Source organism: Microbacterium testaceum (assembly GCF_029761935.1).
Classification (GTDB): Bacteria; Actinomycetota; Actinomycetes; order Actinomycetales; family Microbacteriaceae; genus Microbacterium; species Microbacterium testaceum_A.
In genome coordinates this window covers 3,116,047-3,173,556 of record NZ_CP121699.1, presented here as the reverse complement: position 1 = coordinate 3,173,556, position 57,510 = coordinate 3,116,047, and the positions used below count along the sequence as shown (strand labels likewise).

54 protein-coding genes and 3 tRNA genes (2 of these 57 cut by a window edge) are annotated in these 57,510 nt (G+C 69.4%); 24 read left to right on the top strand and 33 right to left on the bottom strand.

Going from position 1 to position 57,510, the window contains the following annotated elements; genetic code table 11:
• Positions 1-3,525 carry the 5' portion of a Pls/PosA family non-ribosomal peptide synthetase gene (locus tag QBE02_RS15175; RefSeq protein ID WP_279366471.1) on the bottom strand. Its footprint begins 414 nt before the window's first position, so 3,525 of the gene's 3,939 nt are visible here — the first part of the coding sequence; its start codon is at positions 3,523-3,525; its stop codon lies beyond the left edge, outside the window.
• Between the two features lie 159 nt (positions 3,526-3,684).
• Between QBE02_RS15175 and QBE02_RS15170 the strand changes: the two genes are divergently transcribed.
• From QBE02_RS15170 to pstB, 4 genes are all read left to right on the top strand, one after another.
• Positions 3,685-4,812 carry an extracellular solute-binding protein gene (locus QBE02_RS15170; RefSeq protein WP_279366470.1) on the top strand — a complete coding sequence of 376 codons (1,128 nt, stop codon included), beginning with the start codon at positions 3,685-3,687 and terminating at the stop codon, positions 4,810-4,812.
• Between the two features lie 155 nt (positions 4,813-4,967).
• Positions 4,968-5,987, top strand: coding sequence for a phosphate ABC transporter permease subunit PstC (pstC, locus tag QBE02_RS15165; protein WP_074696616.1), 1,020 nt, complete (start codon positions 4,968-4,970; stop codon positions 5,985-5,987).
• Positions 5,984-7,072, top strand: coding sequence for a phosphate ABC transporter permease PstA (pstA, locus tag QBE02_RS15160; protein WP_279366469.1), 1,089 nt, complete (start codon positions 5,984-5,986; stop codon positions 7,070-7,072). Before pstC ends, pstA begins: the two co-directional genes overlap by 4 nt.
• Positions 7,073-7,092: 20 nt before the next feature.
• Positions 7,093-7,872 (top strand): phosphate ABC transporter ATP-binding protein PstB, encoded by a 780-nt coding sequence (gene pstB, locus QBE02_RS15155; protein WP_056229315.1) that lies wholly within the window; start codon positions 7,093-7,095, stop codon positions 7,870-7,872.
• A gap of 55 nt (positions 7,873-7,927) precedes the next feature.
• On the opposite strand, the gene QBE02_RS15150 is transcribed toward pstB, so the two are convergent.
• From QBE02_RS15150 to sigK, 4 genes are all read right to left on the bottom strand, one after another.
• A complete protein-coding gene (locus QBE02_RS15150; protein ID WP_279366468.1) occupies positions 7,928-8,812 on the bottom strand; it encodes an aminodeoxychorismate lyase in 885 nt (294 codons plus the stop codon).
• A 188-nt stretch (positions 8,813-9,000) separates the two neighbouring features.
• Positions 9,001-9,639, bottom strand: a complete 639-nt coding sequence (locus tag QBE02_RS15145) for a DNA-directed RNA polymerase subunit beta (RefSeq protein WP_279366467.1) — start codon at positions 9,637-9,639, stop codon at positions 9,001-9,003.
• Between the two features lie 97 nt (positions 9,640-9,736).
• The gene (locus tag QBE02_RS15140) at positions 9,737-10,555 is read right to left on the bottom strand and encodes an anti-sigma factor (RefSeq protein WP_279366466.1); all 819 of its coding nucleotides are present in this window, start codon (positions 10,553-10,555) and stop codon (positions 9,737-9,739) included.
• Complete coding sequence (gene sigK / locus QBE02_RS15135; protein WP_279366465.1) at positions 10,552-11,142, bottom strand: ECF RNA polymerase sigma factor SigK; 591 nt, start codon at positions 11,140-11,142, stop codon at positions 10,552-10,554. The genes QBE02_RS15140 and sigK overlap by 4 nt, the downstream gene beginning before the upstream one ends.
• A gap of 330 nt (positions 11,143-11,472) precedes the next feature.
• Here sigK and QBE02_RS15130 point away from each other — a divergent pair, with 330 nt between their 5' ends.
• Positions 11,473-12,144: a fasciclin domain-containing protein gene (locus QBE02_RS15130; RefSeq protein ID WP_279366464.1), complete on the top strand. Its 672-nt coding sequence runs from the start codon at positions 11,473-11,475 to the stop codon at positions 12,142-12,144.
• Between the two features lie 106 nt (positions 12,145-12,250).
• Here QBE02_RS15130 and QBE02_RS15125 read toward each other — a convergent pair whose 3' ends face one another.
• A complete protein-coding gene (locus QBE02_RS15125; protein WP_279366463.1) occupies positions 12,251-13,300 on the bottom strand; it encodes an iron-siderophore ABC transporter substrate-binding protein in 1,050 nt (349 codons plus the stop codon).
• 23 nt (positions 13,301-13,323) lie between these two features.
• Between QBE02_RS15125 and QBE02_RS15120 the strand changes: the two genes are divergently transcribed.
• The 3 genes from QBE02_RS15120 to QBE02_RS15110 all read left to right on the top strand — a co-directional run bounded on the left by QBE02_RS15120 (position 13,324) and on the right by QBE02_RS15110 (position 15,501).
• Positions 13,324-14,376, top strand: a complete 1,053-nt coding sequence (locus QBE02_RS15120) for a FecCD family ABC transporter permease (RefSeq protein ID WP_279366462.1) — start codon at positions 13,324-13,326, stop codon at positions 14,374-14,376.
• Positions 14,373-15,389, top strand: coding sequence for a FecCD family ABC transporter permease (locus tag QBE02_RS15115; protein WP_279366461.1), 1,017 nt, complete (start codon positions 14,373-14,375; stop codon positions 15,387-15,389). Before QBE02_RS15120 ends, QBE02_RS15115 begins: the two co-directional genes overlap by 4 nt.
• 39 nt (positions 15,390-15,428) lie before the next feature.
• A tRNA-Lys gene (locus tag QBE02_RS15110) sits at positions 15,429-15,501 on the top strand.
• An 89-nt stretch (positions 15,502-15,590) separates the two neighbouring features.
• On the opposite strand, the gene QBE02_RS15105 is transcribed toward QBE02_RS15110, so the two are convergent.
• Complete coding sequence (locus QBE02_RS15105) at positions 15,591-15,878, bottom strand: hypothetical protein (protein ID WP_279366460.1); 288 nt, start codon at positions 15,876-15,878, stop codon at positions 15,591-15,593.
• Positions 15,879-16,580: 702 nt separating this feature from the next.
• Positions 16,581-17,774, bottom strand: coding sequence for a low temperature requirement protein A (locus QBE02_RS15100; protein ID WP_279366459.1), 1,194 nt, complete (start codon positions 17,772-17,774; stop codon positions 16,581-16,583).
• Positions 17,775-17,896: 122 nt separating this feature from the next.
• On the opposite strand from QBE02_RS15100, the gene QBE02_RS15095 reads away from it, so the two are divergent.
• Genes QBE02_RS15095 through QBE02_RS15085 form a run of 3 tightly spaced genes read left to right on the top strand, consistent with a single transcriptional unit; the run spans position 17,897 to position 19,492 of the window.
• Positions 17,897-18,241 carry an ArsR/SmtB family transcription factor gene (locus QBE02_RS15095; RefSeq protein WP_279366458.1) on the top strand — a complete coding sequence of 115 codons (345 nt, stop codon included), beginning with the start codon at positions 17,897-17,899 and terminating at the stop codon, positions 18,239-18,241.
• The gene (locus QBE02_RS15090) at positions 18,238-18,927 is read left to right on the top strand and encodes a cation transporter (protein WP_279366457.1); all 690 of its coding nucleotides are present in this window, start codon (positions 18,238-18,240) and stop codon (positions 18,925-18,927) included. Before QBE02_RS15095 ends, QBE02_RS15090 begins: the two co-directional genes overlap by 4 nt.
• 46 nt (positions 18,928-18,973) lie before the next feature.
• Positions 18,974-19,492 carry a DsbA family protein gene (locus tag QBE02_RS15085; protein WP_279366456.1) on the top strand — a complete coding sequence of 173 codons (519 nt, stop codon included), beginning with the start codon at positions 18,974-18,976 and terminating at the stop codon, positions 19,490-19,492.
• A 25-nt stretch (positions 19,493-19,517) separates the two neighbouring features.
• Here the strand turns inward: QBE02_RS15085 and QBE02_RS15080 are convergent, their stop codons facing one another.
• On the bottom strand, positions 19,518-20,459 hold the full coding sequence (locus QBE02_RS15080; protein WP_279366455.1) for a LysR family transcriptional regulator: 942 nt from the start codon (positions 20,457-20,459) through the stop codon (positions 19,518-19,520).
• Between the two features lie 117 nt (positions 20,460-20,576).
• Between QBE02_RS15080 and QBE02_RS15075 the strand changes: the two genes are divergently transcribed.
• The 4 genes from QBE02_RS15075 (at position 20,577) to QBE02_RS15060 (ending at position 23,998) form a co-directional block, all read left to right on the top strand.
• Complete coding sequence (locus QBE02_RS15075; RefSeq protein WP_279367899.1) at positions 20,577-21,563, top strand: putative oxygenase MesX; 987 nt, start codon at positions 20,577-20,579, stop codon at positions 21,561-21,563.
• Between the two features lie 20 nt (positions 21,564-21,583).
• On the top strand, positions 21,584-22,621 hold the full coding sequence (locus QBE02_RS15070) for a methionine synthase (RefSeq protein ID WP_279366454.1): 1,038 nt from the start codon (positions 21,584-21,586) through the stop codon (positions 22,619-22,621).
• A 58-nt stretch (positions 22,622-22,679) separates the two neighbouring features.
• Complete coding sequence (locus tag QBE02_RS15065) at positions 22,680-23,720, top strand: aldo/keto reductase (protein ID WP_056229406.1); 1,041 nt, start codon at positions 22,680-22,682, stop codon at positions 23,718-23,720.
• Between the two features lie 92 nt (positions 23,721-23,812).
• Complete coding sequence (locus QBE02_RS15060; protein WP_279366453.1) at positions 23,813-23,998, top strand: hypothetical protein; 186 nt, start codon at positions 23,813-23,815, stop codon at positions 23,996-23,998.
• A gap of 38 nt (positions 23,999-24,036) precedes the next feature.
• On the opposite strand, the gene QBE02_RS15055 is transcribed toward QBE02_RS15060, so the two are convergent.
• Positions 24,037-24,519, bottom strand: coding sequence for an Lrp/AsnC family transcriptional regulator (locus QBE02_RS15055; RefSeq protein WP_279366452.1), 483 nt, complete (start codon positions 24,517-24,519; stop codon positions 24,037-24,039).
• A gap of 80 nt (positions 24,520-24,599) precedes the next feature.
• Between QBE02_RS15055 and QBE02_RS15050 the strand changes: the two genes are divergently transcribed.
• From QBE02_RS15050 to QBE02_RS15040, 3 genes are all read left to right on the top strand, one after another.
• Positions 24,600-25,532, top strand: coding sequence for a DMT family transporter (locus QBE02_RS15050; protein WP_279366451.1), 933 nt, complete (start codon positions 24,600-24,602; stop codon positions 25,530-25,532).
• Between the two features lie 79 nt (positions 25,533-25,611).
• The gene (locus tag QBE02_RS15045) at positions 25,612-27,201 is read left to right on the top strand and encodes a molybdopterin-dependent oxidoreductase (protein WP_279366450.1); all 1,590 of its coding nucleotides are present in this window, start codon (positions 25,612-25,614) and stop codon (positions 27,199-27,201) included.
• A gap of 128 nt (positions 27,202-27,329) precedes the next feature.
• Entirely contained in the window at positions 27,330-28,421 is a 1,092-nt protein-coding gene (locus QBE02_RS15040; protein ID WP_279366449.1) for a PAS domain-containing sensor histidine kinase, read from the top strand.
• Positions 28,422-28,434: 13 nt separating this feature from the next.
• Here the strand turns inward: QBE02_RS15040 and QBE02_RS15035 are convergent, their stop codons facing one another.
• From QBE02_RS15035 to QBE02_RS14965, 15 genes are all read right to left on the bottom strand, one after another.
• Entirely contained in the window at positions 28,435-29,013 is a 579-nt protein-coding gene (locus tag QBE02_RS15035) for an isochorismatase family protein (protein ID WP_279366448.1), read from the bottom strand.
• Positions 29,010-31,265: an MMPL family transporter gene (locus QBE02_RS15030; protein WP_279366447.1), complete on the bottom strand. Its 2,256-nt coding sequence runs from the start codon at positions 31,263-31,265 to the stop codon at positions 29,010-29,012. The genes QBE02_RS15035 and QBE02_RS15030 overlap by 4 nt, the downstream gene beginning before the upstream one ends.
• Before the next feature lie 41 nt (positions 31,266-31,306).
• A complete protein-coding gene (locus QBE02_RS15025) occupies positions 31,307-31,702 on the bottom strand; it encodes a hypothetical protein (protein WP_279366446.1) in 396 nt (131 codons plus the stop codon).
• Between the two features lie 69 nt (positions 31,703-31,771).
• Positions 31,772-32,302 carry a hypothetical protein gene (locus QBE02_RS15020; protein ID WP_279366445.1) on the bottom strand — a complete coding sequence of 177 codons (531 nt, stop codon included), beginning with the start codon at positions 32,300-32,302 and terminating at the stop codon, positions 31,772-31,774.
• A 118-nt stretch (positions 32,303-32,420) separates the two neighbouring features.
• Positions 32,421-32,496: transfer RNA gene (locus tag QBE02_RS15015), tRNA-Thr, on the bottom strand.
• 65 nt (positions 32,497-32,561) lie between these two features.
• Positions 32,562-33,257, bottom strand: a complete 696-nt coding sequence (gene deoC, locus QBE02_RS15010; RefSeq protein WP_431844570.1) for a deoxyribose-phosphate aldolase — start codon at positions 33,255-33,257, stop codon at positions 32,562-32,564.
• A gap of 37 nt (positions 33,258-33,294) precedes the next feature.
• Complete coding sequence (locus tag QBE02_RS15005) at positions 33,295-34,836, bottom strand: alpha/beta hydrolase (RefSeq protein ID WP_279366443.1); 1,542 nt, start codon at positions 34,834-34,836, stop codon at positions 33,295-33,297.
• Complete coding sequence (locus QBE02_RS15000) at positions 34,833-36,011, bottom strand: DNA polymerase III subunit delta' (protein WP_279366442.1); 1,179 nt, start codon at positions 36,009-36,011, stop codon at positions 34,833-34,835. Before QBE02_RS15000 ends, QBE02_RS15005 begins: the two co-directional genes overlap by 4 nt.
• 68 nt (positions 36,012-36,079) lie before the next feature.
• A complete protein-coding gene (gene tmk / locus QBE02_RS14995; RefSeq protein WP_279366441.1) occupies positions 36,080-36,754 on the bottom strand; it encodes a dTMP kinase in 675 nt (224 codons plus the stop codon).
• Positions 36,751-39,618: a type I DNA topoisomerase gene (gene topA / locus QBE02_RS14990; RefSeq protein ID WP_279366440.1), complete on the bottom strand. Its 2,868-nt coding sequence runs from the start codon at positions 39,616-39,618 to the stop codon at positions 36,751-36,753. The genes tmk and topA overlap by 4 nt, the downstream gene beginning before the upstream one ends.
• 60 nt (positions 39,619-39,678) lie before the next feature.
• Positions 39,679-40,008, bottom strand: coding sequence for an Rv3654c family TadE-like protein (locus QBE02_RS14985; protein WP_279366439.1), 330 nt, complete (start codon positions 40,006-40,008; stop codon positions 39,679-39,681).
• Positions 40,008-40,286, bottom strand: coding sequence for a hypothetical protein (locus QBE02_RS14980; protein WP_279366438.1), 279 nt, complete (start codon positions 40,284-40,286; stop codon positions 40,008-40,010). Before QBE02_RS14980 ends, QBE02_RS14985 begins: the two co-directional genes overlap by 1 nt.
• 41 nt (positions 40,287-40,327) lie before the next feature.
• Positions 40,328-40,561: a DUF4244 domain-containing protein gene (locus QBE02_RS14975; protein ID WP_056229450.1), complete on the bottom strand. Its 234-nt coding sequence runs from the start codon at positions 40,559-40,561 to the stop codon at positions 40,328-40,330.
• Positions 40,562-40,595: 34 nt separating this feature from the next.
• A complete protein-coding gene (locus QBE02_RS14970; protein ID WP_279366437.1) occupies positions 40,596-41,504 on the bottom strand; it encodes a type II secretion system F family protein in 909 nt (302 codons plus the stop codon).
• Entirely contained in the window at positions 41,501-42,481 is a 981-nt protein-coding gene (locus tag QBE02_RS14965) for a TadA family conjugal transfer-associated ATPase (RefSeq protein WP_279366436.1), read from the bottom strand. The genes QBE02_RS14970 and QBE02_RS14965 overlap by 4 nt, the downstream gene beginning before the upstream one ends.
• A 442-nt stretch (positions 42,482-42,923) precedes the next feature.
• On the opposite strand from QBE02_RS14965, the gene acs reads away from it, so the two are divergent.
• A complete protein-coding gene (gene acs / locus QBE02_RS14960; RefSeq protein ID WP_279366435.1) occupies positions 42,924-44,891 on the top strand; it encodes an acetate--CoA ligase in 1,968 nt (655 codons plus the stop codon).
• Between the two features lie 55 nt (positions 44,892-44,946).
• On the opposite strand, the gene QBE02_RS14955 is transcribed toward acs, so the two are convergent.
• From QBE02_RS14955 to QBE02_RS14945, 3 genes are all read right to left on the bottom strand, one after another.
• On the bottom strand, positions 44,947-45,690 hold the full coding sequence (locus QBE02_RS14955) for a phosphatase PAP2 family protein (protein WP_279366434.1): 744 nt from the start codon (positions 45,688-45,690) through the stop codon (positions 44,947-44,949).
• 132 nt (positions 45,691-45,822) lie between these two features.
• On the bottom strand, positions 45,823-46,290 hold the full coding sequence (locus QBE02_RS14950) for a RidA family protein (protein ID WP_279366433.1): 468 nt from the start codon (positions 46,288-46,290) through the stop codon (positions 45,823-45,825).
• Positions 46,287-46,505, bottom strand: a complete 219-nt coding sequence (locus QBE02_RS14945; protein ID WP_056229468.1) for a hypothetical protein — start codon at positions 46,503-46,505, stop codon at positions 46,287-46,289. The genes QBE02_RS14950 and QBE02_RS14945 overlap by 4 nt, the downstream gene beginning before the upstream one ends.
• A gap of 118 nt (positions 46,506-46,623) precedes the next feature.
• Between QBE02_RS14945 and QBE02_RS14940 the strand changes: the two genes are divergently transcribed.
• The 5 genes from QBE02_RS14940 (at position 46,624) to QBE02_RS14920 (ending at position 53,142) form a co-directional block, all read left to right on the top strand.
• Positions 46,624-49,320: a transglycosylase domain-containing protein gene (locus QBE02_RS14940; RefSeq protein WP_279366432.1), complete on the top strand. Its 2,697-nt coding sequence runs from the start codon at positions 46,624-46,626 to the stop codon at positions 49,318-49,320.
• Positions 49,320-50,243, top strand: a complete 924-nt coding sequence (locus tag QBE02_RS14935) for a metallophosphoesterase (protein ID WP_279366431.1) — start codon at positions 49,320-49,322, stop codon at positions 50,241-50,243. The genes QBE02_RS14940 and QBE02_RS14935 overlap by 1 nt, the downstream gene beginning before the upstream one ends.
• A 161-nt stretch (positions 50,244-50,404) precedes the next feature.
• Positions 50,405-51,862: a hypothetical protein gene (locus QBE02_RS14930; RefSeq protein ID WP_279366430.1), complete on the top strand. Its 1,458-nt coding sequence runs from the start codon at positions 50,405-50,407 to the stop codon at positions 51,860-51,862.
• 132 nt (positions 51,863-51,994) lie between these two features.
• A tRNA-Pro gene (locus tag QBE02_RS14925) sits at positions 51,995-52,071 on the top strand.
• A 291-nt stretch (positions 52,072-52,362) separates the two neighbouring features.
• Complete coding sequence (locus tag QBE02_RS14920) at positions 52,363-53,142, top strand: HAD-IIB family hydrolase (protein ID WP_279366429.1); 780 nt, start codon at positions 52,363-52,365, stop codon at positions 53,140-53,142.
• 19 nt (positions 53,143-53,161) lie between these two features.
• On the opposite strand, the gene QBE02_RS14915 is transcribed toward QBE02_RS14920, so the two are convergent.
• From QBE02_RS14915 to QBE02_RS14895, 5 genes are all read right to left on the bottom strand, one after another.
• Entirely contained in the window at positions 53,162-53,983 is an 822-nt protein-coding gene (locus tag QBE02_RS14915) for a siderophore-interacting protein (RefSeq protein WP_279366428.1), read from the bottom strand.
• A 10-nt stretch (positions 53,984-53,993) separates the two neighbouring features.
• On the bottom strand, positions 53,994-54,767 hold the full coding sequence (locus QBE02_RS14910) for a FadR/GntR family transcriptional regulator (protein ID WP_279366427.1): 774 nt from the start codon (positions 54,765-54,767) through the stop codon (positions 53,994-53,996).
• Between the two features lie 63 nt (positions 54,768-54,830).
• Positions 54,831-55,859, bottom strand: coding sequence for a UDP-glucose 4-epimerase GalE (gene galE, locus QBE02_RS14905; protein ID WP_279366426.1), 1,029 nt, complete (start codon positions 55,857-55,859; stop codon positions 54,831-54,833).
• Positions 55,860-55,908: 49 nt separating this feature from the next.
• Positions 55,909-56,514, bottom strand: coding sequence for a thymidine kinase (locus tag QBE02_RS14900; RefSeq protein WP_279366425.1), 606 nt, complete (start codon positions 56,512-56,514; stop codon positions 55,909-55,911).
• 7 nt (positions 56,515-56,521) lie between these two features.
• Positions 56,522-57,510, bottom strand: the 3' portion of a protein-coding gene (locus QBE02_RS14895; protein ID WP_074695713.1) for a malate:quinone oxidoreductase. The gene runs 484 nt beyond the window's last position; only the last 989 of its 1,473 coding nucleotides appear in the window; its start codon lies off the right edge, out of view — the gene reads right to left on this strand; the stop codon is at positions 56,522-56,524.

The window sequence follows — 57,510 nt, the reverse complement described above, 5'->3', positions numbered from 1 at the left end:
CATCTCGGTGAAGGTGTCCGACACTTCGGTGCGCCAGACGAAGCTCGACCACAGCGGCTGCTCGCCCGCGCGGATCACGCCGACGATGGCCCACTTCGCCGCGGTCGAGAACCCCGCGGCGACAGCCCCCGCCGCGAGCAGCACGACGCCCGACAACAGCAGCGTCCACACCGGACCGAGCGCGTCCCAGAGCGCGGCGAGAGCGAAGATCACGCCGAGGCCAATCGCGCAGGTGACGACGACCGGCACGAAGCGGCACAGCTCCCACAGCGTCCGCGCGAGACGCAGGCTCGCGGTCGGTCGATAGGTGCGCGACTCGTCGCCCTCGGCCGAGAGCCGGCGAAGACGCACCGCGGGCGAGCCCAACCACGACGATCCCGCCTTGGCCTTCATCGGAGCCGCGGACAGCACGGCGACCAGCCCGTCCCGAGGAACGCGGTGGCCGGGCGCGGCCATTCCGGAGTTGCCGAGGAAGGCGCGCTTGCCGATCCGTACGGGCCCGATGCGCATCCACCCCGCGCGCAGTTCGTACGACGCGACCATCGTGTCGTCGGCGAGGAACGCCCCGTCTTCGATGCGCGTCATCGACGGGATGAGAAGAACCGTCGAGGCCTCGACGTCGTGTCCGACGCGCGCACCCAGCATGCGCAGCCACACGGGCGTGAACAGCGAGGAGTAGAGGGGGAAGAGCACCGTGCGGGCGGCATCCAGGAGTCTTTCGATCGTCCACGCCTGCCACGCCACGCGGCTGCGCACCGGGTGGGTGCCCTCGGTGAGGCCGATCGACATCACGCGCACGAGAAGCACCACGGATGCCGCGAACACCAGGCCCGCGACGGCGACACCCGGGACGAGCCAGGCGAAGGCGCCCGCGGCCGCGTGGCCGAGATCGCCCGCCCCGCGGATCCCCTGCGCCACGACGAGACCACCCACGGTGAAGGAGGCGAGCGGGAGAAGAGCGAGCACCACCGCCGACGCCGCGTAGGCCCACAGCCAGCGGGTGGGCGCCGGCGGCCGCTGCGTCGGCCACCCCTTCGCCGTCCCGCCCACGCGGACGGCGGGCGATCCCGCCCACGACTGGTCCGCCTTGACGCGTCCGAAGACGGCCGAGCCCGGCGCGATCTCGGCACGACGACCGATGCGGGTGCCGGGTGCGAGCGTCGAGCGAGCGCCGACCGTGGCCTCGGCGCCGATGCGCAGGTCGCCGATGCGGACGAGGTCGCCGTCGATCCAGTACCCGGTCAGGTCGACCTCGGGCTCGATCGAGGCCCCGTCGCCGACGACGAGCATCCCCGTGACGGGAGGCAACGCGTGCAGGTCGACGTTCCGACCGATCCGCGCGCCCAGCGCCCGGGCGTAGTACGACACCCAGGGGGCTCCGGCCAGACCCACGGCATCCACTTGATCGGCGATCTGCTCGGCGAGCCAGAGCCGGATGTGCACCCACCCGCCCCGCGGATAGTCGCCGGGGCGCACGCCGGAGAGAAGAAGTCGAGCGGATGCCACGGCGATGGCCATGCGCCCGAACGGCGTCGCGAAGACGAGGAGACCGACGACGAGAGCCGGCCAGGGCACCGACGGCAGCACGTCGAATCCGGGGACGAGCCGAAGGAGCGCCGAGGCCGTGAGCAGGTACAGCAGCCACCGCACACCCGAGAGGATGAACAGCGGAGCGCCGAGGAGGGTCTGCGCCCATTGGGTGGTGCGCGGCGTCGGTTCGGCGCGGTGGAAGGCGGCGGGCGTCTCGTCGGAGAGCTGCGGCCCCAGCGCCTTGGCCATGGCCCCGAGGCGCGGTACGTCGTAGATGTCGGCGACCGAGAACTCCGGCACCCGTGCCCGGATGCGCGAGACGAGCTGCGCGGCGGCGAGCGACCCCCCACCGAGATCGAAGAAGTCGGCCTTGCGCTCGGTGACGGGAATGCCCAGAACGGCCTGCCACTGCTCGGCCAGCCAGGCCTCGTCGACCGAGAAGTCCGTCGCGGCGGGGGCTTCCACCCCCGGCAGGGGCCACGGGAGGGCCGCGCGGTCGACCTTGCCCGAGGTGCGGACCGGGAGCGAGTCCACCACGCCGAGGAGGGGGATGGTCGCGGCCGGGAGTCGTTCCGCGAGAGCCGCACGGGCAGCCCCGCGATCGAGCTCGGCTCCGACCTCCATCACGAGATAGCCGACGAGGACCGGCACCCCCGCTTCGGTGGTCCGCACCGCCACGGTCGCCGCGCTCACGTCCGGAAGATCCTGCAGGGCCGACTCGACCTCGCCGAGCTCGATCCGGCGGCCGCCCACCTTGACCTGATCGTCCGCGCGCCCCTGGAACACCAGCCCCTCGCGCTCGAAGCGCACGAGGTCTCCCGAGCGATACGCCCGCTCCCACCCGAGGGTCGGCATCGGTGCGTACTTCTCGGCGTCCTTCGCGGGATCGAGATACCGGGCGAGGCCGACACCGCCGATGATCAGCTCGCCCACCGCGCCCTCGGCGACGGGGAGTCCCTCGGCATCCACCACGGCGAGGGCCCACCCGTCGAGGGGCAGGCCGATGCGCACGGGCAGAGAGCCGTCGAGCGGAGCCGCGCACGCCACGACGGTGGCCTCGGTCGGACCGTAGGTGTTCCACACCTCGCGCCCCTCGGCCACGAGGCGAGCGGCGAGCTCGGGCGGACACGCCTCTCCGCCGAAGATCAGCAGGCGCACGTTCTCGATCGAGTCGGCCGGCCACATCGCGGCGAGGGTCGGAACGGTCGAGACGACCGTGATCCCCTGCCGCAGCAACCACGGGGCCAGGTCCTCCCCCGAGCGCACGAGAGAACGAGGAGCCGGCACGAGGCACGCCCCGTGTCCCCAGGCGAGCCACATCTCCTCGCACGAGGCGTCGAACGCGACCGACAGTCCGGCCAGCACGCGGTCGCCGGGGCCGAGCGGCTCGCCCTGCAGGAAAATCCGCCCCTCCGCCTCGACAAACGCCGCCGCGGAACGGTGAGACACCGCCACCCCCTTCGGGACGCCCGTGGATCCCGAGGTGAAGATGATCCACGCGTCGTCGTCGATCGTGGGCGGGGCGACGATGGGGACGGCACTCGTGCTCGGGTGCGGTGCCGCTCCGTCGTAGAGACGGACGAGATCGCCCTCGGCCGCGACGAATTCCCCCTCCCCCGCGACGATGCCGCGCACCCCGGCTTCGCCGAACACCAGGCGCGCGCGCTCGTCGGGGTCATCGGCATCCACCGGCACGTAAGCGGCGCCCGCCGCCATGACCGCGAGGATCGAGACGTACAGCTCCTTCGACCCGGACGGCATGCGGACGCCCACGCGGTCGCCCCGACGCACCCCCGCCTCGTGCAGGGCCGCCGCCGTCCGCCACACCCGCGCGAGCAGTTCGCGGTAGCTGAGGGCTCCCGATCCGTCGTCGATCGCGGAGGCCTCCGGATGCCGAGACGCGACGCCAGTGAGGATGTCGATCAGGGTGCGCGCGGGAGCCGCGGCCCCCGTCCGGTCGAGCGGGGCCTGAGCTTCGGAAGCGGAGGTCGTCACGGGGATGAACAGTACAACCCCCGGGGAAACACCCCGGAACGGCCGCCCCGGTTCACCTTCCGTTCACCCGTGCAACGCAGTCTGTTAGCAGTCGCTGTTTACCGTTCACGACGAACCCTGCACCGGGTTCCTGTTCCCGACATGCGAAGGATTCACACCGTGAAGATCTCCCGACTCGCCCAGCTGGGCACCGTGGCCGCCGTGGCCTCCCTGACCCTCGCCGGCTGCGCCGGCCCCTCGGGCTCCGGCGACGCCGCGGGCTCGACCCCCTCGTCTACCTCGTCCGACGTCGCGTTCACCATCGACCCGAACCTCTCGGGCACGATCACCGCGGGTGGCTCGAGCGCCCAGGCCAACGCGCAGGCCGCGTGGACCAGCGCCTACAACGCCCAGGCAAAGGGCGTCACCATCAACTACGACAAGTCGCAGGGCTCCGGCGGTGGCGTCACCAACTTCCTCAGCGGCGCGTACGACTTCGCCGGGTCCGACTCGCCGCTGAACGCGGACCAGACGGCCCAGTCCAAGGCCCTCTGCACCGAGGGTGGCGTCAACATCCCCGTCTACCTCGACGGCGTGGCCATCATCTTCAACATCCCCGGCGTCACGAGCCTGAAGCTCTCGGGCGAGACGATCGCGAAGATCTTCGCTCTGCAGATCACCGACTGGTCCGACCCGGCCATCACCAAGGACAACGGCACGGCCCTCGCCGCCGGCGCCATCACCACCGTCGCGCGTTCCGACGGCTCGGGCACCACGCAGAACTTCACAAACTACCTCGCCGCGACGCAGTCGTCGGTCTGGACCTCGCCCGCGGGCAAGGACTGGCCCATCGAGGGCAACGTGTCGAAGCAGAAGGGTGGCTCGGGCGTCGTCGAGGCCGTCAAGGCCGGCACCGGAACCATCGGCTACGCCGACCACTCCGCCATCGGCAGCCTGAACGCCGCGTCGATCATCCAGGACGGCACCGCCATCGCGTACAGCCCCGAGGCCGTCACCGCGACCTTCGCGGCCGCCGCGGTCGACGCCAGCAACGGTGTCGCCGGCGACCTGTCGAAGAAGTTCGACTACTCGAAGCTCACCGCTGAGACGTACCCGATCCCGCTCGTGTCGTACGCCGTCACCTGCACCACTTTCAAGGACGCCAAGCAGTCCGAGCTCGTGAAGTCGTACCTCGGCTTCGTGACCAGCACGCTCGGCCAGCAGGTCGCGGCCAAGAACGCCGGCTCCGCGCCGCTGCCCGACTCGGTGCTCTCGGCTGCTGCCGAGACCCTCGCGTCGATCAAGTAAACATCTCTTCGGACTCGGCCCGGCCCGCACCTCATGTGCGGACCGGGCCGGGCTGATCGGAGCGGTCGACCAGCTCGAACGCTCCGCTGAGCCAGCATCCTCAGAGAACACCCGACCGAGGAGAACCATGACCCGTGCCGAGCGTGAGGTCCCCCGTGACTGACACCGTCGCTGACACAGAGACCGCCCCGTCCTCCCCTCCCCCGCCTCGGACGTCGATCGTCGGCAAGCGCCGCGTCGGCGATTCGGTCTTCCTGGGGCTGTCGACCACGGCCGCCGTGTCGATCATGATCATCCTCGCCGGGGTGGCGATCTTCCTGATCATCCGCGGCATCCCCGCGATCACCGGCAACTGGACCGAGGGCGACCTCGCCGGCTACCAGAACGGCAGCTGGACCAACTTCTGGGAGTACGTCGGCCCGCTGCTGTTCGGCAGCATCTGGGCCGCGCTCATCGCCATGGTCATCGGCACGCCGGTCGCCATCGGCATCGCGCTGTTCATCTCGCACTACGCCCCGCGTCGGATCGCCGGCTTCCTCGGCTACATCGTCGACCTGCTGGCCGCGGTCCCCTCGATCGTCTTCGGTCTGTGGGGCATCATCGTCATGCGCCCGCTGCTCGTGCCGGTCGGTGAGTTCCTCAACCAGTACCTCGGCTGGATCCCGCTCTTCCAGGGCCCGGTCTCGACCACGGGTTCGACGATGTTCACCGGTGGTGTCGTCCTCGCCGTGATGATCCTCCCGATCGTCACCTCGATCACGCGCGAGATCTTCCTGCAGACCCCGCGCCTGCACGAAGAGGCCGCCCTCGCGCTGGGCGCCACGCGCTGGGAGATGATCCGCCTCGCGGTCTTCCCCTACGCCCGCAGCGGCATGGTCTCGGCCACGCTCCTCGGCCTCGGCCGTGCGCTCGGAGAGACGATGGCCATCGCGCTGATCGTCTCGCCCAGCCTGATCTACTCGGTGCTGCTGCTCACCGACGGATACAACTCGCAGACCATCGCGGCCAACATCGCGCTGAACTTCCCCATCGCCACCGACCTCCAGCGCTCGGCGCTGATCGGTACCGGCCTCATGCTGTTCGTCGTCTCTCTCGCGGTGAACATGCTCGCCCGCTACATCATCGGGGCGACGGGCCCCGGTGCGAAGGGTCGCAAGAAGGGCAAGCGCTCATGACCGTCACGGCCCCCTCGTCCTCGTCTCCCCTGGCCCTCACCAGCGGCCAGCTGCCCCGCTTCATCGAGCCCGCGCTCCTGGTCGGCGTGGCCGTCGTGGTCGCGGTCCTCCAGCTCCTGCTGGGCGGCTTCACCCTGGCGACGTGGCTGATCCTCTCGGCGGTGCTGTACCTGATCGCCATCGGGGTCGGGTCCTCGATCGTCGAGAATCGCCGCAAGGCGGTGGACCGCGTCGTCCGCGGCCTGGTGACCGTCGCGTTCCTCCTCGCGGTCGCACCCCTCATCTCGACCCTGTGGACCGTGGTCTCCAAGGGCCTCGCGGTGGTCAATTGGAACTTCGTCACGCAGGTGGGCGGCACCGCCTTCAACCCCGACACCCTCGAGGTCGTCGCGACGGCGGGCGCCTGGCAGGCCATCACGGGCACCCTCATCATCACGGGTATCGCCGCCCTCATCTCGGTGCCGATCGGGGTCCTCGCCGCGGTCTACCTGGTCGAGTACGCACAGCCGAACAACCCACTGCGTCGCGCGATCACCTTCCTCGTCGACGTGATGACCGGCATCCCCTCGATCGTCGCCGGTCTGTTCGCGTTCTCGCTGTTCAGCCTGGTCGTCGGTCCGAAGGCGTTCAGCGGGTTCTCGGCATCCATCGCCCTCTGCGTACTGATGATCCCGATCGTCATCCGCTCCACCGAAGAGATGCTGCGCCTCGTCCCGGCCGACTTGCGCGAGGCGTCCCTCGCGCTGGGCGTGCCGCGCTCGGCGACGATCATCAAGGTCGTGCTGCGCACCGCCGCATCGGGAATCATCACCGGTGTCGTACTGGCGGTGGCCCGCGTCGTCGGTGAGACCGCGCCGATCTTCATCGCGGCGAGCTTCACCGACAACTTCAACGCCAACCCGTTCGAAGGCCCGATGCAGACCCTCCCCGTGATGGCCTACACCGCGTACAGCTTCCCCGGTCAGGACATCGATGCGTCTCAGGCGAACGCCTGGGGTGCGGCCTTCCTGCTCGTCGTCCTCGTCGTCATCTTCAACCTGATCGCCCGTATCGTGGCGGCGGTGTTCGCGCCCAAGGCGCGCTGAGCCCAGAAAGGCACTCACTCGTGTCCAAGAGCATCGAGGTCCAGGACCTCAACGTCTACTACAGCGACTTCCTCGCGGTCGAGGGCGTCTCGATCGACATCGAGCCCCGCTCGGTCACCGCCTTCATCGGCCCCTCGGGCTGCGGCAAGTCCACGTTCCTGCGCACGCTGAACCGCATGCACGAGGTCATCCCCGGCGGTCGCGTCGAGGGCCGCGTGCTCATCGACGGCGACGACCTCTACGGTCCGGGCGTCGACCCCGTGCTCGTGCGTCGCCACGTCGGCATGGTCTTCCAGCGCCCCAACCCGTTCCCGACCATGTCGATCCGCGAGAACGTGCTGGCCGGCGCGAAGCTCAACGACAAGCGGATGCCGAAGAGCGACGCCGACGCACTGGTCGAGAAGTCGCTGCGCGGCGCCAACCTCTGGAACGAGGTCAAGGATCGTCTCGACAAGCCCGGCGGCGGCCTCTCGGGCGGTCAGCAGCAGCGTCTGTGCATCGCGCGCGCCATCGCCGTCTCACCCGACGTGCTGCTGATGGACGAGCCGTGCTCGGCCCTCGACCCGATCTCGACCTTCGCGATCGAAGAGCTGATCGGCGAGCTGAAGAGCGAGTACACGATCGTCATCGTGACGCACAACATGCAGCAGGCCTCGCGCGTGAGCGACAAGACGGCGTTCTTCAACATCGCCGGCACCGGCAAGCCCGGAAAGCTCATCGAGTACAACGACACCGCGTCGATCTTCACCGCACCCAGCGTCCAGGCGACCGAAGACTACGTCTCGGGCCGCTTCGGATAAGCAGTCCCGTGCGAAGGCCCCGCTTCGGCGGGGCCCTCGTCGTTCCCCGGGCCGCTCAGTCGCGGGGGCTGAGCAGGTAGGCGTTCAATTCATCGGTGAAGGCGCGGTCCACCGGCACCTCGATCCCGTCGACGGATCGGATCGGGGCCGCGAGCCGCACGCTCGACAGCAGCCAGGCGGCATCCGCGGTGGCGAGGTCTTTCGCCGGCACCGTCTCGTACGCCGTGGTGAAGCCGCGACCCTCGAGGTACGCGAACAGACTGAGCTGCGTCGTCCCGTGCAGGATGCCGGCCTGCGGCTCGGGCGTGACGAAGCGGTCGCCGACACGCAGGACGACAGATGCCGTGGGCGCCTCGAGCAGGTAGCCGTCGCTCGTGACGAACACGGCGTCGTCGGCCCCGCGACGTTTCGCCTCGCGGATGGCGGCCATGTTGACGGCGTACGACAGCGTCTTGGCCCCGAGCAGGAGCCAGGGAGCGCGCGCGGGGACGTCGAGGGTGTAGCCGCGATCAAGGGTGGCGACAGCGACGCCCTTCGTTCGCCCGCTCGTGTTGTCGGGAGCGTCGGCGAGCGTGATCCACGCCGTCGGCGCGGGGCCGTGCTCGACGCCGCGGCTGAGCAGCAGCTTCATGACGTTCTCGCCCTCCCCCGCCTCGCGCGCCACGCGCTCGATCGCGACGCGCCACTGGGCGAGGTTCGGCGCGGGAAGGTCGCAGAGCGCCGCGGAGTGCGCGAGGCGCGCGAGGTGCGGCCCGACCTCTTGCGGACGGCCGTCGACGACACCGAGGCTCTCGAACACGCCGTCTCCGCGCTGGGCGCTGAGCTCGCCCACCCCGAGGGCGGGTCCGTGTGGGTCGATCTCGTGCAGCGTGTCGTGGTAGTCGGCGCCTTCGTCATCGGATGCCGCAGGGTCGATCACGAGAGCGAAGCGCCAGGCCATGAGCCGAGCCTACGCCGCACCACCGACACGCCCGGGTCTTGTCAACCGGGCTGTTCGAGGGAATGTCCGATGGCGGGGCTTGTTACACTTTTCTAGCCGGGCCGCAGTAACCCCGGGCTCCATCTTCTGCCGCTATGAGCGGCCATGCGCCGAGAGGCGTTCTGCGGTCCGGCACTTATCTTTTCCGCTCAGGTCAGCGCGTCACGGCGCCAGAGAGCGGCGGATGCCGACAGGTCCTCCGCGTACGTGGCGAGCCGCAGAGCGCGCGTGGTGAGGGCCGATGCCCGCTCCGACTCCGTGTTCTCGTAGTCGTCGGCGAGGTGCGTGGACCCCGCCGCCTGCACGCGGCAGAACGCCGCGGCGCGATCGAGGGCCACGGCGAAGTCCCCTTCGAAGAGCCCGCGCAGGATGGTGTCGATCAGCTGCACCAGCTCTTCGGGGCCCGCCGGCGCCGGAGCCCCGGCCACCACGGCATCCACCGTCGCCATCTCCACCCGACCGCGCTCGTAGAGCAGGGCGGCTGTGGCGGCGTCGTCGTGGATCATCAGCTGCAGAAGATAGAGACGCCACAGCGCGCCGGGCAGAGAGCGAGCGGGCGAGCGCGACCACAGCTCGGCGATGTCGTCGATGCCGTGATCGTCGGTGAACGCCACCAGCCGCTCGACCACGTCGATGCTCGGGTCGGCTCGCACTCGCGACAAGAGCGCCTGCGCCGTGCTGTGCGCGACCCGCGACACCTCGGCCGGGTCCTCCGCCGCGAACAGACGGTCGAACAGCTCTGCGGGACGCCGAACCGGCTTGTGGAATTCGCGGGGGGAATCGCTCATGCATCCAGGCTAGAGCGTCCCCCTCGCGGGGCGGGCCGCACGCAGCCTAGCGGGCGGCGGCGGCACCGGAACCCCGCAAGGGGCAGCGCGAAGGCGATCAGGCCGTGGCGACGGCGAGCACGGGGGCCGAGCTCGGCGTGCCGTCGGGAGAACCACCCGCGGGTTCGACCGTCACGGCGATGACGTCACCGCTGTGCATCTCACCTGAGAGCTGAGCCGTGGCGTTGCCATCGGCATCCGGCTCGAAGATCCCGGCCGGGATCGCGATCTGGTTCTCACCGCGAACGAACCACAGCTCGTAGGTCTTGCCGTCGGGCAGCGCCGGCATGCCGTCGGCGACAAGCACGCTCTTTCCGCTCGAGGGCGACCAGTGGGCCGTGGCGACCGTGCCGTCGGGCATTGTCGCCGACGCCGACTGCGCGTCGGGTGCGTCTTCGATCTGCTGGAGGGCGACGACCGCGGCGGGCGGAGCGAAAAGCTGACTGACGGTGACGGCACCGAAGCCGAGCACGAGGACGGCGGCGAACGATGCGGCCAGCGCGAACCAGCGACGGGCACCCCATCCGGATCCCGGAGACGTGCCGACCGTGACGGCCTCGCGCTCGGGCTCGGTGACGGCGGGACCGGCCGCAGCGAAGTCTTCGACATCGTGGACGGGTCCGGCGGAGGGAGCGGATGCCGCTGACTCCTGCGGGAGGTTGGAGATGCGCGCGAACAGCGAAGCCCGCACGGACGGCGGGGGCTCGACCGGCTCGACCGTGGCGCTGATCGCGGCGACGGCGTCCAAAGCGCCGCGTACGTGGTGGTCCCAGTGCGGGTTGCCCGCGAGAGCCTCCTGGTACGCGCGCTCATCAGCCTCAGACAGCGCGTTGAGCGCGTGTCCGACGGCGAGGTCGGCGAAATCCCTCTCGTTCACTTGTCCACCCCCATCTCCATCCTCAAGCGCGACAATCCGTCGCGCATTCGTGTCTTGACCGTACCGAGCGGTGCCCCGACGAGGCTCGCGATCTCACTTTGGCTGTAGCCGCCGAAATATGCGAGCGTGAGCGCTTCTTTCTGTGCGTCGGGGAGCGCCGCCAGTGCATCGACGACGCGCCGCCCTTCCATTTTCAGTTCGACCTTCTCGGAAACGGCGTCGTATGCGACGTCCATATCCCGGAAGCCCGCGCGCACATCTCGATCGACGCTCGACTGCGAGGACCGCACGCGGTCCACCGCTCGACGGTGCGCGATCGTGAGAACCCACGATCTTCCCTGTCCTCTGTTCGGAGTGAAGCGACCAGCGGATTGCCAGATTTCGAGGAAGACCTCCTGAAGCACTTCCTCGCTCTGCGAGCGGTCCACGAGCACGCGGAGGATCAGACCGAAGGCGCGGGCCGACAGGGAGTCGTACAACTCGGCGAAAGCGGCGCGGTCGCCGGCGGCGACGCGCTGCAAGAGGACACCCACGTGGTCGGCGTTCTCCGTCCCGTCGTCGGGAAGGTCGAAACCGTCGATCACCATGACCCCATCATTGCCTACGCCCCGCGCGCCCCCGCGCGCGTGTGCGCGTGGCGAGACAGCTCGGGGTAAACCGTTATCTTGGGCCTCCGCGGCTTTCCCAGCGTCTCGGGGCCTTGGTCGAAAAACATTCTGAGGAATATTTATTCGTGCGTGACCAGGGTTTTAGAGACCTTCGAATGCCGGCGACGGGTCTCATCCGCAACATTTCGCAATCCGATCCCGAGGGGGTCCCGAAGACCCTGTGTAAGCCGCTCCACGGCGAACCGCCCCTCGCACCGGGGTGTCCCTGACGGGTCGCAGACGCGATCCGGATGATTTCGGAGGAATGTCATGCTCACCAACAAGAAGCCCGTTGTCGCTGGTCTCGCCCTCGTTCTGGGCTCGGCCTTTGCTCTCACCGCATGTTCGGGTGGCACCACCTCGGGTGGCTCGACCACCGAAGAGAGCTCGATGCCCTCGATGTCGGCCTCGCCGTCGATGTCGTCCAGCGCGATGGACCCCGCCGCCAACCTCGTCGGCCCCGGATGCGCCGACTACGCCGCCGCCGTTCCCTCGGGCTCCGGTTCGGTCGCCGGCATGGCCGCTGACCCGGTGGCCACCGCCGCCTCGAACAACCCGCTGCTGAAGACGCTCACCGCGGCCGTCAGCGGCCAGCTGAACCCCGACGTCAACCTGGTCGACACGCTGAACGGTTCTGAGTTCACCGTCTTCGCCCCGGTCGACGACGCGTTCGCCAAGATCCCGGCCGCCACGGTCGACGGCCTCAAGACGGACTCGGCGACGCTGACCAAGATCCTCACGTACCACGTGGTCCCCGGCCAGATCGCGCCCAGCTCGATCGACGGCACCCACACCACGGTCGAGGGCCAGGACCTCACCGTCTCGGGTTCGGGCAACTCCCTCAAGGTGAACGACAGCGCCAGCGTCATCTGCGGTGGCGTTCAGACGGCCAACGCCACCGTGTACCTCATCGACACGGTGCTGATGCCCCCCACCATGTAATTCACGAAAGCGCGAGTCATCGCGTTTTCGACCGGTCGATGATCGACCGATCCTGACGGCGAGCGCCGGACCCCAGGCGAGGGGGTCCGGCGCTCGCTTTCGTTCGTCAGGAACCGAGTGTGCGGATGATCTCGTCTTGCACGAGCCGAGCCGCGACGGGGCCGGCATTCATGAACCACGGGTCGAAGTCGACGGTCGTCGTCTTCTGTCCGGTGACGGCGGAGAGGGTCTGCCACAGCGGCGCCTGCTCGATGAACGAGACGCCCTGCCCCGTCCCGCCGTAGAACACGTGATCGGCGTCGGCGAGGTCGATCTGCTCGGCGCTGATCTCCTGCGACGTCTCGTCGAACCGCTGCGACTCCGGGCGTCCGAGACCGAGATCCTCCGCAATGCCTCCCGCGAAAGACGGCAGTCCCATGATGCGCGTGCGGTCGCCCGTCGACTGCAGAAAGGACACCGTCGGCTCCCCCGCCGGGTGCGTCTGCGAGAAAGCGGCGCTCCGCGCGTGGAGATCGTCGAGGATGCCGCGGGCCTCACCCTCGTCGCCCAGGGCGTCGGCGATGAGGAGGAAGTCGCTCTTCCAGTTCACTCCGTTGCCCTTCGTCACCACCGTGGGCGCGATGGCCGCGAGGGCGTCGTACAGCTGAGCACCCCGGGTCGAGTTGATCAGGATCAGATCGGGCGCGGCCTGCGCGATCGCCTCGAGGTCGGGCTCGGTCCGCTGGCCGATGTCCGACATGGCGTCCAGCGCCGGCACCCGCTCGGGGAACGCGTCGAGCAGATACCGGGGCACCAGTCCGCTGTTCTCGGCCCGGGTCGCCGCCACCGGCACATGGCCCAGGGAGAGGAGCGCGTCGAGCTGCCCCGTGGAGACGACCGCGATGCGCTTCGGCTCGGAAGGAAGCTCGGTCGTCCCGGCGAAGTGCGTCACCTCGCGGGGGAAGACGCCGTCAGCTTGCGCGGAGCCCATGCCGGGCTCGAGGTCGCGCGAGACGGTCCACTCCCCGGTCGAGCCGGCCTCGGCATCCACCGCCGAAGATCCCGCGGCGGGGCCGGCGCACCCGGAGAGGGCGAGCACGGCTACGGCGAAGCCGAGGCCGACGAGTCGTCGAGGACGGAATCGGGCACGGGAGGACGAGAAACGAAAGTCGATCACCTGGTTAGGTTATCCTTACCTCCGTGAACGTCGTCCAGCCGCCCACCGTCCCGGGCGTGACGGAACGGGATTCGCGTCGGCGGTCGTCGCGACGACGCGCGGTCATGTTCTTCCTGGTCGTCAGCGGCATCCTCGTCGGACTCGTCCTCGCGAGTCTCGCCGTGGGATCTCGCGCCCTCAGCCCCCTCGATGTCGTGTCGGCCCTCTTCTCGGATCGACAGGATGCCGCCGGCGTCATCGTCCATCAGCTCCGCCTGCCGCGCACCCTCACCGCGATCTTCGCCGGCGCCTGCCTCGGCGTGGCCGGCGTGCTCATGCGCGCCGCGACGCGGAACCCGCTCGCCGACCCGGGCCTGCTCGGGGTGAACGCGGGCGCCGCCCTCGGCGTCGTCGTCGCGATCGGGTTCTTCGGCGTCGCGACGGCGAGCGGATACGTCTGGCTCGCTTTCGCGGGCGCGGCGGGAGCATCTCTGCTGGTGCACACCGCCGTCCCCGGCGAGCGGCGCGACGACACCATCGGTCTCGTCCTGGCCGGGGTGGCGCTCAGCGCGTGCCTGGGCGCCGTCGTCCGCATCATCACGCTGGCCGATGACGACACCTTCGAGTCGTTCCGATTCTGGGCGGTCGGTTCGTTCGAGCGCCGCGACCCGGACGTCGCGCTTCAGCTCCTGCCCTTCGCCGTCGTGGGCCTCCTGCTCGCCGTCGTCGTGTCACGGGGCCTTGATCAGCTGCAGCTCGGCGCCGACCTGGCGCGGGCGCTCGGGGTCTCTCTCCCGCTGGTCATGGTCGGCGCGGGCGTCGCCATCACCCTGCTCTGCGCCGCCGCGACCGCGGCAGCGGGACCTCTGGCCTTCATCGGTCTGCTCGTGGCTCACGCCGTTCGCGGCGCGGTGGGCGGGTCCGTTCGGATGTCGCTCCCCCTGGCCGCCGTGACCGGGGCAGCGCTGACGCTCGCGAGCGACGTCCTCGGCCGGGTCATCGCCCCTCCGGGCGAGGTGGAGGCGGGGATCGTCGCCGCTTTCCTCGGGGCCCCGCTGCTGCTGTGGCTCATCGTCCGGAAGAAGCGGATGCCGTGAGCACGGCCACCCCCCTCCCCACTCCCGCGCGCTCGCGACGGCACCGCCGATACGCCCTGGTCCTGGTCGGCACGCTCGTCGTCGCGGCGATCGCCGCGGTCGTCGGCCTCACGACCGGCTCCTTCCAGGCGTCCCTCGGGCAGGTGGCATCCGCGCTGACCGGAGAAGGTGACGGCCGGACGAGCGTCGTGGTCGTCGGCCTGCGCGTCCCGCGCGTTCTGGCCGCTCTCGCCATCGGCGCCGCCCTCGGCGTGGCCGGAGCCGTGTTCCAGACGCTCGCGCGCAACCCGCTCGCGAGCCCCGACATCGTCGGATTCAGCGCCGGGTCGGCCACCGGGGCGCTCGTCGGGCTCACTCTTCTCGCGCCCGCCGCCTCTCCCGCCGCCGGGGCATGGATCGGCGGCCTTCTGACCGTCGTGGTCGTCATGGCCATCGCCCGCAGCGTGGGCGTCTCACGAGAGCGGACGATCCTCGCCGGCATCGCGCTCTCGACCCTGCTGTCGGCGGTCAACGACTACCTCTTGACCCGGGCCCCGCTCGAGATCGCCCGCAACGCGACGCAGTGGCTTCACGGAAGCCTGGCGGCGACATCTCTCGACGATGTGGCGCTGCTGCTCGCGTCGATCGGCATCCTGTCACTCGTGTTGATCGTCGTGTACCGCGACTTCCGCGCTCTCGAGCTCGGTGACGACACCGCTGTCGCCCTCGGGGTGCGCACCGGGCGGGTTCGCCTCGTGCTGATCGTCGTCGCCGCGCTGCTCACCGGGACCGCGACCGCGGTCGCCGGCCCCATCGGTTTCATCGCCCTCGCCGCACCGCAACTCGCCCGACGCACCATGGGCACCAGCGGGATCCCGCTGGTCGGCTCCGCTGTCACGGGCGCCTCCGTGCTCCTCGTCGCCGACGTCATCGCCCAACGCGCCCTGGCACCGTTGCAGATTCCGGTCGGCCTGCTCACCGCCGTCGTCGGGGGCGCCTACCTGTTCTGGATCGTGTCGCGGCGACGCCGGTGAGCACGAGCGCCCCCGCGAGGCCGGTAGGCTGGACGGCGAGGGCCTCTAGCTCAGTCGGTAGAGCATCGGACTTTTAATCCGCGGGTCGTGGGTTCGAGCCCCACGGGGCCCACCGCACGTCGCGATCATCGCGCCGGATCTTCTCCCGTCGGGCACCCGCCTCAGCCGGCAACCGACACCGTCGGGTCGATCGACGGGTTCTCACTCGATCCCGAACCGCACATCGACCATCTTGTGCGTCCAGGCCAGCACGTCGGGGGTCACGCCCGCGGCGAGCGCTTCGTGCACGTACTGCTCCCACTTCGCCCGAAGTTCGGCCACCGAACTCGGCGGCATCTCCATCGAGAGTTCGACGGCCTGCTGCCAGGTCGAGGCCGGCACGTTCAGCGCCGCGATCGTCTTCGGCGCCATCTCCGCCATGGATTGAGCGGTGCGGTCGTCCAATGCGCCTAGCGCGTCCAGCACGTACGCGTCGAGGAGGCGGAGCATCGGTTTTCCGCTGTATCGGGCAGTGAGATCCGTCGTCATGTTCATCTCCGAGTCGGGAGCGAGCGCTTCGCCCCTCACGCTAACGGAGCAGAGCTGCGTCCGGCAGAATCGCGCTCGTGGCATCGAGAGGGCCGCTTCCTCAAGACCCTTCCACGCCTCCTCATTCAGCCGACGGTCTTGATTCGCCATCCTCCTTTCGCCGCCACGTGTAGCCAGCGAAAAATGGCGCGGAGATTCTCGTTGGCTACTCACCCCGTCCGCGGCGACCACTGCACTACCGAAATCCCTCTATCCGCCGCCGGAGCAGACTCAGCTTCCGGTCGCCGAAGGGGAAGATTCCCGCGAACCCTCCACGGACGGGATTCCAAGAGGATCAACCCAAGCGTGACGCGATGAGAGGCTTTTGCGCTGAATCTCATGCTCAGTCACGATCCTCGCGTCGATGCCATCGGGCCACGCCGGCGCATGATTTCGGCGGAACGACCGGTCACGTCGATCACCCGGTCGAGGCGCTCCGCATCCCAGCCCGCACCCACCGCGACGCTTTCGTTTTTCCGCACCCCGATGTCGACCCAGGACGTCTGTCGGTTCGATTCGAGAACTCTCACGAGACCGTCAGCTGCCATCGGGCTCCTGTCGACCCGTCGTCAGGGAAGAGCGCGATCACGGCAGTCCGCACCGGCGGCAGGGACAGAGGTGCGTTCATCCCCCCGCCCTGCGCCCACGACGCACGCGCCCGATGGTCTCGGCGGCTGCGACACCGGCGAGAAGGATCGTGGCCGCGATCGACAATCCGAGCGCGTTGAGGACGGGGAGGAAAAGGGCCATCCCCGCGAGCGCGGCCAGACAGACGAGGCCGAGAAGCTGAGCTCGCGGCCACCGCCCTTCGAGGGTGCGCCGGAACAGCGCCGTACCGGCGACGAACAGGAGGGGCCCGCCGACGATGACGATCGTCGCGGCGGCACTTCGCTGATCGGGTTGCGAAAGCATTTCCTTATCGCCCACGCTCATCAGCACGATCCCGCCGATGATCGGAAGGTGCACCCAGGTGTACGCCGTGCGCGCGAGTCTGCCTGGTTCGTCCGATGCCTCGATCGCCTCCGCGCCGACGCGCTCGCCGTGATCGAAGTAGATCCACCACGCCGCCGCGGCAGCGACGAACGCCGTCACCAGCGATGCCACCGATGACGCGGACGACTCCTTCTCGACTAAAGCGAGGCCGGTGACGAGCAGTCCCTCGCCGACGGCGATGAGGACGAAGAGCGCCGTCCGCTCCGCGATATGGGGACCGGACAGGTCCCACGACTGCAGCAGCACTTTTCCTCGACCCGGGATCGGGTACCCGAGAATCGTGCCGAGCAGTTCGAGCGCGAGAGCCGCGGTCCAAAACGGCAGCTGCCCGGAGGGCGGCAACACGGCACCGATGATCCAGAGGGTGCCGCCGACGGCAGTCCATCCGAGGATCAGAGCGAAGTCGTGCGCCACCCGCCGGTCGTGACGAACGGTCGCCCACACGATGAATCCCGTGCGCCCGACCTGCAGGACGACGTAGGCCACAGCGAACGCCCACGCTCGATCACCGAATGCTTCCGCGATCGAAACGCTCATCACGAGTGCGATGAAACCCAGAGCGACGACCGCTCCGCGCACGGGAAGCTTCACGGGGTCGAGCCAATTGGTGACCCATGTGGTCGACACCCACGCCCACCACAGTGCGCACACCATGATCACGCCCTCGAAGCCGCCGAGCGGGGTCTGGTTCTCATAGAGGTAGGCGGACAACTGCGTCAGCGCGAGAACGAACATCAAGTCGAAGAACAGCTCGACGTACGTCACCCGGTCCGCGCGCGAGGAGTCCGTGGGGCGCAACACGTCGCGGGTCATCCCGAATGCCATGCCCCATCCTGGCACTGCCGCGTTGGGCGTCGGCGGATCTCCCGCAGTCGCGTCCGTGAGCGCTGCGTCACTGTCAGGTCGCGACGATTGGTTAGTACAGCAAATCGTGTACTGTCGCGAGCATGACGATTGCCGTTCCGCTCGCCACCGCGACGCACACCGCAGCATTGGCCCGGCTCGGACACGCGCTGTCGGACCGCACCCGTGCCGGCATCCTGCTCGCCCTTCGGGAAGCCCCCGCCTTTCCCTCGGATCTGGCCGAGGCGCTCGACGTTTCGCGGCAGGTCATGTCGAACCAACTCGCCTGCCTCCGCGGCTGCGGCCTGGTCGAGTCGGTGCCGGATGGACGACGCTCGTGGTATCGGCTGGCCGATTCGCACCTGGCCCCCGCTCTCGACGAGCTGTTGCGCGTCGTGCTCTACGTCGAGCCCGGATGCTGCGCCGGCGAGACGTGCACGTGCGCATGAACACCACCGAGACCCGCCTCAGCGCCGATCGCCGATCGGTGCTGCAGCGTCGGATCCGCTCGATCGTCGCGATCACGATTGCCTACAACCTGGTCGAAGCCGTCGTCGCGATCGCGGCGGGATCCGTTGCGTCGTCGGCCGCGCTCATCGGCTTCGGACTCGACTCCACCATCGAGGTGCTCTCGGCCGCGGCGGTCGCCTGGCAGTTCACGCGACGCGTTCCGGACCGCTGGGAGAAGGGCACTCTCCGCGTCATCGCCGTGGCCTTCTTCGCCCTCGCGGCATATGTCGCGGCAGCCTCGGTCATGGCCCTGGTCGGTCGCAGTGCCGTGGAACACTCGACGCTCGGCATCGTCATCACCGCGCTGAGTGTGGCCATCATGCCGTTTCTCTCGCTCGCCGAACGTCGAGCCGGTCGCGAGCTCGGTTCGGCGACGGCCGTGGCCGACTCGAAGCAGACGCTCATCTGCACGTACCTCTCCGCGGCGGTTCTGGTGGGGCTGGTCACCAACAGCATCTTCGGGTGGTGGTGGGCGGATGCCGCCGCCGGACTGGTCATCGCGGCCTTCGCGGTGCGCGAGGGGATCGAGGCCTGGCGCGGCGACGCCTGTGCCACCTCGGTGGGCATGCTCCTCGATGACGAGGGGCATGATTCCGACCACGATCACGACGGAAAGCACCCCTGATCCATGCGCCCTCTCACGAAGGCTCTCATCGCCTCCGGCGCCGTTCTTGTCGCCCTCACCCTCGCTCGACCCGGGCGACTCCGACGCCGTGAGCATCGTCGAGTTCCTCGACTTCGAGTGCGAGGCCTGCGCCGCCTATCACCCCGTCGTCGAGGACGTCCGCGAGAAGTACGAGAGCGAGATCCGGTTCGTGGTGCGGTATTTCCCGCTGCCCAGTCACCCCAACTCGGGCACCGCCGCCGTCGCCGCCGAAGCCGCCGCGCAGCAGGGACGCTTCGAAGACATGTATCGCGCACTCTTCGAGCGTCAGACGCAGTGGAGTCACACGACCGAGTCCCGCGCACCCGTGTTCCGCGACTACGCGGTCGAGCTGGGTCTCGACATGGAGGCGTACGACGACGCGGTCGCCGACCCGGCGACCGGGGCCCGGGTCCGCGCCGACTTCGACGAAGGTCGGGCGCTCGGTGTCAGCAGCACTCCCACGTTCTTCGTCGACGGCGAATCGCTCGCCATCCAGAGGTGGGGCGATCTCGAGTCGGCGATTCTCGACGCCCAGCGCGGCTGAGCGCTCGACAGACCCACTGTGCCCGTCAGCCGATCACCTCCACCCCGAACCCCGCCACCACGTCGCGTACTTCGCCGAGGTAGCGCTGCGCCTGCTCGGTGAGGGGGATGGCGGTGCGGCCGATCCAGCCGATCTCGATCCGCTCGTCGACGTCGAGGGGGACGGCGACGATCTCGGGGTCGAGGTCGTCGCTGATGATGCCCGTCGAGATCGTGTACCCGTCGAGACCGATCATGAGGTTGAAGATCGTCGCGCGGTCCGAGACCCGGATCTCCTGCGTGCTCGAGAGGGTCGAGAGGATCTCTTCGGCGAAGTAGAACGAGTTGTTCGCGCCCTGATCGAAAGTGAGACGCGGGAGGTCCGCCAGGTCGTCGAGGGTCGCGCGCTCGCGCTGGGCGAGCGGATTGCGTCGCGAGACGAAGATGTGCGGCTCGGCGCGGAAGAGCGGATGGAAGGCGAGACCCGAGTCCCGCAGCAGCTTGTCGAGGACGTTCCGATTGAAGTCGTTGCGGAACAGGATGCCGAGCTCGCTGCGCAACGTCCGGACGTCTTCGATGATGTCGAAGGTGCGGGTCTCGCGGAGGGAGAACTCGTACTCCGCGGCATCCGTCGCCTTCACCATCCGCACGAACGCGTCGACGACGAACGAGTAGTGCTGGGCGGAGACGCCGAGGAGGCGCCGCGAGGGCGGACGCCCCAGGTAACGCTGCTCGAGCAGCTCGGCCTGTTCGACCACCTGGCGCGCGTAGCCGAGGAACTCCACTCCGTCGACGGTGAGCGTCACCCCGCGCGCGGAGCGGGTGAGCAGGTCGCGACCGACCCGCGTCTCGAGATCGCGCATCGCGGCCGACATGGTGGGCTGCGCGACGTAGAGCAGGTCGGCAGCGGCGCTGATGGAACCCTCGGCGGCGACCTCGATGAAGTACTGCATCTGCTGCAGCGTGATGCCGCTCGCCCGCTTCGCCATAGGTCGAGGCTATACCTCGACATAGCGGGACGGAATTACCCGATGCCCCGGCCGAAGGCGCACGATGAGGACACGATCACCGCACGGCCCACCCCGGCCCTACCCGATTGGCTCGACATGGCGAACGACATCACGTTCCGCATCTCCACCACGCGCTTCGACGAGGACTACGCACCCTCGGCCAGCTCGCGGATCACCACGAACTTCGCCAACCTCGCCCGGGGCGAGCACCGCCAGCAGAACCTGCGGAACGCACTCGCGATGATCGATCGCCGTATGAACGAGCTCGCCGGCGACGACGCTGATCGCTATCGCGTCGAGCTGGACATCGTCTCCGCCGAGCTCCGTTTCGACGACGACGCCGGCGACGATCGCGAGTTCCCCCTGCTCGAGGTGCTCGACATCCACGTCGTCGACACGGTCACCGGCGAGCGCCACCAGGGCATCGTCGGCAACAACTTCTCGTCCTACCTGCGCGACTACGACTTCAGCGTGCTGCTGCCGGCGGCCAACGGCGAGGGCAAGCCTTTCACGCTGCCCGAGGGTTTCGGCATCCTGCACGGCAAGCTCTTCCAGCACTTCCTCGACTCCGAGGCGTACCGCGAGCGCTACACGCAGTCCCCGGTCGTGTGCATCAGCGTCTCGACGAGCCGCGCGTACCACCGCACCGGTGTCGAGCACCCCGTGCTCGGTTTCGAGTACGAGCAGGACAGCTTCAGCCTCACCGACGAGTACTTCGGCAAGATGGGCTTGCAGGTGCGGTACTTCATGCCGCAGGGCAGTGTCGCACCGCTGGCGTTCTACTTCCACGGCGATCTTCTGGCCGATTACACCGATCTCCAGCTGGCCGGCACGGTGGCCACGATGGAGACCTTCCAGAAGATCTACCGTCCCGAGATCTACAACGCCCACGAGCCGGCCGGCGAGGTCTACCGTCCCACCCTCGCGCACGATGACTTCACCCGCACGAACATCGCGTACGACCGCGAAGAGCGCAGCCGCCTCGGCATCACCCAGGGTCGCTACACCGAGGAGCACTTCGTCAAGCCCCACCGCGCCGTGCTCGACGCGTGGCTCGTCGCCGACGCCCTCCCGACCCGATGATCTCCCCGGAGACCCGCCCCGTGAACACCCTCCTCCCCACCTCGATCGTCGGAAGCCTTCCCAAGCCCGCATGGCTCGCCAAGCCCGAGGTGCTCTGGTCGCCCTGGGAGCTCGAGGGCGACACGCTCGTCGAAGGCAAGCAGGACGCCCTGCGCAGCGCCGCCACGGAGCAGGAACGCCGGGGCCTCGACATCGTCAGCGACGGCGAACAGACCCGCCAGCACTTCGTGACGACCTTCATCGAGCACCTGGAGGGTGTCGACTTCGAGAATCGCGAGACCGTCCGCATCCGTGACCGCTACGACGCGAGCGTTCCGACCGTGGTGGGTGCGGTGAGCCGTCGCCAGCCGGTTTTCGTCCAGGATGCCGCGTTCCTCCGCCGGCAGACGGATCGTCCGATCAAATGGGCCCTGCCCGGACCGATGACGATGATCGACACGCTCGCCGATCACCACTACCGCAGCCGCGAGAAGCTGGCGTGGGAGTTCGCGACCATCCTCAACCAGGAGGCTCGCGAGCTCGAAGCGGCAGGGGTCGACATCATCCAGTTCGACGAGCCCGCGTTCAACGTCTTCTTCGACGAGATGAAGGACTGGGGCGTCGCGACCCTCGAGCGTGCCGCAGAGGGGCTGCGCGCTGAGACCGTCGTCCACATCTGCTACGGCTACGGCATCAAGGCGAACACCGATTGGAAGGCCACCCTGGGCGCCGAGTGGCGTCAGTACGAGGAGTCGTTCCCCCTGCTGCAGCGCTCGAGCATCGACACGGTGTCGCTCGAGAGCCACAATTCGCACGTGCCCATCGACCTCATCGAGCTCATCCGCGGCAAGAACGTCATGCTCGGCGCGATCGACGTCGCCAGTCACGAGGTGGAGACTCCCGAAGAGGTGGCCGACACCCTGCGGCGGGCTCTGCAGTTCGTGGATGCCGACAAGCTCATCGCCAGCTCGAACTGCGGAATGGCCCCTCTGCCACGCCAGGTGGCGTTCGAGAAGCTGAGCGCGCTGTCGGCGGGCGCCGGCATCCTGCGCGAAGAGCTCTCGCGCGTTCCCGCCTGAGCTCCGCTGCGATCCGTGGCAGAGTCGACGGTGTCCCCCTTCACCGCCGAGGAGAACCATGCCCATCGCCGCCGATGACCCCCGCCTGACGTCCGCGTTCACGCCGTCCTCCACCCGCTACGACGACGTGCCGTTCCTGCGCGCCGGGGCGAGCGGCATCCCTCTCCCCCGCATCTCACTCGGGCTGTGGCAGAACTTCGGCAGTGGAAGGACCCTCGATTCGCAGCGCGAGATCCTGCGTCACGCCGTCGACCGGGGCGTGGTGCACATCGACCTGGCCAACAACTACGGCCCGCCCTACGGTGCCGCCGAGACGACGTTCGGCACGGTCCTCGACAGCGATCTGCGCGCGTACCGCGACGAACTGTTCCTGTCGACCAAGGCCGGCTACGACATGTGGCCGGGTCCCTACGGCGACGGCGGGTCGCGCAAGTACCTCGTTCGCTCTCTCGAGCAGAGCCTCACCCGCATGCGCACCGACTACGTCGACGTGTTCTATTCGCACCGGGTCGACCCCGAGACGCCGATCGAAGAGACGGTCACCGCGCTCGCCGACATCGTGCGCAGCGGCAAGGCGCTGTACGTGGGCATCTCGAACTACCCGGCCGAGCTCACCCGCCGCGCGCACGAGCTGCTCGCCGCCGAGGGCATCCGCCTGTTCATCCACCAGCCGCGCTATTCACTGTTCGACCGCACGCCCGAGTCGGAGCTGTTCCCGACGCTGCGCGAGCTCTCGGTCGGAAGCGCGGTCTTCTCGCCGCTCTCGCAGGGGCTGCTGACCGCCAAGTACCTCGACGGCACGGTGCCCGCCGACTCGCGCGCGGCCGACAGCCGCTTCCTCGACGAATCGGCGCTCACCGACGACTACCTCGAGCGCATCCGCGGTATCGACGGGGTCGCTCGTGAAGCCGGACTCTCGATCCCGCAGCTGGCCGTGGCCTGGGTGCTGCGCGACCCGGTCGTCACGACCGCGATCATCGGCGCCTCGCGCCCGAGCCAGATCGACGACGCGGTCGAGGCGAGCAAGGCCACGCTGAGCGACGACGTGATCGCCGCGCTCGAGCCGTTCGCCGCCCCCTCGGGCGGGTCGCTGCGCTGACCGACGCACATCGCGGGCGTCGGCGCAAGCGGCGCGGCATCCGCCCTCCGATCGTGTGAGGTGAGATTCCACACGGGAATCGAGGAGGCGCTATGGGTGTCGCACGTTGGATCGGAACCGGAGCGGTCGCACTCGCGGGAGCGGTGCTCGCCCGGACGGCGATCGGCCGCGCGGCCGCCGCCGGAACGGTCGCCTACCGGGTCTGGAAGGACCCGAAGGTGCAGAAGATCCGCCGCAAGGTGCAGGCGAAAGTCCTCACGCAGCGCTCGCCGCGCTGAGGGATCCCGGGCCCGGGTCGCGATCGTCGACCCGGGCCTCACATGTGCCCCGGCTCCGTCCCCAGGGGCAGGGGCGAGACGGGCTTGGTGACCCCGAACGCGAAGGTCGTGTCGATCGACGACAGCGAGGGAATCGCTCGCAGGTGCTCGCGCAGGAGTCCTTCGTACTCCTCGAAGCTCGGCGTGACGATCCGCACGAGGTAGTCCCAGTCGCCGGCGAGCAGGTGCGCCTCGACAATGTGCGGGATGGCGCGCAAGCGCTCTTCGACGGCGTCCACGGTGCTTCCCTCGTGCGAGGCCAGCCGCAACCGGACGAACGCGGTGATGGTGAGATCGACGGCTTTCGCCGAGACGACGGCACGGTAGCCCTCGATGACCCCGGCCTGCTCGAGGTGGCGCACCCGCCGCAGACACGGCGACGGCGAGAGGCCCACGCGATCGGCGAGTTCCTGGTTCGAGAGGCGTCCGTCCTGCTGCAATTCGCGCAAGATGAGACGGTCGATGCGGTCGAGGTCCACCATGTAGCAGATTCTGCCAAAAGCGCGTCCTATCGAGCAATCATAGCAATCGCCTGCGGCGCCGTCCTTCCTACGCTCGCAGGGTGACGACGTTCGCTCTCTCCCTGCCTCGCGCCGTCCCCCGTCGCACCCTGGTCGGCGTCGCCGCCCTGACCGCCGTCGTCATGCTGTGGTCGTCGTTCGCCCTCTCCACTCGTGCCCTCGAGGGGGCCGGACTCACCATGGCGGATGCCGCGATCGTGCGCTTCGCTGTGCCCGCGGTGGTCCTGAGCCCGTGGATCCCCCGCACGCTGCGCACCCTCCGTACCGAGCGCCCGACGGTTCTGGCTCTCGTGCTGCTGGCGGGGCTGCCGCACTTCCTGTTGTTCGCCTGGGGCGCGCACCTCACCTCCGCGGCTCTCACCGGGTTGCTCGTGCCGGGAACCGTCCCCCTGTTCGTCACCCTCCTGCTGTTCTTGTGCGTCCGCCGGACGGTGTCGCGCCGGCGCGTGCTCGCCCTCGCCGCGATCGTGGCGGGGGTGGCGGCCAGCGCCCTGTTCACCGGCGGACCGACCGGGCCCGGCGGCATCGCCGTCCTGCTGGCGGCAGGCCTCGTCTGGGCCGCGTACACCCTCGGTGTCGCCCGCACGCGCCTCGATCCCGTCGGCGTGATCGTGATCGTCTCGATCGCGTCCGTGGCATCCGCTCTTCTGCTCGCGGTCACGGGAGTGCTCCCGTCCGCGTTGCTCGCCGGCACCGCCGACCTGGGCACGGTGGGAAGCTATGCCCTCGTGCAGGGCGTCGGGACGGGCCTGCTCTCGACCGCGTGCTACGTCGTCGCGGTCAAGAACCTCGGCAGCAGTCTGCCCGCCGCCGCCGGGGCCCTCAGCCCGGTCCTCACCGCCGTCGTCGCCGTCCCTCTCCTGGGAGAGACGCTCGGTCTCGGCCTCGGGGTCGCACTGGCCCTCATCGTCACCGGGGTCGCCGTCTTCGCCCTGTCATCCGCGACGCCGAGCGGGCAGAGCACCCCGCGCTGACGGCATCCGTTTCGCCCTCCGCTCCGAAGAGACGGAGAGGCTCATCGCGCACGCGCGAAGAGCGGAGATGAGGGATGCCATGACGACCGACACCGCGGCCCGTACCGACGAGGCCACCACGGCCCGCCGACCGCACGCCTGGATCTGGGCAGCCCTGGCCGGCATCGTCTCGGCCGCCGCCCTGCTGGCCGTCGCGGAGGCACTCGCGGCGCTCGTCGCTCGATCGGCGAGCCCCATCCTCGCCGTCGGCTCATTCATCGTCGACATCGTCCCGCGCCCCCTGAAAGAGCTCGCGATCACGCTGTTCGGCGAGAGCGACAAGATCGCCCTGCTCGCGGGCGTGGGCCTCGGCGCTGCCGTCGCCGCCGCCGTCGCGGGCGTGCTCGAGTACCGCTTCCGCTTCGTCGGCGTCGTCCTCCTCGGAATCGGCGGAATCCTCGCCACGGCGGCGATCATCACGCGCGCCGGGGCCGGCGCTCTCGCGTGGCTGCCCCCCGTCGTCGGCACGGTCGCGGGAATCCTCGTGCTGCTGCTGGCGATCGTGCGTCTGCGACGCTGGGTCTCGGCCGCCGTCGCGCAGAACGCCCAGGCCGCCGGTACCGATCGACGCCACTTCCTGCTGTTCACCGGCCTCACCGCGGTCGGCGCCGTCGTCGTGGGTGTCGGTGCTCGCGTCTTGAACGCCGCAACCTCGTCGGTCGCCGCCGCACGCGATGCGCTGAGGATCCCGGCCGCACGCTCCACCGTGACCGTTCCCGAGGGCGCGAACTGGCAGATCGACGGCCTCACCCCGATCGTCACCCCCAACGGCGACTTCTACCGCGTCGACACCGCACTGACCGTCCCCAACGTCGACCCCACCACCTGGCGCCTTTCCATCGAGGGCATGGTCGACAACCCCGTGGAGCTGAGCTTCGACGACCTCGTCAACATGGGCCTCGACGAATACGGTGTGACCCTCACCTGCGTCTCCAACGAGGTCGGCGGCGGCCTGGTCGGCAACGCCATCTGGACCGGCGTCCCCATCCGCGACGTGCTGCGCATGGCCGGCGTGCAGGAAGATGCCGACATGGTGCTCTCGGAGAGCGTCGACGGGTATACGGCATCCACTCCCCTCTCGTCGCTCACCGACGACAACCTCGACGCGATCTTCGCGGTCAAGATGAACGGCGAACCGTTGCCCTTCGAGCACGGATTCCCCGTGCGCATGGTCGTCCCGGGGCTCTACGGCTACGTCTCGGCCACGAAGTGGGTCACCAAGCTGACCGTCACGCGATTCGACAAGGACGAGGCGTACTGGACCCCGCGCGGATACTCGGCCGAAGCGCCGATCAAGATGTCGTCGCGCGTGGACACGCCCAAGATCGGCTCGCCCGTCGCCGCGGGCGCCGTGGTCGTCGCCGGCATGGCGTGGGCCCAGCCCGTCGGCGTGCAGAAGGTCGAAGTCAGCATCGACAACGGTGAATGGCAGGAGACGCAGCTCTCCACCCCCATCAACGACCAGTCGTGGGTGCAGTGGAAGTTCGACTGGACCGCCGAGGCCGGGACGCACTACATCGCGGTCCGCGCGACCGACAAGCAGGGCAACCTGCAGATCCAGGATGCGGCTCCGATCGCCCCGAACGGCTCGAGCGGGTGGCAGCGGACGCTGGTCACCGTCTCGTCGTAAGCCCCGCAGGGCAATGTCAATCGCTGTTCCCGGGCGCGTCATGGGGGGCATGATCGCCTTATGCCTTCAGCAAGCATTGCGACCCGTGCCGGTGCGACCGCATGATCATGGTCCCCGATGAGCCTCCGGTGTCTCTCGTCCTCCCGGGCAACGACCCCGACCATCCGTTGACGAGCATCCGACGCTCCATCCCGCGCGACTGGGACGAGCAGGTCGACCTCTTCGCGATCGTCAAGCTCGACAGCGGCGGGTTCGTCCGCGGGTGGAACCTCGGAGCGGAACGCATCAAGGGGTACAGCGAGGACGAGATCCTCGGCTCGCACTTCTCGCGCTTCTACCGCGAAGAGGACCGGCGGCGCGGCAAGCCCGACCAACTCCTCGCGGCCGCCCAGCGCGACGGCCACGTCGAAGACACCGGCTGGCGCGTGCGCAGCGACGGTTCGGAGTTCTGGGCGCGCGTGACGATCTCGGCCATCCGCACCGACCAGGGCCAGGTTCTCGGCTTCGTCAAGATCGTGCGCGATCTGACGACGGAGAAGCGGGACGCCGACGAGCGTGAGGCACTGCAGCGCACCTTCGCACACGACCTGCTCTCGCCGGTCACGGCTCTACGCGGCTACCTCGACCTGATCGGCGAGGAGCTGCCCCCCGACCACCGCCTCCTGCGCCTCGCCGGCGAGGCGAGCGACCACATCGTCGCCATGGCCCAGGCCCTCATGGCCGACGTCAACACCGCCGCCGAGCGGGGACGGCGGCGCGCGAGCCTCGACCTCATCGCCCGCGGAGCCGTCTCACTCGTCCTGCCGGGCGATGCGCCCGGCCGCGTCGTGTTCGGCCAGATGAATGCCGTTCCGGTCTGGGGCGATGTGCTCGGACTCCGACGCGCGATCGCCAACGTGCTCGAGAACGCCGCGAAGTACTCGGACGACCTCATCGAGGTCGACGTCTTCGAAACCGACGAGGGGGCCGTGGCGCGCGTGCGTGATCGAGGTCGCGGCATCCATCCCGACGATCTGGCCTCGATCACGCAGGAAGGCAACCGAGGTCGGCTCGCGGATGCCGGCGACGGGGGACGCGGGATCGGGCTCGCGAGCGTGCAGCGCATCGTGGGCGCACACGGCGGAACAGTACGCATCACGAGCGCACCGGGTGAGGGGACGAGCGTCTCCCTCACGATCCCCCGCGCCGACGACGAGGTGGACCCCGTTCGGGTCGACTGAACCCGGCCTCGCCTCAGGAGCCCGAGATCGAGAGGTCCGCGCCCGCAGCCTCGATCTCGGCCAGGGCCGCCGCGCTGGAGTCGGGATGCACACCCGCGACCAGATCGGTGAGGACGCGCACGCGGCGCCCCGCGCCGATCGCATCGAGGGCGGACGCACGCACGCAGTAATCGGTCGCGATGCCCACCACGTCGATGTCCCGGATGCCATGGACCTCGAGCAACTGCGCCGCGGTCTCGCCCGCGTCGGTGACGCCCTCGAACAGCGAGTAGGCGGGCTTGCCCTGCCCCTTCTTGAGATGGTGCGTCACCCGCGAGGTGTCGAAGACCTCGTCGTACTCGGCACCGAACGTGCCGCCCACGCAGTGCACCGGCCACGTGTCGACGAAGTCGGGACTGTCCGAGAAGTGGCCGCCGTTGTCGTCGTCGCCGTGATGCCAGTCCCGCGACGCGACGATGAGCGCGTACTCATCGGCGTGCGCGGCGAGGTACCCCGAGATGCGCTCGGCGACCGCGTCACCGCCCTCGACGCCCAAGGCGCCGTGCTCGGTGAAGTCGTTCTGGACATCGACGATGAACAGGGCGCGCGTCATGCGTCGAGCCTACGCTCCGCGGCATCCGTCCGCCCCAGCTTGGAGGGCCACCAGATGCGCCGGCCGAAGTCGTACGCCAGGGCGGGCACCAGCAACGAGCGCACCACGAACGTGTCGAGCAGCACACCGAAGGCCACGATGAAGGCGATCTGCGCGAGGAAGAGGATCGGGATGACCCCGAGAGCCGCGAACGTCGCCGCCAGCACGAGCCCCGCCGAGGTGATCACTCCGCCCGTGGCGACGAGGCCACGCAGGATCCCCGCACGCGTGCCGTGCGCGAGAGACTCCTCCCGCACCCTCGACATCAGGAAGATGTTGTAATCCACACCCAGTGCGACGAGGAAGACGAAGCCGTACAACGGCACCGCCGGATCCGCGCCCGGGAAGCCCAGGATGCCGTCGAACACCAGGGCACTGACGCCCAGCGCCGCACCGAACGACACGATGACGGTCCCGATGAGGATGAGGGGGGCCACGATCGAGCGCAGCAGTGCCATGAGGATCAGCAGGATGACGGCGAGCACGATCGGGATGATGAGCGTCCGATCACGAATCGAGGTGTCGATCGAGTCGATGTCGGTGGCGGTGACACCGCCCACCAGGGCGGTGCCCTCGCCGAGCTCGGTGGTGAGGTCGGCGCGGAGCTGACGGACGGTCTCGTCCGCCGCCGGCGAATCGGCCGTATCCGCCAGGGTCGCGGCCAGCAGGACGTCGCCGTCCGCGACGGTCGGGGCGGGCGCGGGCGTCCCGGGCGCGCCGAACGCCGTCGTCTGGAGAGCGCCGTCGGATACGCTCACCGGCGACTGCCCACCGGGGGCGTCGGCGCTGAGCACCGCGACCGCGTCGACTCCCGACGCGCTCTGGAGGACGGTCGCCGCCCGAGCGGCGTCCTGTTCGGGGACCAGAACGTACGCCGGGCTGCCCGAGCCGCCCGGGAAGTGCTCGGCGAGGGCGGCCTGACCTTCGCGCGCCTCGGACGCCCCCAGCACGAGGTCGCTAGCGGGCACGCCGTCGGCGCGCAGCTGGGTGACACCGACGCACGCGGCGAGGAGGACGAGCGTGCACACGATCCAGACCGGCCGGGCCCGGCGGGCGACGAAGCGCGCCTGGCGCGGCCAGAACCCCTTCGTGGGCTGCGTGAAGTCGGCCGGCAGGGCCGACTGACCGGGCTTCGGCAGGAACGGCCAGAACGCCGCCCGGCCGACCAACGCCAGGAGAGCGGGGAGGAAGGTCAGCGCCGACAGAACGGCGAAGGCGATCCCGATGGACGCGATGGGGCCGAGGGCACGGTTGGTCGCCAGATCGGACAGCAACAGGCAGAGAAGCCCGGCGATCACGGTGCCACCCGAAGCCAGGATGGGCTCGAACGCTCCCTTCCACGCCCGGACCGTGGCATCCCACCGCGGACGACCCTCGCCGATGGTCTCGCGGAAGCGCGCGACGTACAGGAGGGCGTAGTCGGTGGCCGCGCCGATGACGAGGATGAAGAGGATCCCCTGGACCTGACCGTTGAGGACCACGATGCCGGCGAAAGCGAGCCACCACACGGTCAGCAGAGCCACGCAGAGGGCGAAGACCGAGGTCAGCAGCACCAGGATCGGCAGCAGCGGTGAGCGGTACACGATGACGAGGATGACGAAGACGGCCACCAGCGCGACGATCAGCAGAAGGCCGTCGATGCCGAGGAAGCCCTTCACGAGATCGGCGGTGAACCCGGCCGGGCCCGTGACCCACGCCTCGACGCCCGCCGGGACCTCGGCGGACACCTTCTCGCGCACCTGCTCGACGACGTCGCGCACCTCACCGGAGCTGTCGATGGGCACGAAGATCTGCGCGGCCTGACCGTCCTCCGAGACCACGGGAGGCGACGCGTCGCCCGAGACGCCATCGACGGCGGCGAGGTCCGTCGCGAGGGTCTGCAGTGCGGTCACCTGTGCGTCGCTGAGCGCGGCGCCGTCAGCGGTCGAGGCGACGACGATCGCGGGGATCGTGTCGCTCCCGGTGAAGTCGGTCAGGCGCTCGCTCACTCGCGTCGCGTCGGCCGACTGCGGCAGGAAAGAGGACTGATCGTTCGTCGCGACCTGGTCGACCTTGCCGAAGAAGGGACCGCCGATCGAGCCGCCCACCACCCAGAGCAGAACGAGCAGGCTGGGGATGCCGACCCTCAGCCACCGCGAGACGCGCGGGGCGTTCGTCGATCGGCGGGTGCGTCCGCGGGAGGAGCGGCGAGTGGAAGCAGGCGAAGCGGACATATAGCTAGCTTATCTAGCAATATGTGTTTCGCGCCAGTCCGTCATCCGCGCGCGAAGAGCACCACGATCGACACGACGAACGCCACCGCACCCAGAGTCAGCACCCCGGCCGCCAGCAGGGAGACGAAGCGCACCAGCGGAGAAGAGCGCGTCAGCCGCATGCGATCGACGCGGCCCCGGCGGTAGAAGATGTCGGCCATGTCGGCCGCCCCGATCTTCGCGTCGTCGTGGGACGAGAGCGGAGCCTCATTCACTCCCCCGTCGGCGTCGAACCACCGCACCACGCGGCCCCCGTCGACATGCTCGACCACGGCGCGAGTCGGCACCCACGTGCCGTCGGCCAGAAGCAGGAAGACCGCGACGAAGGCGAGCAGAAGACCGCCACCCAGACCCACCCACGTGAAGATCTCGATGACGGCATCGAGGGCGTTCGACACGGGGGCTCCAGCAGGGTTCGACGGGCGGAGGACAGCCGTCACGCGGACGCGGAACGAGGCGGGTTCAGCCTATCGGGCGAGGTCGGGCCGAACCTCTCGAGCCACCGTCGCGAGGGCCTCGAGCCGTCGGGCAGCGCGCAACGCGATGACCAACGGCACCGCCGCCACGACACCGAACGAGATGTCGATGAGCTGCCAGCCGAGCGGGAGACCGCGGATCGGCCCCGCGATGAGCGCCAGCGGAATGATCCCCGCGCACGCGACGAGCCCCCACTGGAGGACGAACACGTTGCGAACCGGATCGCGCCACGGGCCGATGAAGGCGACGGCGATCAGCAGATGGGCGAACGCCAACCAGTCGGTGCCGTAGGCGATGAACGGGAACGCCGCGGCCGTGGCATCCAGTCCCTCCCCCACCCGATCCACCCAGCCGACCGCCTCCGGAGCGAAGGCCGCGACCCCGAGCCCGCGCAGGATCTGGCGACCGAGGGCGAGCTCTTCGCGGAGCGGGAAGGCGGTCAGGCCGCTGACGGCGAGTCCCGCGATGACGATCGCGAGGCAGACCCGGATGCGACGGATGAGAGCAGTTCGTTCGTTCATGGCCCCCCGTTCGATGCCGGCCCCTGGGGCGAGCGTACGACCGAGCGCGTGCGCGACGCGGCGAAATGCTCCACCGACGAAGAAAGGCCCCCACCCGGTGGAAGCGGGTGGGGGCCTTTGGAGCCGCCTAAGGGAATCGAACCCTTGACCTATTCATTACGAGTGAATCGCTCTGCCGTCTGAGCTAAGGCGGCATGTGCGCGCTGGAGCGTGCACGATCATCGATCTTACATGCTCCAGCGCATGCTCAGGTACGAGCTCAGTAGTCGCCGGCGGCGGTGCCGTCGGCGAGGATGTCACGACTCGACGACAACCCCAGACGCGTGGCGCCCGCGGCGATCATCTCTTCGGCGGCCGCGCGCGTGCGCACTCCCCCGGATGCCTTGACCTCGGCGCGGTCGCCGACCGTGCGCTTCATCAGCTCGACCGCGTGGACGCTCGCGCCACCGGCGGGGTGGAAACCGGTCGACGTCTTGACGAAATCGGCGCCCGCGTTGACCGCTGCCTCGCAGACGGCGACGATGGCCTCGTCGCTCAGCGCGGCGGATTCGATGATGACCTTGAGGACGGTCGGCGCGGGGGCCGCGGCCCGGACGGCGCGGATCTCAGACTCGACGATGTCGTAGCGACCCTCGATCGCGGCGCCCACATCGATGACCATGTCGATCTCGTCGGCACCCTGCGCGACCGACAGAGCGGCCTCGGCGGCCTTGACCTCGGCGTGGTGCTTTCCGCTCGGGAAGCCGCACACCACGGCGAGCTTGAGCCCCTCCGGCAGCTGCACCGGCAGGAACGAGGGCGAGATGCACACGCTGTAGGTGCCGAGCTCGGCGCCTTCGGCGATGAGGCGCTCGACGTCGGCGCGGGTGGCCTCGGGCTTGAGCAGCGTGTGGTCGATGTAGGTCGCCAGGTCGGCGATGGGCGCGGTCATGGGGGTCTCCTCGGGGTATGACATCTTCAGCCTAGGTGCGCGGGCGGTCAAGGCAGGGGCGCTACTCGCAGCGCAGCCCCTCGGCGGGTACGGTGCCGTCGACCAGGTAGTCGTCGACGGCCGAGTTCACGCAGTCGTTGCCCTTGTTGTAGGCGAGGTGCCCCTCGCCCACGTAGGTCACGAGCACGCCCTGCGAGAGTTGACCGGCGAGAGCTTGCGCCTCGGTGTACGGGGTCGCCGGGTCTCCCGTCGTGCCCAGTACCACGATGGGCGGCGAGCCGGGGGCGGTGATCGCCTGGCGCGTGCCGGTCGGCGGGGCGGGCCACGCGGCGCACGCGTCGGGGCCCAGCCAGTAGGGGGCGACCACCGGGGCCTTCTGCTGCAGCTCTTTCTCGATCTGCGGGTTGTCCTCGTCGCCCTCGTCGGGATAGTCGACGCAGTTGTACGCCCGCAACGCCTGCATCGTGTTGTCCTGGTACTGACCGCCGACACGACCGTTGTAGAAGTCCGCGAGTTGGAAGGCGACGGAGGCATCGCCGTTCTGCGCCCCGGTGAGAGCCATGCGGAGGTAGGGCCAGTTCTGGTCGCTGTACAGTGCCGCCACGATCGAGGTCACGAGGGTGTCCGCGCCGAGCCGCCTCCCGTCGGGGCCCGTCAGCGGGCGGGCGTCGACGCGTTCCAGCAACGACGAGAGATCGTTCATCGCGTCGTCGACGGAACCGGTGAACGGACAGTCCGAGCTTTCGAGGCAGTCCGCCATGAAAGCGCGCAGGGCGTTCTCGAACCCGACCGCCTGGGCGATACCGCTCGCGCTGCTCGGCAGGCTGGGGTCGATTCCCCCGTCCAGGACCATTCGCCCGACACGATCGGGGAAGAGCCCCGCGTACGTCGTGCCGAGGAACGACCCGTACGAGAAGCCGAGGTAGTTCAGCTTCTTGTCCCCCAGGACGCCGCGCAGCAGGTCCATGTCGCGCGCGGCGTTCTCGGTGGAGACGTAGGGGAGGATGCCGTTGCTGTTGGCCTGACACGCCTGCGCGAAGTCGGCCTGGCGCTTCTCGAGCGCGGCGTTCCACTCGTCGCTGCCGCGCGTACCCGGGGGGATGTCGTAGAGGAACGAATCCATGCCCGCCGCGTCGTAGCAGGTGACCGGTGCCGACTGGCCCACCCCGCGAGGGTCGAAGCCGATGATGTCGTACGTCTTCGTCAGCGTCTCGTCGGCCACGAGCGACAGGGAGTCGCGCACGGTGGACACACCGCTCACACCGGGGCCCCCGGGGTTCGTCAGCAGAGAGCCCAGCGGCTGGCCCGACGTCGCCCGATGCCGGATCACCGACAGCGTGAGGTCGCCGGCCGACGGATCGGCGTAGTCGCGGGGCGCGGTGACCGTCGTGCAATCGAAACCGGCCGAGCCGCAGTCGGTCCAGGTGAGCGTCTGCCCGTAGTAGGGCAGGAGCGACGCGTCGATGCCCTCGGTCTGCGGTGCCAGCGACGGCCCGACCGCGGGTGCCATGGGAGGGATCTGGGCGTACAGACATCCCGACAGGGCGAGGGCGAGACCCGCGACGCCCGCGATGACGGCGGCGAGACGACGGCGGACGCTCACGGAGCGGACCCGTTGGCGACGGTGATCATGAGACTCTCCAGGGCCAGCAGCGGGGCGGCGTTCTGCTCGAGGGTGCGGCGGGTGACCGAGATGCGGTCGAGGACTCCCAGCGTGCGCGCGGGAGACCACTCCCCGGCGAGGGCGCGGAGCGCGTCGAGGCGTTCGCTGTTGACCAGGTCTCCGTCGCGGCCGTACTGGATCATCACGACATCGCGGAAGAGCGACTGCAGGTCGGTGAGCACGCGGTCGATACCGTCGCGCAGGCTGCGGGTCGCCCGGCGCTTCTGGTCGTCTTCGAGGGCGTTCACCTGACCGCGGACGGACGGCGGCACCGCAGCCCCCTCGGCGACGCCGAGCATGCGCAGAAGCGATTGGCGCTCTTCTTCGTCGCGGGTGGCGGTGAGGGCCTTGGCGTCATCGGTGGCCAGCCGCACGATGCGTCCGGCCACATCGACGGCGTCGCCGATCCCGCGGACGGCGAGCACCGCCGCGAGGGTTTCGGCGCGGCGGCCGCGAGCGTCGTCGTCGGTCGCGAGGCGCTGCGCCATGCCGATGTGGCGCTGCGCGTGGCGCGCGGACTCCTCCGCGATGTCGGGGCTCACTCCCGTGCGTTCCACGATCAAGGCGGCGACGTCGGCGACCGACGGCTCGCGCAGACGCAGGACGCGCACGCGCGAGCGGATGGTCGGCAGCAGGTCGGCGTCGCTGGGTGCGCACAGCACCCAGACGGTCTTCTCGGGCGGCTCCTCGAGGGCCTTGAGCAGCACGTTCGAGGTGCGCTCGGCCATCCGGTCGGCGTCTTCGACGATGATCACGCGGTGACGACCGAGCGAGGGGGCGAAAGAGGCGCGCTCGACGAGTCGACGCGCCTCGTCGATGCGGATCACGACCTGCTCGGTGCGCAGGGCGGTGAGATCGGGGTGAGTCCGGGCGAGCACCTGGCGTTGCGCGTTCTCGTCACCCGGATCGGCGATGAGAGCGGCGGCGAACGCGTAGGCCAGGGTGGATCGCCCCGAACCGGGAGGTCCGGTGATGAGCCACGCGTGCGCGAGCGCCGAGGGGTCGGATGCCGCGGCCTGCAGCGTCTGCACGGCCTCGTCCTGCCCCCACACGGCGTCCCAGGGGAACGACGCCGAACCGGCGGCGGACGCGGACGGATCGAGGGCGACGGACATGGGCTCCAGCCTAATCGGGGGGTCGGACACGGCCGCTGGCGGTCGGCTGTGCATCGACCACGCTCGCCTCAGCCGAGGTGCTCCTGCATCGCCGCGCGCACCTGACCCGCCAGCATGTCCGGCGCCTGTGAGGCATCGAGCACGAGGAAGCGGTGGGGCTCGGCGGCGGCCAGGGTGAGGAAGCCGGCGCGCACGCGCGCGTGGAACTCGCTCTTCTCCGCTTCGAGACGGTCGAAGGGCTTGTCGTCCGCGTCCAGGCGACGGCGCGCCGCGGCGGGGTCCAGGTCGAGCAGCACGGTGAGATCGGGCAGGAGCCCGCCGGTCGCCCAGAGCGACAGTGCACGGATGTCATCGGCATCCAGGACACGACCGGCGCCTTGATAGGCGACGGAGGAATCGAGGTACCGGTCCTGGATCACGACGTCGCCGCGCGCGATGGCGGGCTGGACGACGGTCTCGACGTGATGGGCACGGTCGGCCGCGTAGAGCAACGCTTCGGCGCGGGCGGCGATGTGACCGCGGTGGTGCAGGACGATGTCGCGAATGCGCACTCCCACGTCGGTGCCACCGGGCTCGCGCGTGCGAACGACGTTCCGGCCACCGGAGCGCAGCCAGTCCTCGAGCATCGAGGCCTGAGTGGTCTTGCCGGCGCCGTCCCCGCCTTCGAAGGTCACGAACAGGCCGGGCCCCCCGGCCGCGGACGCCCGAGGGAGAGTCAGCGGCCGGGTGCGGTCGTCGGTCACGAGTTCTTCGCCGGGGCCTTGCGCGTGGTCGTCGCCCGCGGGGCGGCGGTCTTGGCGGCCGTCGTCTTGGCGGCCGTCGTCTTGGTCGCAGCCGTCTTCGCCGCGGTGGTCTTCGCCGCGGCCGTCTTCGCCGCGGTGGTCTTCGCCGTCGTCTTGGCCGCCGTGGTCTTCGCGGCAGCCGTCTTCGCGGGGGCCTTTCGCGCTGCGGTCTTCTTCGGCGCGGGACCCTTGGCGCGCTTGTCGGCGATCAGCTCGACGGCGCGCTCGAAGGTGATCGCCATCGCGTCTTCGCCGCGGGGGACAGTGGCGTTGGTCTCGCCGTCGGTGACGTAGGGACCGAAGCGACCGTCCTTCAGCTTGAGGGGCTTGCCGCTGACCGGGTCGGCGTCGAACTCCTTCAGAGCGCTCGAGGCCCGGCGGGCGCCGTACTTCGGTTCGGTGTACTTCGCGAGCGCCTGGTCGAGCGTGATGTCGAAGATCTGCTTCTCGTCGTCGAGCGACCGGGAATCGGTGCCCTTCTTGAGGTAGGGACCGAAGCGACCGTTCTGCGCGGTGATCTCCTCACCCGAGGCGGGGTCGGTACCCACGACGCGGGGAAGGGAGAGCAGCTGCAGGGCCGTATCGAGATCGACCGTGTCGACGGACATCGACCGGAAGAGCGAGGCGGTCCGAGGCTTCGGGGCCGCTTCCTTCTTAGCTCCGCGCTTCTTGGGGGCCTCGACGACCTCGCCCGTGGCCTGGTCGACCTCTTCGGGCTCCTCGGCGTCGACCTCTTGCACGTAGGGGCCGAAGCGACCGTCTTTCACGACGACGAGCTTGCCGTTCTCGGGGTTCTCGCCCAGCACCCGGTCGCCGGCCACGGGGGCGTCGATGAGCTCCTGCGCCTTCGCGGGCGTGAGCTCGTCGGGCGCGAGGTCCTCGGGGATGTTGACGATGCGCGGCTTGGCGTCGGGGCCGGCCGTGGGATCGGTCACCTCGAGGTACGGGCCGTACTTTCCGAAACGCAGCGTGGCCGTGTCGGTGATGCGCGTCGAGTTGAGCTCGCGAGCGTCGATCTCGCCGAGGTTGTCGACGATGTGACGCAGTCCCACCTGCTTCTCGGAGCCGAAGTAGAACGACTTCAGCCACTCGGTGCGGCGCTGCTCGCCACGCGCGATGGCGTCGAGATCGTCTTCGAGGGCGGCGGTGAAGTCGTAGTCGACGAGGTCGGCGAAGTGCTCTTCGAGGAGGCGGACGACGCTGAACGCGAGCCAGCTGGGCACGAGGGCCTGACCACGCTTGCTGACGTACCCACGGTCGAGGATCACACCGATGATGCTGGCGAAGGTCGACGGGCGACCGATCCCCTTCTCTTCGAGGGCCTTGACCAGGCTGGCCTCGGTGTACCGCGGCTTCGGAGAGGTGCTGTGCCCCTTGGGCTCGACATCGCTGACCGACAGCGTGTCGCCCACGGCGACCGCCGGCAGCGACTGGTCGGCGTCGTCGTCGTTGCGCTTCTCGTCGGCGCCTTCTTCGTAGGCCTCGAGGAACCCCTTGAAGGTGTAGACGGTTCCGGATGCCGTGAACTCGGCGACCTGGGCACCGGCCTTCACCGTGAGCGTGACGGTCGTCGTCTCGTACTTGGCATCCGCCATCTGGCTCGCGACGGTGCGCTTCCAGATCAGGTCGTACAGCTTCTGCTCGTCGCGATCGAGCGAGGAAGCGAGCGACGCGGGCGTGCGGAAGGTCTCGCCCGAGGGACGGATAGCCTCGTGCGCCTCCTGCGCGTTCTTCGACTTGCTTTTATAGACGCGCGGGTTCGCGGGAACGGCCTTGTCGCCGTAGAGAGCGACGGCCTGAGCACGCGCTGCCGAGATGGCCTGCCCCGAGAGGGCGACCGAGTCGGTACGCATATAGGTGATGAAGCCCTTTTCGTAGAGTCGCTGGGCGACGCCCATGGCGTGCTTGGCGCTCATCGAGAGCTTGCGGCCGGCCTCCTGCTGCAGCGTGGAGGTCGTGAAGGGGGCACGCGGGCTGCGCGTGCCGGGCTTCGCCTCGACCTTAGCGACGGTCGCCGTGCCGGCGGCGGTGATCGCGTCGGCGAGTGCGCGTGCCTGCGCCTCGTCGAGGACCACGACGGCCTTCTTGAGCTGCCCGTTGTCGTCGTAGTCGCCGCCGCGCGCGATGGGCGCGCCGTCGAGACGGTTCAAGCGCGTGGTGAAGGAGGAGCCGGACTGCGACGCGAGTGCCTCGACGTCCCAGTACGAGGCCGAGACGAAAGCCATGCGCTCGCGCTCGCGCTCGACGACCATACGGGTGGCCGCGGACTGCACGCGACCGGCGCTGAGGGCCGTGCCCTCGCGGCCCGAGCCGACCTTGCGCCATAGAACGGGCGAGACGTCCCAGCCGTAGAGCCGGTCGAGCACGCGGCGGGTCTCTTGCGCGTCGACGAGCGAGACGTCGAGTTCGCGGGTGTGCTCGGCGGCCTCTTTGATGGCGTCCTTGGTGATCTCGTGGAAGATCATGCGACGCACGGGGACCTTGGGCTTGAGGACCTCGAGGAGGTGCCACGCGATGGCTTCGCCTTCGCGGTCACCATCAGTGGCGAGGAGGACTTCGTCGGCCGTCTTGAGAGCGCGCTTGAGCTCGGCGACGGTCTTCGTCTTGCGGTCGTTGACCACGTAGAAGGGGTCGAAGTCGTTCTCGACGTCGATGGAGTACTTGCCGTACGCCGCCTTCTTGTCGGCCGGGATCTCTTTCTTCGACGCGAGGTCGCGAATGTGACCGACCGAGCTGAGCACCTCGTAGTCGTCGCCGAGGTATCCCTGGATCGACTTCATCTTCGTCGGGGACTCGACGATGACGAGCTTCTTTCCGTTTGCCACTGGGGTCCTTTCGTCGATGCACACCATACACACGCCTCCCTGTTCGGGTTCCGGGAGGTCTCACGGGCTCGACCGTTCGGGGGGTCCGGCCCGCGAGCGCGCATCGAATGAAATCCCACCGTACGCCCCACCGACGGTGATGGTGGCGACCAGGCCCTCGACATCGCACTCTCGCAGGGTCACCTCTCCCGCCGAAGCGACACGTGCAGCCTCGTCGCACGGCACCCCCGATACTGCCCCGCTGGCCGCATCCGCCGCAGCCAGGGCGGCGGCATCCGCGGTCCCCGCGAGTCGTTCGGCCGCGACCGCGGCACCGCCGACGACGGCCAGGGCGACCGCGAGACCGGCGACCACCGAGATCACTCCGAGGGTCGACACGCTCGCGGGCATCAGCGACCTCCGTCGAGGGCGCAGGCGCGCGTCGAGACCGGAGGGAGGGGCAGGCCCATCGGCACGCGAGCAGACGCTCGTACGCAGACCACTCCACCGCCGCGGTCCACCGACGCCGTCGCCCCCACCTCCGCCAGCCGCTGCAGGGCGGCGTCGTCGCCCCTGCCGAGCAGACGCGCGCCCTCGGTGGTGAGCTGTTGCACCCGTACCGTGGTCGCGAACGACGCGAGGACGCCGACCCCGAGGACCAGGACGACCAGAACGGCGGGCAGAGCCACCGCGAACTCCGCCGTGACCGCCCCGCGCTCCCCCAGCCTTCTCATTGAACAGTCAGCGCGCGACGCACGAGATCGGTGAGGATCCCCCGTACCTCGTCGCTGCGCATGATCATCACGAGCAGGCCCGCGAAGGCGACAGCCGCCATGGTCGCGATGGCGTACTCGGCGGTCGCCGCGCCCCGCTCGTCGAGGAACAGGGCGCCCGCGCGTGCGCTGGTCAAGGGCGGCAGATCGACGGGGCCGCGCTTCGAGACGGGTCGAGGGGATCGGATCATGGAACTACTCCTTCTTCTATGTGGACGATCGAGGTCACGGCAGTGCCGTGGAGCGGAGGACCGCGAGCGCGGCAGGGACGACGGCGATGAGCAGGAAGGCCGGCAGCGTGCAGAGCCCGAGCGGCACGAGCAGGCGGGTGGAGAGTCTCGCCGCAGCCACCCGACCGTCGGTTCGGGACCGGTACCGCGCAATCCACGCGTCCCCCCGCAGGAGTTCGGCCGCGGGCACTCCCGCTCGGGTCGCCAGGTCCAGCGTCTCGGCGACGGCGATGCGGTTCATCGTGCCGACGCCTAGACCTTCGATCAGTCCGCGAGCCCGGTCGATCGACACGCCAGCCGAAAGGGCGACCGCCCAGAGCTCGGCCTCGAGTCCCGGGATCACCGGTGGCGGCTGGGCCCGGCGCGACAGCCTGCGCATCCAGACGTACGCTGCGCCCATCAGGCCGAGCCCGAGGGCGAGACATCCTTGCCCGAGCGGATCCCGGAGCAGAACACCGACGGGGTCGAAGCCGAGAAGACCGCCCAGAGGGATGCCGACGAGGGGAAGCCACCCGAGTAGCCGGGCCGTGGCGACCGGCTCCGCGAGAGCGACGCGTATATCGGCCGAAACCTCCACCGCGTCACGGAGGGCGCCCACGACCGAGCGCAGGGCATCGGACAGCGGCGCTCCCGTGGCTACGGCCACGCTCCAGATCGCGGCGGTCCCGCTCCACGACTCACCCGCCGCCCGGAGGACGGCACCGACATCCGCCCCACGGGCAGCGGCGTCGGCTGCCGCGCTCAGCGTGGGGTCGCCGCCCTCTGCCAGGTATCTCCACGCGTACGCCGGGGCTGTTCCCCCGGACAGCAGGACGGCGAGGCGGAGAACCGTCTCGATCGGATCAGCGGTCCGAGGGTCGCGTCGCGCGCGAAGATGCGGCGTCCGCGAGCCGTGAGCACTCACGTCCACTTCTCCGGCTCGATTCGGAGGCGCCCCTCGTGCACGACGGGTCGTCCCCACCCGGTGACGCGACGTCGCCCGGCGATCCGTTCGACGTACACGACGGCGTCGATGGCACCGGCACTCTGCCGCGCGCAGGTCTCGGCATCCATTCCGGCGAGCGCTGCCAGGGCTTCCATTCGCGCCGAGACGTCGACGAGGCTACTCGCGTGGAGCGTCCCCGCTCCCCCGTCGTGCCCGGTGTTCAACGCCATCAGCAGGTCACGGATCTCCTCGCCGCGACACTCCCCCAGCACCAGCCGGTCGGGACGCATGCGCAGGGCCTCCCTGACCAGCCGCGAGAGGGAGATGCCGCCGGCGCCCTCGATGTTGGCCTGCCGCGCCTCGAGCGCGACGTGATGCGGGTGGTCGGGGTGCAACTCCACCACCTCCTCGATCGTGATGATGCGCTCGGTCGATGGCACCCGCGACAGCAGAGCAGCCAGGAGCGTGGTCTTGCCCGCGCCCGTCGCGCCGGCGATGAGGATGTTCTCGCGTCGATCGACGAGACGTTCGAGCCTGTCCCGCTGGCGCGCTGAGAACATCCCCGCGCGCTGGAGAGCCTGCAGGTCGGGCCGCGCGAACGCCGGCACGCGGACGGAGATACTCGTGCCGCTCGCGGCCACGGGGGCGAGCACGGCGTGTACTCGCACACCCCGATCGAGCCGGACGTCGACGCAGGGCGTGGCGTCGTCCAGGTGCCGCCCGCCGAGCGCGATGAGGCGGACCGCGAGGCGGCGGACCTCGGTCTCGGACGCCCGCCACGAAGGCACGTGCTCGATGCCGTCACCGCGATCGACGAAGAGCCCCCGATCGCCGTTGACGAAGAGATCGGTCACGCGAGGGTCGTCGAGGAACGGTCGCAGGAACGCCACCGCAGGGTCGGGGGCGTCGACCGTCGCGGGGTCGAGGCCGCTGCAGGGCGGGGCGAGGGAGGTCACGACGACGACCGTAGGGTCGTGCCGGATCGATCCGCGGGCCCGCAGAAGCGATCAGTGGATCCGCCGCGAAGATCCCGACCTGTGGAGGAGCGAGCGACGAGAACGTCGCTCGCATCGTCATCGGGGAGGAACTCCGCCGGAAAAAGAAGGGGGCGGCATCCCTACAGTGGGGGGCGAGGGATGCCGCCACGCGCCGGGGAAAAATTGGGGGGCTCCCCCCGACGCGAGTGCCGGAAGCGATGTTCGGGCGCTAGCTAGAGTACGCGTGCAGGTGAGTCCGGCCAACTCAACCCGACCTATTCATTGCGATATATCACCTGTTTCCCACCGTCGGAGATCCCATCTATCGGAGGTGGCCGGTGTCGGAGGGGGTCGCTAGCGTGACCGGGGTGAGGACGCCGCGCGCAGGTGCGCGGGTCCGTGAACGCGAAGGAGCGCCGCGATGAGCAGCCAGATCGACCACCTCCTCAACGAGACCCGCCGGTTCGCGCCGTCGGCCGAGTTCTCCGCCCAGGCCGTCGCCCAGCACGACCTCTACGAGCGCGCGGCGGCAGACCGTGAGGGTTTCTGGGCCGATCAGGCCCGCGAACTGCACTGGCACAAGCGCTTCACCCGGGTGCTCGACTGGTCCACTCCCCCGTTCGCCGAGTGGTTCGCCGACGGTGAGCTCAACGTCGCCTACAACTGCCTCGACCGGCACGTCGAGGCCGGCAACGGCGACCGAATCGCTCTGCGCTGGGAGGGCGAGCCGGGCGATCAGCGCAACGTCACCTACGCCGAACTCACCGACGAGGTGAAGCGCCTGGCGAACGTGCTCACCGAGCTCGGCATCGAGCGCGGCGACCGCGTCGCCCTGTACCTCCCGATGATCCCCGAGGCGATCGCCTCCATGCTGGCGGTCGCACGCATCGGCGCCGTGCATTCCGTCGTGTTCGGCGGGTTCTCGGCCGACAGCCTGCGCGCGCGCATCGACGACGCCGGCGCCAAACTGGTCATCACCGCCGATGGCGGCTGGCGGAAGGGCAAGGTATCGCCTTTGAAGCCGGCGGTCGATCAGGCGCTCGCCGACCGCAACGGCTCCGGCGAGCAGGAGACCGTCGAGCACGTGCTCGTCGTCAAGCGCGGCGGCAACGAGGTCGACTGGGCGGACGGCCGCGACCTCTGGTGGCACGACGTGGTTCCGAAGGCCTCCGCGGACCACGAGGCCGAGGCCTTCCCCGCCGAGACCCCTCTCTTCATCCTCTACACCTCGGGCACCACGGGGAAGCCGAAGGGCATCCTGCACACTTCGGGCGGGTACCTGACCCAGGCCGCGTTCACCAACCGCGTCGTCCACGACGTGCACCCTGAAACGGACGTGTACTGGTGCACCGCCGACATCGGTTGGATCACCGGACACACCTACGTCACCTACGGTCCCCTGGCGAACGGCGCCACACAGCTGCTCTACGAAGGCACCCCCGACACTCCCCACCCCGGCCGATGGTGGGAGCTCATCGAGAAGCACGGCGTGACCATCTTCTACACGGCGCCGACCGCGATCCGTTCGTTCATGAAGATCGGGCGCGACGTGCCGCAGAAGTTCGACCTGTCGTCGCTCCGCCTGCTCGGTTCGGTGGGCGAGCCCATCAACCCCGAAGCCTGGATCTGGTACCGCGAGATCATCGGCGCCGACAAGGCCCCCATCGTCGACACGTGGTGGCAGACCGAAACGGGGGCGATGATGATCTCGGCCCTGCCCGGCGTCACCGAGACGAAGCCCGGCTCCGCCCAGGTCCCCATCCCGGGCATCTCGATCGCCGTCGTCGACGAGCAGGGCGAACCGGTCGGCAACGGCAGCGGCGGACTCCTCGTGGTCACGGAACCCTGGCCGAGCATGCTGCGCGGCATCTGGGGCGACCCCGACCGCTACCGCGAGACCTACTGGGACAAGTTCGCCGACAAGGGCTACTACTTCGCCGGCGACGGCGCGCGCCTCGACGACGACGGAGACGTCTGGCTGCTCGGCCGCGTCGACGACGTCATGAACGTCTCGGGCCACCGCCTATCGACCGCCGAGATCGAGTCCGCCCTCGTCGGCCACGAGGGGGTCGCCGAGGCCGCCGTCGTCGGGGCGAGCGACGAGACCACCGGCCAGGCGGTCGTCGCTTTCGTCATCATCAAGAGCCGCTACCTGAAGGAGCACCCCGTCGAGGGTCTGGGCGACGAACTGCGCACCTGGGTCGGACAGCAGATCGGCCCGATCGCCCGTCCCCGCGATGTCTACATCGTCGGCGAGCTCCCCAAGACCCGCTCGGGCAAGATCATGCGCCGCCTCCTCCGCGACGTCGCCGAGGGCCGCGAGGTCGGAGACACCACCACCCTCGCCGACACCGCCGTCATGAGCGTCATCAGTGCCCAGGTGAAGTGAGGTCCGATCCCGGATGCCGGAACTCACGGCATCCGGGATCGACTCGCCAACGAAATCAGCGGCCGATCGAGGTCCCGCGACCCGAGCGGGCAGGGCCGAGCCGGCGCGAAACGAACGCGTCCACGCGGGGCACTACCGCAGCACCGACGGCCCGCACGGCGGGATACACCCCCGCCACCCAGACGATCGACGCCAGAGCGTCGCCGGCGTAGTGCACGCCGATGACGACGACCGACACCGACATCCCCACGACCAGGACGACGCCCACGACGATTCCGAGCGCCCGCCAACGCGTCGACCACAGTGCGCAGATCAGGACCGCCGCGAAGGATGCCGTGAACGCCACGTGACCGCTCGGGAACGAGGGGTCGGCCGTCGCGCCGATGGCCTGGGTCATGGCCTCGGACATGCCCGGGCGCGGTCGGGCGACGACGAGCTTCGCGGCCTCCGCGAGGCCCCAGGTCACGGCGACTCCGCCGAAGAAGGCGACCGCGACCTGCCACCGTCGCGTCAGCAGACCGACCGCGACCGTGGCGACCATCATGATGGCCGCGGCGGGCAGCGGCTTGAGCGAGCGGTAGAAGGCTTCGGCCACCTGCGTGAGGACTTTCGCGTGAAGGTGGTGCACCGCGTCGGAGAAGGCCACATCGAGCGGAACGAACCGCAGCAGGAATCCGACCGCGATCACGGCGACCACGGTGCAGACGGCCCACACGACGGCGCGCCGGATGGAGGGCGAGGGAGCGAGGAGGGCGTTCTCGGGGGAGGACGGGCCGCCCACGCCGGAAGAGGAGGTCACGGGGGAATCCTGCTCCCGTTCACTTCTGAATCAGCCGAGACCCCCGCGGCCGAGAACGACGGAAGGGACGCCCCGAGCGACCGGAGCGTCCCTTCCGTGTGGAGGCCGGGGTGCCGGCATCCGGGATCGCCGTCAGGCGACCGTGAAGATCACCTCGACCTCGACGGGGCTGTCGAGGGGAAGGACGGGCACACCGACCGCGGAGCGCGCGTGTGCGCCGGCCTCGCCGAACACCTCGCCGAGAAACTCGCTCGCGCCGTTGATGACGCCGGGCTGCCCGGTGAATTCGGGGACGGATGCCACGAAGCCGGTGAGCTTGAGCACGCCGGTGAGGTTGTCGACGCCGCCGACGAGAGCCGCAGCCGCGGCGATCGCGTTCAGGGCGCACTGGCGCGCGTAGCCCTTCGCGTCGGCGGGGGCGATGAGTCCGCCGGACTCGCCGACCTTTCCGGTCGCGGGCAGGGCCCCCTGGACCATGGGCAGCTGACCCGAGGTGTACACGAGGTCACCGTGACGCGTGGCGGGAATGTACGAGGCGACGGGCGGGACGACCGCCGGGACGTCGACGCCCAGGGCGGCGAGGCGCTCGGAGACGCTCACTGCTGCCCCTCGAACTGACGGGCGGCGGTCTCGGCGGCACCGAGGCCGGCGTTGGCGGCGCCTCCGCCGGTGGGGCGCTTGAAGTAGGCCACGAGTCCGCCTTCCGGACCGGTCACCACCTGAACGAGCTCCCAGCCCTGCTTACCCCAGTTGTTGAGGATCGCGGCGGTGTTGTGGATGAGCAGCGGAGTGGTGAGGTACTCCCACGTGGTCATGTCGGGCTCCCGGAGGTGGCTCGGAGCGCGCAACGTCGTGCGCGCGGTGGTGGACGCGTACGCGCGCGAGGGCCTGCCTTCGAGGCATCGCCCAGCAACGTCGCTTAGCATCAAGCCTATGCCCGAGAACAAACGAACGGCTAGCGGCGCCCTCGGCGGCATCGTCGGCCTCGTCGGCCTGAGCGCGGTCGCCGGACTCCTGGTCACCGCTGCCGTGACGCCGGCCATCGCCGTCTCCGGTGCCGCTGCCTCCAGCGCGATCACCGTCTTCGACAACATGCCCAGCTACCTGAAGCCCGACGAGCTCATGCAGCCGACCACGCTGATGGCCGGCGACCGGGTGCTGGCGAAGTTCTACGACCAGAACCGCTCCCCCGTCACCTTCGACCAGGTCAACCCGGTCATGTACGACGCGATCCTCTCGTCGGAAGACCCGCGCTACTACCAGCACGGCGGCGTCGACCTCATCGGAACGACCCGCGCCCTGCTCAGCAACGCCTCCGGCGGCGAGACCCAGGGCGGCTCGTCGATCAGCCAGCAGTACGTCAAGAACGTGCTCGTGCAGCGCTGCGAGCGCGACGCCAAGGCCGTCGAGGCGACCGACACCACGCCCGCGATGACGCGCGACGAGGCCCTGCAGAAGTGCGCCCTCGAAGCCGTGCAGTCCGACGGCGCCGCCGGCTACCAGCGCAAGCTGCAGGAGATGCGGTACGCGATCCAGCTCGAGAAGGAGTACACGAAGGACCAGATCCTTCTCGGCTACCTGAACATCGCCAACTTCGGCGGCACCACCTACGGCATCGACGCCGCGGCGCGCTATTACTTCAACACCCCGGCCGCCAACCTGAGCGTCGGCCAGGCGGCGGTTCTCGCGGGCATGGTGCAGAACCCCAACCGCTTCCGCATCGACCGCCCCGAGGGCTCGATCAGTGATGGCGAGACCGCTTACAACAAGGCTCCCGACGGCTCGATCGACGACGTCGACCAGAGCACGATCCAGGCGCTCTATACGCTGCGCGACAACGGCGAGATCACGCAGGAGCAGCTGGTCAACGCCGCCGACGGGTACAGCGAGACCAAGGGCCGTCAGCTCTACGTGCTCAGCCGTATGGAGGTGGACGGCAAGATCACGCACGAGCAGTACGTCGCCGCGGCGATCGAGCCGATCTCGCCGCAGATCACCCCGACCGATCAGGGCTGCTCTTCTTCGGCGGCGCCGTACTTCTGCCAGTACGTCGTGTCGACGATCCTCAACTCCCCCGCCTTCGGCACGGAGACCGACGACCGCGTCCGCGCGCTGCGCCAGGACGGTCTGACCATCCAGACCACGCTGGATTGGAACGTCCAGGATGCGGCCCAGAAGACGATGAGCGACAACGCACCGGCGTCGATGGACCAGCTGAAGTTCGGGGCGACCGCCGTCAGCCTCGAGGCGAAGACCGGACGCCTCCTCGCCATCGCGCAGAACACGAAGTTCACGCAGGACCCGAGCCTGGCTGAGTCGGACCCCTCGTACAACTCGATCGTCTTCGCGGGCGATTCGACGAACGGCGGCTCGATCGGCTTCAGCGCGGGATCGACCTTCAAACTGTTCACCCTCGTCGATTGGCTCGAGAAGGGCCATTCCTTGAACGAGACGCTCAACGGGCGTCTGCGCCCCGTGCCGAACATGACGAACTCGTGCGCCGGCAACTGGGTCAACCAGGGCAACTACACCATCAACAACTTCGGCAACAGCGGCGGGTACGTCGGCACACCGATGATGTTCACACGCGACTCGCTCAACACCGGTTACCTCGCCATGGCGGCCGAACTCGACCTGTGCGACATCGCCAAGGTCGTGAAGAAGATGGGCGTCACCACCGGTGACGGCAAAGAGATCACCATGGCGAACGCGAACGAGGTCATCGGTAGCGACAACATCTCGCCGATCGCGATGGCCGGCGCCTTCGCGACCGTGGCCAACGGTGGCAGCCGCTGCCCGGCCAAGGTCATCGACAAGGTGACCGCGGCGGACGGCTCGGATCGCCCCATTCCTGACCTGCAGTGCGAGACGGCTCTCACCCCGGAGATCGCTGCGACCGCCGCATACGCTCTGCAGGGCGTCATGACGGGCAACGGCACCGGTGCGGCTGCCAACCCCGGCGACGGCACCCCGGTGCTCGGCAAGACCGGTACCCACGAGGCGCACGAGACCTGGATGATCGAATCGTCCACGAACGCCACCACCGCGGTGTGGGTCGGCAACTGGGACGGTGGAACGACCACTCTGTTCGGCAAGTACGCGAACCGCATCCAACTGAGCGACCTGCGCTACCGACTTGCTCGCGACGTGCAGCGCGCAGCGGACGACATCTACGGCGGAGACCGGTTCCCCGACCCGGCGTCGAATTTGCTGCGCACGCAGCAGCGCGACCTTCCCAACGTCGTCGGGCAGAGCATTGACGCGGCGACCTCGACCCTCCAGAATGCGGGCTTCCGCGTGACTGTCGGCGACCCCGTCGACTCCCCGTCGGGTCCCGACACCGTCGCCGCCCAGAACCCCGGTGGGGGCTCTGCTCCCGCGGGCTCGCAGATCACCCTGAGCCCCGGCAACGGGCAGGGTGCGACGGTGCCGAACGTGGGCGGGCAGACCGTTCCCGCAGCCCAGGCGGCGTTGAACGCGGCCGGATTCACCAACGTGTCGATCGGCGCCTGCCAGGCCGATGGCACGGCCCCGAATGAGGGCCGTGTGACGGCGACGAGCCCCGCCGCCGACACCGCGACGAACAAGAGCACCGCGATCGCCCTATCCATCGTCGCGAAGAAGTGCTGATGACGCGTCCTCTCGTGACGGCCGCCCTCGCACCCCTCGGGGTCGCGGGGGCGGCCGCTGTCGGGGCCGCCGTGTGGGGCATGGGCATCGAGCGCTACCTCTTCACCGTGCGCTATCACGCCCTGCGCGTCCTGCCCAAGGGAGCTGAACCGATCCGGGTCCTGCACGTCTCCGACGCCCACATGGCCCCCTGGCAGCACCGCAAGCAGGAGTGGATGGCCCGTCTCGCCGAGCTGTCGCCCGACCTCGTCGTGAACACGGGCGACAACCTGGGCCACCGCGACGGCCTCACCGGGATCCGAACGGCGTTCGCGCCCTTGCGTGGCATCCCGGGCCTCGTCGTGCACGGGTCGAACGACTTCCAAGAGCCGGCTCCGCGCAATCCCCTCCGATACTTCCTCGGGCCCTCCGGGCACCAGCCGGCTCACAAGCACCTCGACGTCGCCGCCCTCGACCGGTTCTTCACGGACGATCTGGGATGGCACATCCTGGATGACACGGCCGTCTCGCTCGAGATCAACGGCCTCCGCGTGACGGCCTTCGGTGTGAATGACGCCCACCGCAGGTGGGACCACCCCGAGCTCATCCCTCCCGTTCTGGAGCGCTTAGATGCCGCTGACCTCACGCTCGGCGTCATGCATGCGCCCTACCGGCGGACGCTCGACACCTTCACCGATCTCGGCGCGGACGTGCTCCTGGCGGGGCATACCCACGGCGGGCAGGTGCGCGTGCCGTTCCGCCGCGAGGCGCTGGTGTCGAACTGCGACATCCCCCTCGACCAGGCGCGCGGTCTCAGCGAATGGACCCACGAGGCGCGTACCGTGCCGCTGAACGTCAGCGCGGGGCTGGGCCATTCGATCTATGCCCCCGTGCGATTCGCGTGCCGGCCCGAGGCGTCGCTGCTCACGCTGCTGCCTCGCTGACGGTTTCTCCACAGCGTCCGAGAGGGTCGATCCGTTCACGGATCGGCCCTCTCCGCCGTCGAGCCGAAGAGGCGTTCCCGCAAGATCGAGTTCCTCGACCGAAAGGGACTCGCATGCACCGACCACCATCGACACTTCGACGGCTCGCCAGCGCTCTTGCCTTGGCGGGTGTTCTCTTCGGTGTCGCCGTCGCCCCCGCGGCCCACGCCGCCGACCGCGGCACGGGCTTCGGCACGTGGGCGCCGCTCTCCCGAACCGGATGGCACGGCTCCATGCGCGTGGGAGACGTGCACACGTACTGCATCCACCCCGGCCTTCCCGTTGCCACCGGCACGACGACCGACCACGGTGACACAGGAGACGTGAACGGGCTCAGCCCGCAGCAGCTGGTCTCGATCAACTACCTCGTCTCCACCTACGGCCAGACCGATGATCCCATCCAAGCCGCGAGCATCGGATGGGCGGTCAAGGCCATCGCCGATCGCGAGACGACACTTCACTCCTGGGGCTACGGTGGCAACGATCTGGCCGAGGCGATCGACTACATCATGCGGAGGGCGAGCCCCGAGAACAGCGGCGCAGTCCAGGAGCGAACCCTGCAACTCCTCGCCGAAGCGGAGAACATCCCCGTCCCCCGTGTCGGAGGTGCGCTCACGCTGTCGGCCGACGAGGACGACCCCACGCGGGGAACGGTGACGGTCGACGTGGACGCGACCGCCGTCGGGACGTTGCGACTCGAGAATGCGGTCTTCGCCGACACCGGGAGCTCTGAGCGCGGCGGGGTCCAGGGACGAGTGACGTACCCGATCCTCGCCCCGCCGACGGCATCTGACGGCGGGCGCCCGTATGTCGCTCGCGCGGCGGGCACGTTCACGGTGCGTTCCGCGGCGATCCGGTACTACTCCACTCCGGGCCAGCAGGAGTCCGCCGGGCCGGCCGCGCCGACCACCTTCACCCTCACGGGTCAAGACGCCTCTCCGCGACCCGTGCGCTTCTCCCCGCTGATCGCGACCTCGGCGACGATCGACTCTCAGGCCCGGTACGTCGACGAGGTCACCGTCTCTGCCGGCGACGGCGTCTGGCCTCGCCACAGCGACGGAACCTTCGTCGTCGTCAGTGCGACGGCAGACGTCTACCGAACGAACGCGTTCCCCGCCGAGGCACCCGAGATCCCGGTCAATCTGGACCCGGTCGCGCACCTCGAGCTCCGCACCGATCCGAAGATCGGCGCCGGTGTGTACCGAGCGTCGACCACGACGCTTCCCGGCCCGGGCGTCTACACCGCCGTGTGGCGCATCGAGCGCACGTCACAAGACACGGACGCGGTCGCGCACTTCCCACCGCACTACTTCTGGATGGAGCACTTCGCCACGCCCGCCCAGACGGAGCAGTTGGCCTCTCCTCCTCCGCCCGTCCCCGCCTCGACGCCCACTCCGACGACCGTCGCCGTGATCCCACAAGAACCCCCGACATCCCCGTCGGTTCCCACCGCACTCGCTCAGACAGGGATCTCCGCGCCGCCGTTGCTGATGGCCGGCGGCCTCTCCGCTGTTGCCATCGCGACGGGGATCTGCGCGTGGCGGCGCACGCGTCGAGGGGCGGCGCCGGCGCTGGCCTGATCCACCTCGGGGGTGAGGGCGGCATCGGTCCCTCGCTGACCCTCCCCCCCTGCGGCATCCCACCGTTTCGAGCGAAAAAGGCTCCGTGGTTCGAAGCACGGCTTCGAGCAGGGTAGACTTTTCAAGTTGCAACGGGGTGTGGCGCAGCTTGGTAGCGCGCGTCGTTCGGGACGACGAGGCCGCAGGTTCAAATCCTGTCACCCCGACCACTGCATCATCAGAGAGGCCCTCCGCTCCTGCGGGGGGCCTCTCTGCATCGGCGGGAGGTGGACCGCGCACCCTCGACGCGGCGCGCCCCCGGCACGAGCTCGAACCCCTGTCTCGACCGGCGTCTCTCGTACCGTTGCGCGAGCCGCTCACGGCAATCCCCGTCCCGGGCCGCCGGAGACGACGCTGGGGCGGCCCCCGGTAGAATCGACCCGTACGCGGCATCCCACGACGCCGCCCCCCTCCCGCACGCGACACCTCCGTGCGACGACCTCTCACTGCTCAGGAGCACCGTGTCCGACGCCTCGCCCCGCCTCGTCGCCTTCGACCTCGACGACACCCTCGCCCCTTCGAAGTCGGCGATCGATCCGCGCATCGGCGACCTGCTGCTCGCTCTCGCCGACAAGGTCGAAGTGGCGATCATCTCGGGTGGACAGCTCCAGCAGTTCCGCAGCCAGGTGGTCGAGCGTCTGCCCCAGGCCTCCCCCGAGTTGCTCGCGCACTTCCACCTGATGCCCACCTGCGGCACCCAGTACTACCTCCTCACGCCCGCCGGCATCGAGACCGTGTACGCCCACTCGCTCACCGACGACGAGAAGCAGCGCGCCCTCACCGCCGTTCGCGAAGAGGCGGAGCGCCTCGGCCTCTGGGAGGCGGAGCCGTGGGGTGACATCCTCGAGGACCGTGGCTCGCAGATCACGTTCTCGGCCCTCGGGCAGTCGGCGCCCCTCGAGGCGAAGATGGCCTGGGACCCCACCGGCGAGAAGAAGAACAGCCTGCGCGAGGCCGTCGCCTCCCGTATACCCGACCTCGAGGTCCGCTCCGGCGGCTCCACCTCGGTCGACATCACCCACCGCGGCATCGACAAGGCCTACGGCATGAACAAGCTCGTCGAGGCGACCGGAATCCCCCTCGACGACATGCTCTTCGTCGGCGACCGCCTCGACCCCGACGGCAACGACTACCCCGTCCTCGCGATGGGCGTCGAGTGCCAGGCCGTGCACGGGTGGGAAGACACCGCCGCGTTCCTCGAGAAGCTCATCCCGACGCTGCCCGCTCGAACCGCGGAGTGAACCTGCGGAGCGCGAGACGTCAGACGATCTGACCGATCGGCTCGCGCTTCTCCGCCTGGAACCGGTCCTCGGTGCGCCCGTACGCCCAATATCCCGACAGCGACACCTGCTCGCGCCCGAGTCCCCACTGCGCGAAGACGAGATCGCGCATCCGCTTCATCGCCTCGCGCTCCCCGTGAGCGAACACGTGTCCTCGTCCGAGAAGCGGATGCCATGACGCCACGGCATCCGACAGCGCGTTCGTCGCGCCCGCCGTCGCCCCGCCACGGTGGACCCACGTGATCGCGACCCCGGCGGGAGCCGTCAGCGCGAGCTGCTCGTCCGCGGCCTGCACCTCGAGGAAGGCGGCGCCCACGGCATCCGGCGACAGCGTCTCGAGAGCCGCGGCGATCGCGGGGATCGCCGACTCGTCGCCGATGAACAGGTGCCAATCCGCCGACGAGTCGGGCGCGTAGCCTCCGCCCGGCGACGAGACCACGAGACGGTCCCCCGGCTGCGCGCGCGCAGCCCACGGTCCCGCAAGCCCCTCGTCGCCGTGCACGACGAAGTCGATGATGAGCTCGTTCCCCTCGACCGCGCGCACGGTGTACGTGCGGGTCACGGGCAGATCCTCGGGCGCCAGGGTCTCGCGCAGTGCCGCGAGGTCGTACGGCGGCTCGAGGCCGAGCTCGGGCTTGGCGAAGGTGATCTTGACGTACTTGTCGGTGTGCGGGCTCTCGCGGAACGCCGACAGGTCGCGCCCCCGTGCGCGCACCCGAACGAGGTGCGGGGTGAGTCGCTCGGTCCCCACGACGTGGAGGACGTGCTGGGGGCGCGGCGGGCGCGCGGGTCGATCGCTCATGAGGTTCCTCTCACGCGGACGGGACGGACCGCAGCGCGGCGCGAGCAGCGTCGGCGACAGCCGGTTCCGCCGCGTCGGCCGGACTCAGCGCCCGCGCCACTTCGGTGTAGTAGTCGGTGATGTGCGCCCGGACGGCCTCGCGAGCCGCCGCAACGTCGCCCGCCGACATCGCCGCGACGATGTGCCGGTGCTCCGATCGCAGCCGATCCGCCACGACCGGCCACGCGTCGAGGCGGGCCGCCCCCGCGCGCGTGTACGCCTCGATCGAACTGCGCAGCCCCGCCATCATCGCCGAGATCACCGCATTGCCCGACGCTTCGGAGAGAGCCTGGTGGAAGCGCGCGTCGAGGGCGAGGAACTCGTCGGGCGCGAGGTCGTCGGCATCCATCGCATCCAGGATGCCGACCACCTCGGCGAGGTCGACGTCATCCTGGGCCAACCGCTCGGCGACATCGCACTCGAGCACGATGCGCGTACGCACGACGTCGGTCAGGGGGAAGCCGTTCGCCGCCACCTGGAGGCGGAGAAAGGCGGCGAGGCCGCCCCGCGGAGTCGTGACGATCATCGCGCCGGCGGTGGGGCCGGAGCCGGTCGCCGTGCGGACGACCCCGAGCACCTCGAGCACCCGCACCGCTTCGCGGACGCTCGAGCGGCCCACTCCGAGCTGCGTGGCGAGTTCGCGTTCCGGGGTCAACCGGTCGCCGGGGGCCAGTCGCCCGTCGCGCAGGTCGCTCTCGATGCGCTCGAGGACCACCTGCCAGGCGCGGGGGACGGAGTTCGGCATGGCATCCCCCGTCCTCGTGGGCGCTGCGATGTGGCCCGACCACACCACCCTATGCGCGGATCGTCAGGCGTCGGCGGTCGTGCGGTATCCCGCCGGGTTCGTCGTCTGCCAGTTCCAGTAATCGCGGCACGCGTCGTCGATGCCGAGCCGCGTGCGCCACCCCAGGACCTCGGCGGCCTTCGAGGGATCGCAGTACGTGGCGGCGACGTCGCCGGGGCGACGGTCGAGGATCTTCTTGGGCAGTTCGCGCCCGACGGCCTTCTCGAACGACGCGACCAGTTCGAGCACGCTCACGGGGCGACCGGTGCCGAGGTTGAACACCTGGTGCCCGGGCTGCGCCTGCTCGAGGGCGGCGACGTGCCCCTCGGCGAGGTCGACCACGTGGATGTAGTCGCGCAGGCCGGTCCCGTCGGGGGTGTCGTAGTCCGCCCCGAAGACCCCGATCTCGTCCAGCGTGCCGATCGCGACGCGCGAGACGAAGGGCATGAGGTTGTTCGGGATGCCGGCGGGGTCTTCGCCGATCAGACCCGAGGGGTGCGCGCCGACGGGGTTGAAGTAGCGCAGCACGGTGACGTTCAGCTCGGGGTTCACGCGGGCGACGTCGGCGAGCACGACCTCGTTCATGCGCTTCGACTTGCTGTAGGCGTTGGAGAGGTCGATGCTCGTCGTCGACTCCTCGGTGAAGGGGAGGTCGGCCGGGTCGGAGTACACCGTGCCGGTGCTCGAGAAGACGAAGCTCCGGATGCCGCGGGCGATGCCCACCCGCAGCAGCGCGAAGGTCGTGTCGAGGTTGTTGGAGTAGTACTCCAGCGGCTTCTGCGTCGATTCGCCGACGGCCTTGAACGCCGCCAGGTGGATGATCGCGTCGATCGGACCGTGCTCGTCGAAGGCGGAGGCCACGACGGCCTCATCGGCCGCATCGCCCACGATGAGGGGCGCGGACGCGCCGGTGATCTTCTCGACCCGCTCGGCGGCGACGGCGTGCGTTCCCGACAGGTCGTCGAGGAGGACGACATCGTGCCCGGCTTCGAGAAGAGCCACGGCCGTGTGAGTTCCGATGTAACCGGCTCCGCCGGCCAGGAGTACGCGCATGGTTCCAGGCTATCGCTCGCAAGCGACGGCGCTGATCGCTCGGAGGGCCTCAGCGCCCGTCGAGCCGGCCGCCGGATTCGCGCAGATAGCACGCGGCGCACATCGACTCGTAGGTGACTTCGCCCTCGATCTGCCCCTCGTCGATCGCGACCTGGTCACCATCGAAGACGAACCGACCGCCGACCAGGCGCGCGTTGAAGATCGCCTTGCGTCCGCAGCGGCAGATCGTCTTGAGCTCTTCGAGGCTGTGGGCCACCTCCATCAGGCGCGCCGATCCCGGAAAAGCCTCGGTGCGGAAGTCGGTGCGGATCCCGTAGGCGAGAACGGGAATGCCGTCGCGCACCGCGATCCGCAACAGGTCGTCGACCTGGGTCGGGGTGAAGAACTGCGCCTCGTCGACGAGCAGGCAGGCCACCGGCGCGTGCCCCGCCGCGCTGTGGAACACCTCGCGCAGATCATCGCCGGGGGCGACGAGGAAGTCGACCGGACGCTTCACGCCCAGCCGACTGTCGATCTGGTCGGCGCCCTTGGTGTCGATCTCGGGCTTGGCCAGCAGAACCCGCTGTCCGCGCTCCTCGTAGTTGTACGCCGCCTGCAGCAGGGCCGTGGACTTGCCCGAGTTCATCGCTCCATAGCGGAAGTACAGCTTCGCCACGCGGACCTCAGGGGTTGATCGCGAGCGCGTGGGCCGTGGCATCCAGCTCTCTGCGGGCCGCGTCGGGATTCGTGTTCAGCGTCTCGCCGTAGCTGGGGATGAGGTCGCGCAGGCGCGGCTCCCAGGCGGGCATGCGCTCGGGGAAGCAGGTCTTGATCAAGCCGAGCATGATCGAGACGGCGGTCGAAGCTCCCGGCGAGGCGCCGAGGAGACCGGCGATGGTGTGGTCGGCCGAGGTGACCACCTCGGTGCCGAACTGCAGCACGCCGCCCTTGTCCTTATCGCGCTTCATGACCTGCGCGCGCTGACCGGCGTCGAGCAGTTCCCAGTCCGCGTCCTTGGCGGTCGGCATGAAGTCGCGCAGGCTGTCGACCTTCTTGGAGTGGGTCTTCAACAGCTCGCTGACGAGGTACTTGATCAGGCTCGGGTTGTCGACGGCGACCTTCAGCATCGGGCCGATGTTGTGCGGGCGCACCTGGGTGACGATGTCGAGCATCGAGCCGTTCTTGAGGAACTTAGGGCTGAACGTCGCGAACGGGCCGAACAGCAGCGACGACTCCCCGTCGATCACGCGCGTGTCGAGGTGCGGCACCGACATGGGGGGCGCCCCCACCGAGGCCTGCGAGTACACCTTCGCGCGGTGCTTCGAGACGATGTCGGGGTTCGAGGTCTTGAGCCACTGCCCGCCGATCGGGAAGACGCCGTACCCCTTGATCTCAGGGATGCCGGAGCGCTGAAGGAGCTTGAGAGCCCAGCCGCCCGCACCGACGAAGACGAACTTCGCGTTGATCGAGCCGGGCGTTCCCCCGATCACGTGGCGGTACGAGACCTCCCACGTGCCGTCCTTCTTCTTCTTGAGCTTCTTGACGTCGTGGTTCGTGGCGACCTCGACGCCCTTCTCGCGGAGGTTCGCGAACAGCTGACGGGTGAGCGAGCCGAAGTCGACATCGGTGCCGGCGGGCACGCGGGTGGCCGCGAAGGGCTCGCCCTTACGGC

What these genes read in the sequence shown, in the direction of transcription:
- sigK (WP_279366465.1), bottom strand. Translation starts at nt 11,142, where the DNA reads ATGGTGATCGACGGTTTCGACCTTCCCGACGACGGGACGGAGAACGCC.
- QBE02_RS14940 (WP_279366432.1), top strand. Translation starts at nt 46,624, where the DNA reads ATGCCCGAGAACAAACGAACGGCTAGCGGCGCCCTCGGCGGCATCGTC.
- QBE02_RS14910 (WP_279366427.1), bottom strand. Translation starts at nt 54,767, where the DNA reads ATGCCGAACTCCGTCCCCCGCGCCTGGCAGGTGGTCCTCGAGCGCATC.
- QBE02_RS15100 (WP_279366459.1), bottom strand. Translation starts at nt 17,774, where the DNA reads ATGGCATTCGGGATGACCCGCGACGTGTTGCGCCCCACGGACTCCTCG.
- QBE02_RS15020 (WP_279366445.1), bottom strand. Translation starts at nt 32,302, where the DNA reads ATGAACGAACGAACTGCTCTCATCCGTCGCATCCGGGTCTGCCTCGCG.
- QBE02_RS14945 (WP_056229468.1), bottom strand. Translation starts at nt 46,505, where the DNA reads ATGACCACGTGGGAGTACCTCACCACTCCGCTGCTCATCCACAACACC.
- QBE02_RS15090 (WP_279366457.1), top strand. Translation starts at nt 18,238, where the DNA reads ATGAACACCACCGAGACCCGCCTCAGCGCCGATCGCCGATCGGTGCTG.
- QBE02_RS15130 (WP_279366464.1), top strand. Translation starts at nt 11,473, where the DNA reads ATGCTCACCAACAAGAAGCCCGTTGTCGCTGGTCTCGCCCTCGTTCTG.
- acs (WP_279366435.1), top strand. Translation starts at nt 42,924, where the DNA reads ATGAGCAGCCAGATCGACCACCTCCTCAACGAGACCCGCCGGTTCGCG.
- QBE02_RS15035 (WP_279366448.1), bottom strand. Translation starts at nt 29,013, where the DNA reads ATGACGCGCGCCCTGTTCATCGTCGATGTCCAGAACGACTTCACCGAG.
- QBE02_RS15095 (WP_279366458.1), top strand. Translation starts at nt 17,897, where the DNA reads ATGACGATTGCCGTTCCGCTCGCCACCGCGACGCACACCGCAGCATTG.
- QBE02_RS15055 (WP_279366452.1), bottom strand. Translation starts at nt 24,519, where the DNA reads ATGGTGGACCTCGACCGCATCGACCGTCTCATCTTGCGCGAATTGCAG.
- QBE02_RS15000 (WP_279366442.1), bottom strand. Translation starts at nt 36,011, where the DNA reads ATGTCCGTCGCCCTCGATCCGTCCGCGTCCGCCGCCGGTTCGGCGTCG.
- QBE02_RS15150 (WP_279366468.1), bottom strand. Translation starts at nt 8,812, where the DNA reads ATGGCCTGGCGCTTCGCTCTCGTGATCGACCCTGCGGCATCCGATGAC.
- QBE02_RS14935 (WP_279366431.1), top strand. Translation starts at nt 49,320, where the DNA reads ATGACGCGTCCTCTCGTGACGGCCGCCCTCGCACCCCTCGGGGTCGCG.
- QBE02_RS15045 (WP_279366450.1), top strand. Translation starts at nt 25,612, where the DNA reads ATGACGACCGACACCGCGGCCCGTACCGACGAGGCCACCACGGCCCGC.
- QBE02_RS15060 (WP_279366453.1), top strand. Translation starts at nt 23,813, where the DNA reads ATGGGTGTCGCACGTTGGATCGGAACCGGAGCGGTCGCACTCGCGGGA.
- QBE02_RS15080 (WP_279366455.1), bottom strand. Translation starts at nt 20,459, where the DNA reads ATGGCGAAGCGGGCGAGCGGCATCACGCTGCAGCAGATGCAGTACTTC.
- QBE02_RS15145 (WP_279366467.1), bottom strand. Translation starts at nt 9,639, where the DNA reads ATGAGCGATTCCCCCCGCGAATTCCACAAGCCGGTTCGGCGTCCCGCA.
- QBE02_RS14985 (WP_279366439.1), bottom strand. Translation starts at nt 40,008, where the DNA reads ATGCCCGCGAGCGTGTCGACCCTCGGAGTGATCTCGGTGGTCGCCGGT.
- QBE02_RS15105 (WP_279366460.1), bottom strand. Translation starts at nt 15,878, where the DNA reads ATGCTCCGCCTCCTCGACGCGTACGTGCTGGACGCGCTAGGCGCATTG.
- deoC (WP_431844570.1), bottom strand. Translation starts at nt 33,257, where the DNA reads ATGTCATACCCCGAGGAGACCCCCATGACCGCGCCCATCGCCGACCTG.
- QBE02_RS14915 (WP_279366428.1), bottom strand. Translation starts at nt 53,983, where the DNA reads ATGAGCGATCGACCCGCGCGCCCGCCGCGCCCCCAGCACGTCCTCCAC.
- QBE02_RS15075 (WP_279367899.1), top strand. Translation starts at nt 20,577, where the DNA reads ATGGCGAACGACATCACGTTCCGCATCTCCACCACGCGCTTCGACGAG.
- QBE02_RS14975 (WP_056229450.1), bottom strand. Translation starts at nt 40,561, where the DNA reads ATGATCCGATCCCCTCGACCCGTCTCGAAGCGCGGCCCCGTCGATCTG.
- galE (WP_279366426.1), bottom strand. Translation starts at nt 55,859, where the DNA reads ATGCGCGTACTCCTGGCCGGCGGAGCCGGTTACATCGGAACTCACACG.
- QBE02_RS15065 (WP_056229406.1), top strand. Translation starts at nt 22,680, where the DNA reads ATGCCCATCGCCGCCGATGACCCCCGCCTGACGTCCGCGTTCACGCCG.
- pstA (WP_279366469.1), top strand. Translation starts at nt 5,984, where the DNA reads ATGACCGTCACGGCCCCCTCGTCCTCGTCTCCCCTGGCCCTCACCAGC.
- QBE02_RS15030 (WP_279366447.1), bottom strand. Translation starts at nt 31,265, where the DNA reads ATGTCCGCTTCGCCTGCTTCCACTCGCCGCTCCTCCCGCGGACGCACC.